The sequence below is a fragment of the Amycolatopsis sp. La24 genome, from assembly GCF_029087445.1.
GTDB classification, from domain to species: Bacteria; Actinomycetota; Actinomycetes; order Mycobacteriales; family Pseudonocardiaceae; genus Amycolatopsis; species Amycolatopsis nivea.
Window position 1 is genome coordinate 1 of record NZ_JARACH010000015.1, and the last position, 57,671, is coordinate 57,671.

Here is a 57,671-nt window from a genome sequence, read left to right on the forward strand (position 1 = left end):
CCCCGATACGAAGCTCTCCTGCGGTCTGAGGGTGCTTGTCAAGGCATCTTTCCCGCCTTGACAAGCACCCTCAGACCGTCAGCACAATCAAGCTTCGGGGTGCCCCACGCAACCAGAGCCGCGATGTGCGAAGCACGAGCAGTCCCGGCGCTTCCTCCCTGCCTCAACCCAAGACCCATGGAATCATCACCCCCAGCAACACCCCAGCACCAGGGAGCCAGCATGACCACCGGCCGTCCGGCCCAAGTCGAACTCAACAGCGGCGTCCTCCCCGGCAACGTCCGGGCCGACGACTGGATCATGCTCGCCCTGGCAGTCGTCTCCACCGGCATGCTGGCCTGGCTCCTCATCGGCCCGCCCCCGCCCAACATCAGCCAGTGGTTCTTCCTCGCCGACTGCATCATCTGCGGCATCTTCTTCCTGGAACTCCTCCACCGCTGGCGCAAACAAGGCTGGCGCGCCGCCTTCCTGGCCCGCACCTGGTACGAAATCTTCGCGATGATCCCGGTCGCCCACCCGGCCTTCACCGCGAACCATCACGTCATCGGCGTAATCCTACTGATCATCCGCCTGGGCAGGGCCGCCGACCGCGCGGTAGGGGAGCAGTTCACCTACCGCCTGGTGGACAAACTCTCCGAACCCATAGTCCGCGCCATCAAAAAGCCCGTCACCATCGCCGTCCTCGACGAGGTGGTCAAGGTGCTGGAAACCGGGAACTACCCGGAGAACCTTGCCAAGTCCCTGAGCGAAAACAAGACCGAACTCCGCGCCATCATCACCGAAAAGATCTCCGAGGACCCGCAGTTGGGCAGACTGCGCAGGCTGCCGTTCCACGACGAGATCGTCCGCGTCACCGTCGACACGTCCTTCCGGGTCCTGCTGGAAGTCCTTCTGGACCCGCGCATCGACGACTTCTTCTCCTCCGTCGTCCGCGACAACCGCGAGCAGATCCGCCGCGCGGTCGCGCTCGGACTGGCCGATGTGGACGAGTCCCCGGACGAGCAGCTCCTGCGCACCCGCACCCAGCGCACCGCCGCGCACGAGTACGACGCCCAGCATCCGCGGCGTTGATCATCCATTGTGGACATACCTACCGTGCGCCGTCGGGTGCGCACTCTCCGTTGCAGCACAGGAGATTCACCGTTGACGCCGGGCAGTGAACGCGTCAACCGCTGAAAGAGTGCACTGTGGTCGCGCGGCGCGCGCACAGACGCCTGGAGTAGGGTGAGATCTCTCGTTCCGTTGCTGCACAAGGGTTGTGTTGGCGCGAGTACGGGGCGTTCCCGCCGGAGCCGAGGCAGACTGGAGCCGGCGGGGAGGTTGAGCGCGGTTTGGAGTCGTGGACGTGATTGATAGCGGGCAGCAGGTACGCAGGTGTCGCCGGCGGGACTGCACGGAGGATTCCTTGTGGCGCGGACTGTGCTCCGTGCACTGGAACCGCTGGCAGAGCGGCGCGGACGCACTCGAACTTCCAGACGATGACGTACCCCCGCCGCCCGCGCAGGTCTGGTGGCCGCCGGAGCGTTCGCACGCGCCGCTGAGCAGCCGGGTGCCGGGCTCGTAGCAGCCCCCGGCGCGCGTCGAACACGGTCGGCGCGCGCTCGGTTACCTCGGGCCACCGAAAGGCCCGGGCACAGCTGTTCCCCGGACCCGTGCGGATCCGGGGAACAAACGCCTTACCGGCGAGAACGCGGGATGTGCGGCTCGTCCGGCGCGGAGAGCATCCGCACCAGCCGGGCCCGCGCCACGCGGTAGAGCAGGTCGCCGTGCTCATCGGGGACGACCCTGCCGTCGAGGTCCCGGCCCGCCGCCCGCACCACCACCTTGATCGCCTCGGCGGGCACCCGGCCCGCGAATTCCCCGGTCAGCCACGTGGTGACCTCGTCGGTCACCCGGCTTCGCACCGTCATCGGACACTCCAGTCTCCGCTCGCGGGGCCGTTCGGGGCGGCCCCGGCACTGGTCCGACGGCCGCGCCCGGAACCCGTGACGCGAAACCCGAGAGAAAGTCTTTCCCGGCGGTGCGAATGAACCCGGGAGTAGGTCACCGCAACGCGTTGCGCGCGATCACCTCCGCGTACCACCGTGCGCTGCGCTTCGGCGTGCGCTGCTGAGTGCGGTAATCGACGTGCACGAGACCGAAGCGTTTCGCGTACCCCTCGGCCCATTCGAAGTTGTCCAGCAGCGACCAGTAGAAGTACCCGCGCAGATCAACTCCGTGGGCCAGTGCGTCGTGTGCGGCCCGCAGATGTGCGTCGAGGAAAGCGATGCGGTCGTCGTCGGTGACTTCGCCGTCGCGGATCGGGTCCGGATACGCGGCGCCGTTCTCCGTGACGTACAACGGCACCGGCGGATAGTCCCGATGCACTTGCAGCAATGACTCGGTCAGCCCGCCGGGACGCACCTCCCAGCCGGAATCCGTGCGCGGCGCGGCCGGGTCCGGGACGAAGTGCACCTGGTCGGCTCCCGGCCACTCCCGGCCCGCCGGGATGCTTCCCGGCCGCGCCGATCCGGCCACCCGGTAGCCGCGGTAGTAGTTCACGCCAAGCCAGTCGATCGGCTTGCCGAGCACCGCCTCGTCGCCGTCCTGCACCACGGCGTCGAAGCCGAACCGGGCCAGGTCTTCACGCAGGTCAGCGGGGTAGCCGCCGCGCAGCAACGGGTCGAGGTACAACCGGTTCTGCAGTCCGTCGATCCGCCGGGCGGCGTCGGCGTCGGCATCGTCGGATGAGTCCGCGACGACCGGGTACAGGTTCAGCGTGATCCCGGACGGGCTGCTCGTGTGCTGCCGGAGCACGTCCATCGCCAGCCCGTGCGCCAGCAGCAGGTGATGCGCCGCCGCCACAGCAGCTTCCGGGGACGTCCGGCCGGGCGCGTGAACGCCGGAACCGTAGCCGAGCATCGCCGCGCACCACGGTTCGTTGAGCGTCGACCAGCTGGCCACCCGGTCGCCGAGCCGGGCCGCGATGACCTCGGCGTATTCAGCGAACCGGTACGCGGTGTCGCGCGCGGTCCAGCCGCCGCGATCCTCCAGCGATTGCGGAAGATCCCAGTGATACAGCGTCGCCCACGGCTGGATGCCCGCGGCCAGCAGCCGGTCCACGAGCCGGTCGTAGAAGTCCAGTCCGCGCGGTTCCGGTTTGCCGTGCGGGAGGATTCTCGGCCAGGACAGGGAAAACCGGTACGCGGTGAGCCCGAGTGACTGCATCAGCGCCACGTCGTCGGCGTAGCGGCGGTAGTGGTCGGCCGCCGGGTCGCCGGTGTCGCCGCGGGCCACCGCGCCCGGGCGCGCGGCGAAGGTATCCCAGACGGACGTCTCGCGTCCGTCCACTGTGGTCGATCCTTCGACCTGGAAGGCCGCCGTGGCGGCGCCCCAGACGAACGCGTCCGGGAACGCGAGCACGTCGGGGATCGGCTGTGCGGACATGGTCACCCTTTCACGGCGCCTTGCATGATCCCGGCCACGATCTGGCGGCCGAGCAGGAGGAAGACGATGAGGATCGGAATCGTGGCCAGCGTGGTGCCCGCGAGCACCAGCGAATAGTCGACGTAGTAACCGCTTTGCAGTTTCTCCAGCGCCACCTGCACGGTCGGATTGCCCGCGTCGAGCACCACCAGCGGCCACAGGAAATCGTTCCAGGACGTCATGAACGTGAACATCGCGAGGATCGCGGCGGCCGGGCGGACCGCGGGCAGGCACACGTTCCAGAAGACCCGGATCATGCTGCAGCCGTCCATGCGCGCGGCCTCGATCAGTTCGTACGGCAGAGCGTCCACTGTGTACTGCCGCATCCAGAACACGCCGAACGCGGTGACCAGGTTCGGCACGATCACCGACTGCAGCCCGCCCGCCCAGCCGAGTTTGGACATCGCGATGAACAGCGGGATGATGCCGAGCTGGGTCGGCACCGCGAGCGTCACCACGATGAATACGAACAACCCGTTGCGGCCGCGGAAGCGCAGTTTGGCGAAGGCGAACCCGGCCAGCGACGAGAAGAGCACCGTGGTGAGCGTGACCGTGCCGGACACAATGACGCTGTTGGCCAGCGCCCGCCAGAACGGCACGGTGTCGAACACCCGCGCCGCGTTGGCGAAGAAGTTGCCGCCCGGCAGCAGCGGCGGGATCCGTTCGGTGAGCATTCCGTTGTCGCGGCTGGCGACGAGAAACGACCAGTAGAACGGGAAGAGCGAGCCGAGCACGAACACGATCAGCACGCCGTAGGTCGCCCTGCGCGGTTTGCCGAGCCCGGTCATTTTCGCCTCCCCGCGAGCCGTCCGGTGACGAAGTAGTTGACGAGCGCGATCACGATGATGATCAGGAAAAGCACCCAGGCGATCGCGGACGCGTAGCCGAGATTGAAGTTCTCGAAAGCACTTTGGTACAGATACAGCGTCACCGTCTGGAACTGATGCGTGGAGCCGCCGTTGTTCGATCCGGGCATCGCGTCGAACAGCTTGGGCTCGGTGAAGATCTGCAGCCCGCCGATCGTCGACGTGATGGTGACGAAGATCAGCGTGGGTTTGAGCAGCGGCAGCGTCACGTGGGTGAACCGGCGCACGGTGCCTGCGCCGTCGATCAGTGCGGCCTGGTGCAATTCCTTCGGAATCGCTTGCATGGCAGCGAGAACGATCAGCGCGTTGTACCCGGTCCACCGCCAGTTCACCATGATCGCGATGGCGACATGGCTGGCGAACCGATTGGCCTGCCAGTCCACCGGGGACAGCCCGAACGTCTGCAGCACGCCGTTGACGAGGCCGTAGCGCGGCCCGAAAAGGTTCGCGAAAATGATCCCCAGCGCGACCAAGCTCGCCGCGTAGGGCAGCAGGATGCCGACCCGCCAGCCGGTCGCGCCGCGCAACCGGAGACTGAGCACCGCGGCGAGCAGCACCGCGATGATCAGCTGGGGCACGCTGGACAGCAGGAAGATGCTGACCGTGTTTTCCAGTGCGTGCCAGAACTGCGCGTCGGTGAAGAGTTCCTTGAAGTTGTCCAGTCCGATGAAATCGGGATTGTCGTCGCCGGCCTCCCAATGGAACAGCGAAACATAAGCCGTGTACAGCAACGGGAACATGCCCACGATGGCGAACACGATAAAGAACGGTGCCACGTAGAGATAAGGCGAGACCTTGACATCCCAGCGCGCCAGCCGGTCGCGGAGGCCGGGCCGCGGCGCGGCCCGGCTTTCCGGAGCGACCTTGTCGATGACTGTCATCGTCAGCGGGCGAGTTTCTTCGCGCCGTCGACCAGCCGCTGCCAGCCGTCCGCGGCCGAGGCTCCTTGTTCCACCGATTGCAGTGCCGGGCTGGCGACGTTTTCCTGGATCTGACCGTCGTTCGGGCCCTTGTACTGCGGTTTCGCCACCTTCTTCGCCTGCTCGGCGAACAGTTCGCCGATCTTCGCGCCGCCGAAGTACGCGTCGGTGGCGTTCAGCAGCTGCGGGCTTTCCAGCGCCTTCGCCTGGCTCGGGAAGTTGCCCTTGGCCTCGAACGCCTTGATCTGCTGCTCCGGCGCGGTGAGCCAGGCGGCCAGTTCAGCGGCTTCCCGCGGGTGCTTGCTCTGCTTCGGCACGGTCAGATACGACCCGCCCCAGTTGCCGCCTCCGCCGGGAAACGCCGCGGTGACCGCCCATTTGCCCGCGTTGTCCGGCCCGGCCTGTTCCTTGATCACCCCGAGCATCCACGCCGGGCAGGCTTTTGTCGCGAACGCGCTCTGCTTGAACCCGGAATTCCATTCGTTGCTGAACGCGGTGAGCTTCGCCGATTCGCCTTTCGCGACCGCGTCGGTCACCTTCGCCCAGGCGTCCTTGATGCCCTGGTTGTTCTCCACGGTGAGCTTGTCGTTGGTGTCGAGGTAGCCGACCGGCAGCTGGTTGACCATGGAGTTGAAGTTCTGCGCCGCCGAATCGAACCACGCCTTGCCGGTCTTGGCGGTGTACTGGGCGCCGGCCGCGAAGTAGCTGTCCCAGGTGGCGAACAGCGGTTTCACCGCCTGCGGGTCGCTGGGCAGCCCGGCCGCGGCGAGCAGGTCCTTGCGGTAGCACATGGCGAGCGGGCCGATGTCCGTGCCGTAGCCGATGAGCTTGCCGTTCTTGTCTTTGCCTGCGTCGTATTTCCACGAAAGCCACCGGTCCGGCGAAACGCCCGACGGCCCGATCTGGCTCAGGTCGTTGAACTTCGAGGACTTGCTGAGGATGTCCGACAGGTGGCCTTCCTCGACGGCCTGCACGTCGGCCAGTCCGGAGCCCGCCGCGAGTTTCGTCATCATGTCCTGGGCGTACGGCCCGCCCTGACCGGTCTTGCGGTGGGTGATCTTGATGTTCGGGTGCAGCCGCTCGTACTCCGGGATGAGCGCCTCGTAGCCGAACTCCGTGAACGTCGCGAGCGTCAGGTCCACGTGCTCGTTCGGCCCGGCCGCCGCGGGCACGTCGCCGCCACCACCGCCGCACGCCGCGGCGCTCACCGCGGTCATCGTGATGCCCAGTGCCAGCACCAGGCCCTTCCGGAACGTTGTCACCGTCGTCAACCCCTTGGAAGTCGTTCTGGGAGCGCTCCCAGATGCCGAACGAGTGTGTTGCAGGTAACGGGGGATGTCAAGGCCAGAGTCTCCGGGAGCGCTCCCGGGCAGACCCCGTTAAGCTGACCCGATCGACAGTCAGGGGGTGGGCGGAGTGGCGCCTCGGTCCGAGGACGAGCGGCCGACGCTGGAGGACGTCGCGGCGTTCGCCGGGGTCTCGCGGTCCACCGCGTCGCGGGCGCTGAACGACGACGCGTACGTCAGCGCGCGCTCGCGCGAAAAGGTGCTGGCCGCGGCGCGTGACCTCGGGTATTCGCCGAACCAGGCGGCTCGCTCGCTCGTCACCCGGCGGACCGGTGCCATCGCGGTGGTGCTCTCGGAGCCGGAAGCACGACTGCTCGACGACCCGTACCGGACTGCGGTGATGCGCGCGGGCTACCGGGAACTGGCCGACGTCGGCTGTCAGATGGTGCTGCTCTTCAGCGACACCCGGGAGGATCTCGGGCGGACCGTGCGGTTTCTCGAGGGCGGCCACGTCGACGGCGTCCTCGTGTTCGCCCCGCACCGCGCCGATCCGCTGCCCCGGGCGTTGCGGTTGCTGAAGCTGCCTACGGTGTTCGGCGGACCGGCCGCCGATCTGCGCCGGGGCGTGCACCTGGTGGATTTCGACAACGAGGGCGGCGCTCGGCAGGCGGTGACGCACCTGGTGGAGTCCGGCCGTCGCCGGATCGCGACAATCGCGGGTCCGCAGGATCAAGGCGCGCCGATCGACCGGCTTGCCGGCTGGCGCAAGACGCTCGTGGACGCCGGGATCGATCCGTCCGGGCTGGCCGAAGAAGCTGACTTCACCCTGGCTGGCGGCGCGAAAGCGATGGCCGCGCTGTTGGAACGGGTGCCCGATCTCGACGCGGTGTTCGTCGGCAGCGACATGATGGCGGTGGGCGCGTTGCGCACGCTGTCGGATGCCGGACGCGACGTGCCCGGTGATGTCGCGGTGGTCAGCTTCGACGACAACGCCGCGCTGGCTCCGGCCATGACCCCGCCGTTGACCTCGGTGCATCAGGATCCGCGCGAGCAGGTCCACGCGATGGTCTCGACGCTGATGCGGCTGCTGGACGGCGAGGACGTCGCGCCGGGTGCGCAGATCCTGCCGGTGTCGCTGGTCGTCCGGGAGTCGAGCGGGTCCAGCTAGCCCGGTTCTTCCGGGACCCCTCCCAGCCGGGTCGTTTTACCTTCCCGGGCATGGGAGCGAACGAGGGGCGCGGCCGGACCGCCGCGGCGCGGGTGCGGGAGGTGTCGACCCCCGAGCTGTACCGGCGCAACCCGTTCCGGCTCGTCGGCCTCACCGCGGTCGCGACCCGGCGCGAGGTGCGGGAGCGGCGACTTCGAGTTCTAGGGGTGCTCGAAGTCGGCGGCGCGGTGCCGGACGGGGTGCCCGCGGACGCGACCGTCGACGAGGTGCGGGCAGCCTTCGACGCGCTCGGCAACACCGAACACCGGTTCGTCGACGAGGTCTTCTGGATCTGGGGCATGCCGGTCGACTGCGAATGCCCGCTCCAGCTCCACCGCGCGCACGACAACGCGGTCGCTGCGTACGCGGCAGCCCTCGACGCGGAAGCCGACCGCACCGACGACCACCCGGCTCCCTTGTGGACTGAAGCAGCCCGTTGCTGGACGGTGGTGCTGCGGAGCGAATCCTTCTGGCGGCACCTGAACCACCGCGTCGAGAAACTGGGCGACCGGCGGCTTGACGAATCCACTGTGGACGGATTACGGACGGCGTTGCCAGACGCGTTGCTCGCACCGTTGATCGAAGTAGCCACGAGGTCGGCTGAGCCGCAGCGGTTCACCGGGTATCTCGCGTTGTTTGAGGCTGATCGGCACGCGGTCGAGGACGCGCGGGCGGCTATCGCCGACGGGACGTACCGGCGGGTCGAGGCATTGCTCAGAGACCTTCGGGGCGACCTGGACGGCAATCGGGTGCAGGCCGCCGCGGAGCGGGCCGTCAAAGAGGTCGAGCCGCTGTTCGACCGGCTCGAAGAGGTGGTCCCGCGAGCGGAATTCCGGCGCACAGCCGCGCTTTCGGAGTCGATCGCGGTGGTGGCGAACAACATCGGGGTCGCCCTCGCGGAGGTGCGCGGCGCGTCCGCGAGCCTGATCCGGGACGTGTTCGCGGTCGCCCGGCGACACAGCCTCGATCCGGAGACGCTGGAAGCCGTGGCGCGCAACGAGTTCGCTGCCACGGTCTACGCGCCGACTCCGCCGCCGGAGCGGGAACCGTCGGCGGCGCGGATTTTCGGGGCCTTGCTACACGCGTTGGCAGCTTCAGTGTTCCTGGCTTTGAAGCTTCCGGAAGGCGCGCTGCTTGCGGTCATCTTTCTCGGCGCGGTTGCCGGGGCGTTGACGAATTGCCTCCTCGCGGCCCGGCCGTGGATCGAGCCGGGCCGGTACCCGGTTCTGCTGGGGCTGGACTTCGTGGTTTACCTGGCGCTCAGTCCGGTTGAGCTGCCGTATTGGCTGGCTGTCGCCGTGGCGGCGGCGCTGTTGTATGTCGCCCCATTCGTTCGGCTGCGGAGGAGATTGTGATGCGAGACCGGCGGGGCGAAGAAGCGCGGCAACGCAAGCAGCACAAGGAATTCCGGATCGCCGAACCTGGCCTCCAGTCAGAAGAACGCGCTCGGCTGCGGGAATTACTCGAACAGCTCGCCGCGGTATTGACCACTAAGGACGACGCGCTGCCACTGTCCGAATCGGACCTGGCCGAGGCGGCGACGGCGTTGTGGCGGGCGCGGCGGAAGCTCGCCGGTGCCGAGGACCGGGTGGCGCGGCAGGCGGGCCGGTTCCTCAGCGCGAGCCAGGACGCGCTCGATGCGGCGGGCGTGCTGGTGCAGGACCACGACCGGATCCCGTTCGGCTCCGGGATGGCGCTCGAGGTGCTGTTGTTCCAGGACGAACCGGATCTGGACGTCGAGCGGGTGGTGGAGACCGTGCGGCCGTCGATTTACCTGACCGGCCGCCGGATCCAAATGGGACAGGTCATCGTCGGGCGCCCGGCCGCCCGGGGGAACGGGGAAGCGGATGCGTGACACGATCGATTTCGGGATCGACCTCGGCACCACGAACAGCGCGATCGCGGTGCTCGACGACGGTGCGGTGTCGGTGATCAAGAACAACATGCAGATGGATTACACGCCCTCCGCGGTCTGGTGCCGCCGGCGCGGCGTGATCGAGATCGGGGCGGGGGCGCGGCGCAGGCTCGAGGACGACCCGGACAGTGTGCAGGTCGAATTCAAGCAGTCGATGGGATTGCCGGACGCGCGGCGGGAATTCCCGAAGGCCGGGGTCAGCATGACGCCGGTGGAACTGTCCGCGGAAGTGCTGCGGTCGCTGCGCAGTTCCGTTGCTCCGCGGGAAATGCCGGACGCGGCGGTGATCACCGTGCCCGCCGCGTTCCTGCTGAACCAGACCGAGGCGACGCAGGAAGCGGCGAAACTGGCCGGGTTCACCGGGAATTGCCCGCTGCTGCAGGAACCGACCGCGGCGGCGTTCGCGTTCGGGTTCCAGAACGAAAGCAAAGGCGCGCACTGGATGGTGTTCGACTTCGGCGGCGGCACGTTCGACTCCGCGGTGGTCAGCACTGCCGAGGGAGAATTGAGCGTGCTGCACCACGCGGGCGACACGCACCTCGGCGGACGCAACATCGACCAAGCGGTGCTGGACCACGTGCTGGCTCCGGAGGTGGTGCGACAACTCGGGCTCACCGATTTCCGCCGGGACAACCCGCGCTGGCGGCGGAACTTCGCCCGGCTGCGCAGTACCGCCGAGACCGCGAAAATCCAGCTCTCCCAAGCGGAACAGACTCAGGTGCTGCTCGACCTCGACCGGGGCGACGGGCAGGAGGAGATGTTCGAGTACACCCTGCGCCGCGAGGAAGTCGATCAGGTTGCGCGGCCGTTTTATCTCCGTGCCGTGCAGTTGTGCCGGACCGCGTTGGAATCGGCGAATCTGCGCCCGGCGGATATCGACCGGTTGCTGCTTGTCGGCGGACCGACGCTCGCGCCCGGGTTGCGCGAGCTGCTGGCTGATCCGTCAGTCGGGCTTGGTATTCCGCTCGACCACAGTCAGGATCCGAGCACGGTGGTGGCGCGTGGTGCCGCCGCATACGCCGGAACTGTGGCGCGCCCGAGGCCGGTGCGCCCGGCGAAACGCGGCGAGTACTCGCTGGAACTGTCCTATCCGGCCACCACCAGCCTGCCGAGCGTGCCGGTGTCCGGTCGCTGCTCGACGGACGGTTCGGCGGACTGGTCGCGGTTCCGGATTGCGCTGAGCGCACCGCAGCGCAGGCCGGTCTACCGGACGTCCGAGGTTTCGCTTTCCGCCGACGGCACGTTCACCGTCGACGCGGTGCTCGACGAGCTGAGCACGAACCGGTTCGAGATCGAGCTGCTCGACCCGACCGGCGCGCGCGTTCCAGTGCAGCCGGACTCGCTCACAATCACCCACCAGCTCAACGAAATGATGGGCCAGACCGTGGTCAACACGGTCGGCCTGACCGAGGCTGATGGTTCCTTCACCCCAATGCTGATGAAGAACGCACCGCTGCCGGCCGCGAAACGGCAGACGTTCTTCACCACGGCGACGCTGTTGCGCGGCAATACTTCCTCGGTGATCCGGATTCCGGTCGCGGAGGGCGAACGTCGTCGCGGCGAGCGGAACCAGCAGGTGGGCGTCATCGAAATCCGCGCCAAGGACGTGCGGTTCGACCTGCCGCGCGGCAGCGAGGTTGTGATGACCTTCGAGATGGACGATTCGCGCCAGGTATCCGTGGTGGCCGAGGTTCCGTTGCTGGACAACGAGTTCGAGGCGGTCATCGACCTCAAACAGCAGCACGTGCCGGATCCGCAGACGCTGCGGCGGCTGCTGAACGAGCTGGAAGCGCGGCACGAGCAGGTGCGGACGCAGGTCGAGGGGACGCGTTCGGACCGGGCGCGCGGACTGCTGAACCGGCTGGACGAACAAGGCAGCGTCGCGGCGGTCCGGGACGAGGTGCGCTCCGGCGGCACCGACGAGGGGGCCGCGGTCGCCGCGGAACGGCGGATGCGCGACGTGCAGGCGGATCTCGACGACATCGAGGCGGAGTTGCGCGTACCCGAGGTGCTGGAACGGCTGCGGGACCAGATCGACCACTGCCGCGAGCTGGTCGACCGGGTCGGCGCGGACGAGGACCGGACCGAGCTGGCCGAGATCGAGCGCCGGTACGCGACCATCGCCGACTCGCACGACGCCGAAGCGGGCGAGCGGCTGTCCGAGCGGGCGCTGGACCTGCAAGTGCTGTTGCTGCGCCGGGACGGTTCGCTGGACCTGGAGGTGTTCAATGCGCTGCGGGCCGCGCGGGACACGATGTCCGACCCGGCCCGCGCGCGGGAGCTGATCCGGGAGGGCGAGCACGTGGTCGCGACGTCGAACTGGGCCGCGCTGCCGGACGTCAACCGCCGGTTGCGCCGTTTGCTCCCGGACGACCGGCCAGGTCAGCCAGGCGGCGGCATTCTGCGCGGGGAGCGGTGATGAGCGGGCTTTCGCAGGCACTGGAACGGGAACTCGTCCTCGCCGAAGGCGCCGACCTAGCCCGACGCGGCGATTACGAGGCCGCCGTCGCACTCCTGGAACCGGATTCGGCGGGCGATCCCGCGCGGCTCGACCTGCTGGCTCGCGTGCACGCACAGTCCGGCGATCTAGCGGCGGCGGACGCGGCGTGGGCGGCCGTCCTGGCGTTGCAACCGGACAATTCCGCTGCGGAGGCGGGACGTCGGGTGATCGCGAAAGTCCACTCTGGACGCTTGCGACGGCGGCCGGTTCGGCGATATCTGCTCACCGCCGGTGCGGTGGTGCTGGTCGGCGGCGCGATCGCGGGTGGGGTGGTCTTCACTACGCGACAGCTGCCTCCTCCAGTCGTCACCGCGGTCAAGCCGGACGACAGCCTCCGCGCAGAGCTGGATCGTCTCCACGGCCAGGAATCCCGCGATGCCACCGCCGCGAAGGAACGGCAGGAGAGGTTGAAGCAGCTAGCGCAAACGCTGGCCGCACCAGGTGTGTCCACAAAGGCCGGTTCCGACGCGGTCACCGTCAGCTTCGACCGCAGCCTGTTCAGTCCTAACGCGACAACTCCGAACGCAGCCGGGCGAACGGCGTTGACCGATTGGGCTCCTGTCCTCAAAGGACAGCCACTTCGCGTCACCGTGATCGGCCACGGCGTCGCAGTCCCCGGCGGCCCAGCAAGCGGCGGTTCGACGGTCTCCTTGGCGCGCGCGTCCTCCGCGGCCCGAGTGCTGGCCGCGGAGAGCGGGCTGCCGTTGACCGCGTTCGCCGTCTCCAGCGCGGATCAAGGCGCGGATTCAGCCCGGACAGTCACACTCGAAGTGCGACCGACCGGCGCATGAACGCCACGTACAACGCGCCGGGCACGATGAGACCGAGCAACCACGAGATGTCCGCGCCGCCAAGCAGCGGAGCGATCGGCCCGACGAAAATGCCTTCGACGTTGGCGAACGGGATCTGCACCGCGATACCGAGCACGTACGCGGCCAGCGCGGGCCAGGCCCAGCGACCGTAGCGGCCGTTCGGGTCGTAGAGCGCGTCGAGGTCGTACTTTTCCTTGCGCAGCAGATAGAAGTCGACCAGGTTGATCGAGCTCCACGGCGTCAGGAAGTACAGCAGAAAGTCCAGGAACAGCACGAAGTTCGACAGGAACTGCCCGCGGCCGAGGATGGCGATCACCGCGCCGACCACGCCGACGCCTGCGATGTAGCCGATCCGCGTCGCCTGGGAGAGCGCGGCGCGGCGGCCGAAACCGGTCAGTGCGGTCGCGACGGTCATGTAGCCGCCGTAGATGTTCAGCACGTTCACCGTGAACTTGCCGAGCGCGATGGCCAGCAGCAAGGGGATGAGCAGCGCCTCGCCGCCGAGGCCGACGACGTACGCGACTTCGTGGCCCTTGAACGCCTTCCCGGCAATTGCGTAGGCCAGCGCACCGAACGACATCGCCCAGACTGCGCCGAGCACCGTGCCGCCGTAGGTCCACCAGAACGTCGCGCGCACCGACGTCGCCGCCGGCAGGTAGCGCGAGGTGTCGGCGACGTACGGGCCGAAGGTGAGCTGCCACGACGCGGTCAGGGAGACCGCGAGGAGGAATTTCGGGAAGTCCAGGTGCGGCGCGGCGAGCACGGTGCCGAGGTCGTGCCCGCTGATCAGCCGGATCGTCAGGTAGAGGAAGACGATCACGGACAGCGCGGACGCGAGCCAGCCGAACCGGTGGATCAGCCGGTATCCGACGATCGCGATCAGCGCCGAGGCGAGTGCGTAGACCGCGATGGCGGCGTCCGTCGGCAGGTGCGTGATCTGGGCGACGGCCTGGCCGCCGAGCAGCGAACCGCTCGCGAAGTAGCCCAGGTACATCACCACGACCAGCACCAGCGGGAGCGCCGCACCGTATACCCCGAACTGTGCCCGCGACTGGATCATCTGCGGAATGCCGAGCTTCGGCCCCTGCGCGGCGTGCAGCGCCATCGGAATGCCGCCGAGCGCGTTGCCCGCCACGACCGCGACGATCGCCCACAGCGGATGCACGCCGACCAGCACGGTCAGCGCGCCGGTGACCGCCGACGTGATCTGGGTGTTCGCGGCGAACCACAGGGTGAAGAGGCTGCGCGGGTGCCCGTGCCGCTCGGACTCCGGGACCGGGTCGATCGAGCGTCGCTCCAGTGTGGCCGCCACGTGCCCCTCCTGCGGTTCTTCGGTGAATGCGCTGGACGAACTCAACGTCAGCGCGCCGTTGCGGCCAAGTAGCCGCCGGACGATTCTGTCTCGGATCCCAGACCCTGACCAGCTGTCAGCGCCTGGCAGCGGACTGCCAGCGAAGTGTGCGGCCGGTGCCAGCGACGGCCGCCACTCTTCGGAGGTCACCAGCACACAGGGGAGAACAATGCAGACTCCAGTCACCATCGTCGGCGCCGGCCTCGGCGGACTGACCCTGGCCCGGGTCCTGTACCTGCACGGGATCCCGGCCGAGGTCTACGAGGCCGAACCGTCGCCGATGTCGCGGTCCCAGGGCGGACTGCTCGACATTCACGACTACAACGGCCAGCTCGCCGTCGAGGCGGCCGGCCTGATGGACGAGTTCCGCGGCCTGATCCTCGAGGGCCGCCAGCAGATGCGGATCCTCGATCCCGACGGCACCGTCCTGCTGGACCACCCCGACGACGGCACCGGCGGCCGTCCCGAACTCCTGCGCGGCGAATTGCGGCAGATGCTGCTCGACTCGCTCCCCGACGGCACCGTCCGCTGGGGCCGGAAGATCAGCGGCGTCCGCACGGTCGCCGACGGCCACGAGGTTTCCTTCGCCGACGGGAGTTCGGTCGTCGCGAAGCTGCTGGTCGGAGCGGACGGCGCGTGGTCACGAGTACGGCCGCTGCTGTCCGACGCGACGCCGGAGTACATGGGCCTCGCCTTCGTCGAGACCTACCTCTACGACGCTGAGACCCGCCATCCGGCGGCCGCGGAAGTCGTGGGCGGCGGCGGGATGGGCTCACCCGGACCGGACCGGCGCATCATGGTGCACCGCGAACGCGACGCCCTGCACACCTACGCGATGCTCAACAAGCCCGCGGAGTGGTTCGACGCACTCGACGGCCTCGAGCGCCAGGACGCGCTCGCCCGGATCGCGGCCGAGTTCGCCGACTGGGCCCCGGAAATCCGCGAGCTGATCTCCGGCGGCGACACCCCGCCGATCCTGCGCAGGCACTACACGCTGCCGGGCGTGCACCGCTGGGAGCGGACCCCGGGCGTGACGCTGATCGGCGACGCCGCACACCTGCGCGGCCCGAACGGCGAAGGCGCGAACCTGGCCATGCTCGACGGTTCCGGCCTCGCCCAGTTGCTGGCCGCGCATCCCGACGACGTCGAGACCGCGCTGGCTCTGCACGAGGAACGGATGTTCGCCCGCAGCGAGGCGATCGCCGCGGAGTCCGCGGAGATGGTCAAGCGGATCACCGCCAACAACGGCAAGGACACCGCGAAGGTGGTCGCCGAAGGGTTCCGCCGGATGCTCGCCAAGAAGCGGGAACCGGCGGAACGGGTCAGCTGAGGGGTGCCTGGCTGCCGCGAGGTACGGCGGGGTTCGGGTCTATAGCCTTGAACTTCTCGAGAAGGCGGCGGGCGGGCGCGGACTCCGCGTCGAACGGGTCAAGCTCGTGCTCTGCCCTGCCGGGCAGCAGGGTCAGCACGCCGTTGCAGCGGAAGCAGAAGGCGAGCTCGAACAAGACCCCTTCGGCACCGTGCGCGCGAACGCCGTAGCGGGGCAGGAAGCAGCGCATCAACTCCCCGTCGGGCAGGTCGGAGATGAGCTCGGCGGTCGCGGCGGCGTCCTCGCCGTCCCAAACGCCGAGCACTTTCCCGGGGATGCTGACCCAGTCCCGGGTCTCGATGTCGGTGATCCGGAGGCATTCGAAGCGCCGGATCTGGTCAGCTGAGGATGGCAGGTGCACCGGGTCACCATGCCATACCGGGGGATCGCGCGGCGCGGGAATTCAGGCTCCGGCGAGGCGGTGCGCTTTGAAGAACTGAAGGATGACCGGAGTGGCGTCGAGCGCGGAAGGAGTGTCGGAGTCGTTGTTCGGGCGAGTGCTCGGCCAGACGTGCCCGGCCCCTTCCATCCGGTAATGCACCAGCGAGCATCCGGGCCACCACTGCTTCACCACGTTCCGCACCGGAGAAACCGAGACGGGGTAAGGGAAACACTGGTCGCGGGCGGCCCAGCCGTTCAACCAGTCCGGAATGGACGGCAGTCCCTTGGCCGGATTGCCGGTATAGGGAATGGTGGTGTCGGCGGTGCCGTGGAAGTCGAGCAGCGCGATCTTCCGGCTCGGCTGGCAGGCGCCGCCCTGGGGGTAGAACGCGCCGGAAACGGGGGCGAACGCGGCGATCCGGTCGGCCATCCGGCACGCAAGCACGCCGACGAACCCGCCGCCGTTCGATTTGCCCGCCGCGTAGATCCGGGCCGGGTCCACGCACATCCGGTGCTGCAGCGAGGTGAGCAGGTCGCCGGTGAAGCGGACGTCGTCGACCGGGGCCGAGTAGGGTGCGCCGGTCCAGGCGGATTTGCCGTCGGTGCCGGTGACGCCCTGCGGGTACACCGCGATCACGTCCGAGCCGGAGAAGCCGGACAGCTGTTCCTGGTACTCCGCCGTGCGGCCGTGCCCGTGATAGGAGAGGACGACCGGGTACCGCCGGTGCGAGTCGTACCGCGCGGGCACGTAGATCCGGTACTCGCGATCGATCCCGCCGGAGGTCAGATGCTCGACGGTCGTGGCGCCGGGATGGGCGACCGCCTGCCCGCACCCGGTCGTCGGCGATACCGCTTCGGCCGATGCGGGCGCGGCGAGCACCCCGAGTCCGATCGCCGCCGCTAGTACGGCAACGCCTGCACGGAAACGTCCGGACATCCGATCCTCCTCGATCGACGGGCGAGCGCGACAATAGTCACCCCGCATCGGCCCCGGACGAACCTTTCGTTCATTGAGTTAACGGCTAGGCTCGTTCCCGTGACGGACGCGGAAGAGTCCTCTGTCAACCGCATCGCCGGCGGCCAGTTCGACAAGGTCGTGATGGCCGGGGCGGTGCACGGCGACATCAACGTCGGCCGGTCGGGCGACAGTCCGGCGGACCTGGCCGACCCGCTCATCGCCTCGGTCCGCCTGAAACCCGGCGGAACCCTGGCCGACCTGGTGCTCGACACCGATCCGCCGCAGGTCGCCGTGCCCGGCGGGACGGTCCACGTCATCACGGTGGAAGCCAGAACGAACCGAGCAGTCGTCCTGCAATCCGCGCGGATCGCGGTCGTCTCGCGAACCCCGCCGCGCCCGGCCTGCCTGGTGGTCCGGGTCGGCGGGCACCTGAAACCGCGTCCCTTCACGACCGACTTCGACGCCCCGTCGCCGCGGCTGGTCGCGGAGGGCCCGGACTTCCCCTTCACCGTCAGCGCCACCGATGTCGAGCAGTTCGAAATCGAACCGATCACCACCACCCACGAGGTCGCCTGGCGGCTGGAAGTGGACTGGACCTGCGCGGGCCGCCATGGCACCACGGTCATCGACAACCACGGCGAGCCGTTCCACGCGTACCCGGTGCCGGCGCTCTACTCCGGCCGCTCGCATACGGTGCTCAGTTCCGGCTGCGATCTCTTCCACGAACGCGGCTGCCCGTCGAACCTGCTCGCCGCGTCGGGTGCGCCCGTTTCGCTTTGGGACCAGCCTTCGTCCTACCCCGTGCTGGCTCCGCTCGCGGACGCCCCGGCCGCCGTGGACCTGGATCCCGACCTGAAGGAATCGTGGCCCGAATACCGCCGCGTCGCCAACGCCATCCGAATGGCGGCCGCCTCGGGCGACTTCCGAAGCCACGAGCCGCCGGAGCGCCGCGCGCTGCTCATCCGAGTGCTGCGCTACCTCTTCGTCTCCGGACAAGCTCATCCCGGCGCCGCCCTGGGCCGGCTCATCCACGCCGAATGGACCACGGCGCTGGGCGAGGACCACCCGGACACCCTCGCCGCCGCCAACCGCCTGGCCGGTTGCCTGATCGGCACCACCGAACACGCGGAGGCACGCGACCTGCTGGCCGACCTGCTGCCCCGAGCGAGCCGCGTCCTGGGTGAGGAGGATCCGCTGACGCTGATCGTCGCGAGCAACCTCTGCGTCGCGTACATGGGGCTGAACGAATACGAACGCGCCCGCGACCAGACGGAGGACGTCCTGGCCCGAACCCGCCGCGCCCTGGGCCCGGACGCACTGGGCACCCTGCGGACTACCGGGAACCTGGTGCGGATCCACCTCCGCCTCGACGACCGGGCCGCGGCGCTTGAGGTGCTGGACGACCTGCTGCCGAGGTGCCGAAGGGTGCTGGGGGAGGACCATCCCCTGACGGTGAGTGCTGCTGCGGAGCTGGCTCAGATCCAGGAGTGAGTCCGGGTTTGCCTTGCAGCAGGGCGGTTTCCGCCGAGGTGAGGTGGTCCGGGCCTATGCCCTTGGCTGGATGGACCGGGATCGCGGAAAGTGCGGGGTCGCCGAGCGCAATTCCGCTCGGCGAGAGCGAGCAACGCCGGATTGAGCCACGCTCGCCGCCCCAGTCTTCCGACGCCAGCGCGAGACGCTACCCAGCCCCCTCGCCAGGTCAAGGACGGCAAAACCCCTTCGCCGCCAACACCCGCTCCACCGAAGCCTGCACCTGCGCCCCGGACAGTTCCCCGCTCTCCACCGCCCGCTGGAGCCGGTCCACGACCGCCCCCACGTCGTTGTGCCCGGAGGAGAACAACGCCTGATCCGCCCCCGCCTGCAACGCCTTCAGCACCGCGTCCGGCAGCGCGAACCGGTCCGTGATCGCCTTCATCCCGCCGAGATCGTCGGTGATCACCGGACCGGTGAAGTGGAACTCGTTGCGCAGCAACCGATACGCCTCAGGAGCCAGCGAGGCGGGCTCGTCCCCGGTCAGCCCAGGCACCTCGAGATGCCCGACCATCACCGCGACCTGTCCGTATTCCGAGATGTCGCGATAAGGCACCAGATCGACCCGGCGCAGCTGATCCAGCGGCGGCGTGACGACGGTGCCCCGGTGCGAGTCGCCCGAGCCGTGGCCGTGGCCGGGGAAATGCTTCAGCACCGGCTGCACTCCGGCCGCGCGCAGGCCCTCAGCGAACGCCAGTGCGTACTGCCGCACCTTTTCCGGGTCCGGGCTGTAGGAACGGTCGCCGATCACCGCGTCGTCGGGTTCGTCGCTCACGTCCGCGTCCGGTGCGTAGTCGACGGTCACCCCGCGTGCCCGCAGTTGCTTGCCCCGCTGCTCGCCGATCGCGCGCACCTCGTCCGGCGTCTTCGAGGCCGCCAGCTGCCGGGCGCTCGGGAGCGAGCCGTCGAGGTCGTCGATGCGCTGCACGCGGCCGCCCTCCTCGTCGACGGCGACCGAAACCGGGATCTTCGCCGCCCGCTGGACCCCGTCGAGCGCGCCATTTTGCAACAGCGTGGTCTTTTTGTCTCCCGCGAAGATCCCGCCGACCTGCTGCGTCCGCACGAGGTTCGCGACGCCCGCCGGATCGCCCGCGTTGACGCCCGGCACCACCAGTTGCGCCACGCGTGCCCGCGGATCCATCGCCGACACCGCCGACGCACACGACCCCCGTCCCGGCACAGTCTGCGCCGGCGAGGTTGACGCAGGTGGAGCGGCTTGCGGCGAGCTCCCCGCACTCGGCGGGGTGAGCGCGGTGGGCGTTGCTGTTCCGGAAGCGGAACGATCCCCGGAGCACGCGGAAAGCGCACATATGAGCGTCAACGCGCTGACGGCTCCAGCGGTGCTCCAGCGGGGTCGTGCGTGCGCCTTCATCATTTCCTCTGCTGGTCTGGACAGGTCTCCGTGACGGTAACGGAACCCCACCGGCGGGCCCAACTTCACGCTGTGAAGAATGAGCGCGTCCCGACTAGAGATTTCGTGAAGCCGCGGTGGGCACACTGACCGGCACACGACAAGCACAGGCTCTGCACCGGGGAGGCAGCGATGAATCAGGTCAAGGTTGCGGCATGGGCTTCGGACCCGATCACCCTCGCGGGCCTCATCGACCATCTGCGCACGCGTCGCGAGGTGCGGGTGATGCCGGGCCAGCAGCGCGGTGAAGCCGCGGTGCTCGTGTTCGCCGCGAACCGCGTCACCCGCGAGGTGAAGGCGGCGCTGCGGGCCGCGGCCTCGGAGACCCCCGCGGCCATCGTGTTCGTCGCCGGATACGTGGACGCCGACGATCTCGCCGAGCTGGCCGCCTGGCACGTCGCCGCGGTGCTGCCGCGCGACGCGATCGGCGGCGACCAGCTGGTGCGAAGCATCGTGGCCGCCGCCTCCGGGCGCGAGACCTCGATGCGGGACCTGCTGCAGCAGGCGGAGACCCTGCGCCGGGGCGGCGACCGCACCAACCTGTCGCCGCGAGAGGTCGACGTGCTGCGGCTGATGGCCGAGGGCTGGGACACCGCGGAAATCGCGAACAAGCTCTGCTACTCGGAGCGGACCGTGAAGAATGTGATCTACGGAATGACGAACCGGCTCAAGCTGCGGAACCGTCCGCACGCCGTCGCCTACGCGCTGCGCGCCGGAGTGATTTGAAGGATGCTCACCACGTGCGAAAGCTGACCCGGCGCCCGGCCGTTGCCGCGCTCGCCGCCGCATTCCTGTTACTGGCGGCCGCGTGCGGTTCCGCCGCGTCCTCGGGGAAGATCACGCTGAGCGTGGCCACGTTCGGCGAGTTCGGCTACGCGCCGTTGTTCGAGCAGTATCAGAAGGACCATCCGAACATCGAGATCCGCAGCCGGGTCACCGATTTCGACACGCATTTCAAGAGCCTCGCCACGCAGCTGGCGGCCGGTCGCGGCGCGGCCGACGTCGTCGCGGTCGAGGAGCAGTACATCCCGAAGTACATCCGGGCCAAGGACAAATTCGTCAACCTGGCCGATTACGGCGCGGACAAGCTCAAACAGCAATGGGCGCCGTGGAAGTGGGCGCAGGGCACCGCGGGCGATTACGTCTTCGGACTCGGCACCGACATGGGCAGCCTCGCGATGTGCTACCGCCGGGATCTGTTCCAGCAGGCCGGATTGCCCACCGACCGCAAGGCCGTCGCCGAGCTGATGCCGGACTGGCAGGGGTACGCGAACGCCGCCGCCCGGTTCACCGAAAAGCTGCCGAAGGTGAAGTTCGCCGATTCGGCGGGCACCGTTTACACCGCGATGCTCAACCAGTCGCCGGAGAACTACTTCTCCGCCAAGGACGATTCCTACATCGCCGACCGCAATCCCAGCGTCCGCAATGCCTTCCAGCTGTCCGGCGGTCTCGCGCAAGCCCACGAAACGGCCGGTGCGACCACCTATACCCAGGCCTGGAACGTCGCGATCAAACAGGGCACCTTCGCCACCATCGCGTGCCCGGCGTGGATGCTCGCGCAGATCAAGGAAGCCGGCGGCGACGCGGGCAGCGGCAAATGGGACGTCACCACGGTGCCGGGCAACAGCGGCAACCAGGGCGGTTCCTTCCTCGCCGTGCCGAAGCAAAGCGCACACCCGAAGGAAGCCTACGATCTCGCGCAGTGGCTGACCGCGCCCGCGCAGCAGAAACGACTTTTCCTTTCCGACGGAATCCTGCCGAGCGAACCGAGCGTGTACCAGGATCCGCAGGTCGTCGCGCACACCGACCCCTATTTCTCCAACGCGCCGGTCGGCCAGATCTACGCGGCGTCGGCGGACCGGCTGCGGCCGAACTACCGCGGCCTGCACGACGCGGACGTACGTCCCGAATTCGGCCGCGCGCTCGGCCGGATCGAGGACGGGACGGAGAACGTCGAGCAGGCGTGGGCCGACGCGGTCCGGATGGGCCGCGACGCGATCAAGTAGCTGTCGTGGACCGGAAGCTCACCCCCTACGTCTTCATCCTGCCGTTCTTCGTCCTTTTCGGACTGTTCGGCGCGTTCCCGCTGCTGTACACGTCATGGGTTTCGCTGCATCGCTGGGATTTGCTGTCCGGTCCGGAAGGCGGCCTCGGCCTCGCGAACTACGCGGAGCTGTTCAGCGATCCACGGTTCTACAACGCGTTTCTCAACACCGTCAGCATCTTCCTGCTCGCCGCGATTCCGCAGTTCTTCCTCGCACTCGGCATCGCCGCGCTGCTGAACCGGCCGCTGCGCGCGGCGACCTGGTGGCGGGCCGGGCTTTTGCTGCCGAACCTGGTGTCCGTGGTCGCAGTCGGGCTGGTGTTCGCGCAGCTGTACAGCTCGGGTTACGGCGTGGTCAACGAGGTGCTCGGCTGGTTCGGGGTGCCGCCGGTGTCGTGGCAGTCGCATCAATGGTCGTCGCATCTCGCGGTCGCGAGCATGGTGATGTGGCGCTGGACCGGCTACAACGCGCTCATCTACCTGGCCGCGATGCAAGCGGTACCACAGGATCTGTACGAGGCCGCCGCGCTCGACGGTGCCTCGCGCTGGCGGTCGTTCTGGTCGATCACGGTGCCCGGCATCCGCCCGACGATCGCGTTCACCGCGGTCGCCGGGACGGTCAACGGGCTCCAGTTGTTCGCCGAGCCGCAGCTGTTCGACGCGACCGGCAACGGCGGTGCGGGCGGCAACGACCGGCAGTTCCAGACCCTCACGATGTATCTGTACGAAAAGGGCTTCGGCAAATTCGACGCCGGATACGCGGCGGCGCTGTCCTGGGTGATGTTCGTGATCTGCCTGGTGTTCGCGATCTTCAACTACCGGCTGGTGCGCCGGTTCGTGGGTGCGCCGTGATCCGCCGGGGCCGGGCCGGGGGCTGGGTGTACGCGGTGCTGGTGGGGCTGGTCGCCTCGTCGCTGTTCCCGCTGTACTGGTCGTTCGTGGTGTCCACTCGGGACAACGCGGCGATCGGCGAGACCTCTCCGCTGCTGCTGCCCGGCGGCCATCTCTTCGACAACGTCCAGCGTGTCTTCACTACCGTGGACTTCTGGCTCGCGATCGGCAATTCGCTGATCGTCGCGACGACAGTGATGGTGTCCAATGTGGTCCTGTCCAGCTTCGCGGGCTTTTCCTTCGCCCGGCTCCGGTTCCGCGGCCGCAACACGCTGTTCTTCATCGTGGTCGGCTCGGCGATGGTGCCCGCACAGCTGGGCGTCGTGCCGCTTTACCTGGTGGTGAGCGATTTCGGCTGGTACGGCCGGCTCGAGGCGGTGATCGTGCCCGCGCTGGTGAGTGCGTTCGGCGTGTTCTGGATGCGCCAGGCGTGCGAGGGCTCGATCGATCAGGACCTGGTAGACGCGGCCACTGTGGACGGAGCGTCGATCCTGCGCACGTTCTGGCACGTGGCAGTCCCGGCGATCCGTCCACAAGCGACCGTCCTGGCCATGGTGACCTTCCTCGGCGCGTGGAACGACTACTTCTGGCCGCTGGTAGTCCTTGACCCGGCGCAAACGCCGACCGTGCAGGTCGTCCTGTCCCAGCTGGCCAGCGGCTATTTCACTGACTACGCCCTAATGCTGACCGGCGCGACCCTGGGTGTCCTGCCAGTGATCATCCTGTTCTTGCTCCTCGGCCGAAACCTGGTGCGCAGCATCTCGACCGGCCTACGGACGTCGTGAGACGTACTGCCCGAAGAACTCGGCGATCGCGGACCGCTGCACGGTGATGCTCACCCGAGGATCAATCGTCCCGATCCGGGTCTCCTGAACCTTCGGATCGACCGGCACTTGCTGCGCCAGCTTCGGCAGGAACCACTGGACATCGGTGTAGCTGTAATGCATCGCGGTCGCCAGCGTGATGTCCTGCTTGGGTGCCGAAGTGTGCTCCCACAACGACTTCCACGCCGGTGACGTCCGATGGCTGCGCGCCTGACCGTCGCTGGTGCTGCCCGACGACCCCATCAGCAGCACCGGCCGCGTCACCCCGTCCGCGCCCGCGCGAGTGAGCTGCTTGCCGTCGACGTCGTAAGCGAGCCACCCGTCCAGATCGGCCGCAGCGTCCACCCGGGAGTCCACTGTGGACACTTCGGCAGCGGTATCCCCGCCGAACGAATGCCCGATCACCCCGACCCGGCTCAGGTCCATTGCCTTGCCGAGCCCAGGAATGCCGGGCAGCTGGTCAAGAGTGAACCGGACATCCGCGACCCGGGTTCGCATCCCCGCCACCAGGTCCTTGCTCTGCTGGGAGAACACCACGCGCCCGTCCGGGAACACGACGAACGGCGCCTCGCCGGTGTGATCAATGGTCACCACGATGTACCCACGACTGGCGAGATCCTCGGCGGTTGCGCTGCCCAGCGCCCGCAGCGACGCCCAGCCCGGCGAGTACACGATCACCGGCCACCGCCCCTGCACCGGCGCGTTCGCCCGGGCGTGCGTCCGGACGGCCGCCCAGTCGACCTTGCCGGTCGGCAGCCCCAACGCTGGTGCCGCCCCCTGATCAAAGTACGACGCGGCCGCTGCGGGCAGGTACGACGCCTTCGGCCCAGCGCCGGGCCGAGTGGGGTACCAGACGCTGATCATCAGCTCCCGGTCCCGCGCCGAATCGACGAGGTGGACATCGCGCTCGCCAATCGCGTGCGGGCCAGTTGGGGTAGGCAGCTCGAAAGTGGTCTCCGCCGCGGCGGGCGCGGCCCCTAAGGCGGTGAGGAGGAGGGCAGCGGCGAGGACTGTTCGGAAGCGCATGCCGGAACTCTGCCGTCCTGGCCGGGTTGCGCGCGCCCGCCGACCGTCGCCAGCGACCCCCGACTTTCGTCACCCCGTCCGGCGCGCCACGGCGGTCGCCAGCTCACTGCGTGACGGCGCATCCAACTTCCCGAGCAACCGCACGACATGCGCCTGCACCGTCCGCCGAGGCAGTCGAAGCTCCGTCGCGATCTCTGGATTCGACCGCCCAGCCGCGACGAGCCGGGCGATCCGGACCTCCAGCGTCGACAGCGACTCCCACCCGTGCTCCGGCCGCGCCGACGCCAGCGAGGTCCCACGCTGCACGCCGACCGCCTGCAACCGCGTCTCCGCGTGCTCCAGATTCCACGCCGCGGAAAGCTCCGTGTACAGCGAAGCCGCCTCATCGAACGCGGCCTGCGCGTCGTCCAGCCGACCCACCCGAGCCAGCAGCACCGCCGAGTCCTCCAGTGCGCTGGCCAGCTCCGGTTTCCGCCCCACCGCGCGGAAATGCTCCACCGTCCGCAGCACCGGCTCCGGATCCTCGCCCAGCAACCCCCGGCACCATTCCGCGGCCGCGAACGCCCGCGCCGGTTCGAGTTCCTTCTCCGCCTCTTCGACACACACCGCCAGCGCCCGCTCCGCCGCGGCTCGGTCGCCCGCCGCCAGCGCGATCTGCGCGAACTGCGGCAACCACTGATGCCGCAACATCATCTGCGCGTAAGTCGGATTCAGAATCGGCTCGAACACGGTGATCGCCTTCTGCAGATCACCCTCCTGATAGGCGACCAGCGCGTGCGCGGCAAGCAGAAAGTCGAAACTCTCCCGCTCGGCACTGGTCGCGGGCGCGTGTTCCTCCGCCGCGTCCAGCAGCGCCGCCGCCTGCGCGTGCTCGCCCCGCCGCGCCGCGATGAGCGCCGCGACCCCGTGCAGCAGCAGCGCCGCCGCACCCGGTTCCCGCAGGCCGAAGAAAGTGATCGCCGGACCGTCCTCGGTCACCGTGTCCAGTTCGACCAGCGCTTCGTCCCACCGGCCTTCCCAATACCGGTGCACCGCAACGGAAACCTGCAACCCGCTCGGCATGCTGTGCCGCCGCGTCACCTCGGCGGCCTCTTGCAACGTGCGGTTCGCGTCGTCCAGCCGGTCGAGGTTCTGCAGCGTGAAGACGCGGTTGTCCAGCAGATCCAGGTGCAGGTCGGCCAATTCGTGCTCGTCGCCGACGGCCGCGATCGCCTCGTCCACGTGCTTCAGCGCGCTGGCGTGGTGCCGCCGCACGGAATCGACCAGCCACAACGTCTGCAGCGCGTGCGCGGTGAGGTAGCGGTCGCCGTCCGCCTCGGCCCGCGCGCGATGCGCGGTCTTCTCCGCGACGTCGAGGTCGTCGAGCCCGCCGCGCCGGAAGTTCGCGAGCAAATGGCGGCCGCGGACCCGCCACAGCTCCGGCACTCCCGGATCCTCCGCCGGATTCCCGAGCGTCTCCACCGCGAGCTGCACGTCGCCGCGGCGGAACCGCATCGCGGACACGACGTGGCGCATCTCCGCCGCGTTGTCCGGATCGCGCGACGCCGCAAGCGCTTGCAACGCAAGGTCTTCCGGGCTGCGTTCGAGCCGGAACAACACCCGCACCAGCGCGACCAGCAACGGTTCGCGGCGCGGATCGTCGTCCTCGACCACGGCGAGCGCGCGCTCCAGCAGCTCGACCGCGATCAGCGGGGCCCGGTTCGACACCGCGCTCTGGTGTTCCACGAGCCAGTCCAGCACCCACGGGTCCACAGTGGACGGAACGGCCACGAGCTGCTCGGCGACCCGCTTCACCGGCGCGCCGATCTTGGCCAGGGCTTCGGCCGCCTGCCGATGCTGCACGGCCCGCGTTTCCGGCGGCAGATGGTGGTACAACGTCTGGCGCAGCAACGGAAGCCGGAACGCGAGCTGGGTTCCAGTGTCGAGCAGGATGTTGTCCGCCAACGCCGCTTCGAGCGGACCGAGCAGATCCGAGGGACGCTGTCCGAGCACCGCCGCGATGTCGCCGACCGCGAACTCCATGCCGAGAATCGCGCCCCAGCCGAGCACGTGCCGGGTCTGCTCGGGCAGCAGCTCCAGCCGCCGGTTGACCGCCGCGACGATCGATTCCGGCGGCTCGAACCGCAGCGGATCCGGGACGTCGGCGAGCCCGTCAAGGTGCTTGACCGCGCCGGAGTGCACCAGCGCGTCCAGCATTTCCTTGAGGTACAACGGATTGCCGCCGGCACGAGCGGTCAGGTCGCGCAGCCGCGGCCCGGGATCCGCGCCGATCTGCCGCTGCAGCAGGCACAGAACGTCGTCCTCGCCGAGCGGACCGAGGTCGAGCACGATGCCGTCCCGGGTCTCGACGCCGCGGCGCAGCTGAGTCATTTCCGGCCGCTCCGGCGCCGGTCGCGTCGCGGCGACCAGCAGCAACGGCAGCTGCCGGGCAGCCGCGGACAACCGGTGCCACACCAGCACGCTCGACTCGTCCGCCCACTGCAAATCGTCGACCACGAGCAACAGCGGCGATTCGGCACACAGTTCGTCGACGAGCGCGAGCAGCCGGTCCACCGAATCCAGCACCGGGTCGCCGACGCGCCGCACGGGTTCCTCGCTGCTCAGCGCGACGCGCGCCCGGCGCGGATCCGGCGAATGCGCGTCAATCGCCAGGCATTCATGCATGACCTGCAACGGGAACCGCATGCTCAGCTCGTCCGCGGCGACCCAGGCGACCTGCAGACCACCGGCGTCGCCGAACGCGTGCGCCAGCAGCTCCGACTTCCCGATCCCGGCCTCGCCCTCGATCCACACCGCCCGCCCGCGGCCCGCGCGGACGCCGTCGAGAAGCTTGCGCAGCTTGCCGACCTCGGCTTCCCGGCCGAGCAACGGGTCCTGCGGCACCCGCACGACCGGCTCCGGCACCTCGGGCCGCGGCAGGTCCAGCGCCGGATCCTCGGAGAGCACGCGCTGGTGCAGTTCGCGCAGCCCCGGACCGGGCTCCACGCCCAGTTCGGCGCGGATCGTGCGGCGCGCGTCGCGGAAGACGTCGAGCGCGTCGGAATGCCGGCCGCTGCGGTAGAGCGCGAGCATCAGCGAGGCCCGCAGCGATTCGCGCAGCGGATACTCGGCGGTGAGCGCGGTCAGCTCGGCGATGATCTCCTGGTGGCCGCCCATTTCCAGCCTGCTGCGGGCAGCTCGGTCCAGGGTGTCCAGCCGCAGCTCGGCCAGGTACGCGCGATGCCGCTCGGCGAAATTGCCGGGCACGCCGGACAGCGCTTCGCCGTGCCAGAGCTTGAGAGCGGCACTGAATTCAGCCACCGCCCGGTTGTGCGCCCCGGCCTCAGCCTCGCGTTTGCCGTTCTCCCGGTGCTGCTCGAACTTCGCCGCGTCCAGCGCTTCCGGCGCGAGGTCGAGCGTGTACCCCGCCGGGCCGGACCCGAGCACCGTCGAGGCGGACCATCGGGTGCGTTCGGGTTCCAGCGCGCGGCGCAGCCCGGAAATGTAGGTGTGCACGCTGCCTTCGACACTGGCCGGCGGCGACTCGCCCCACACGCCCGCGATCAGTTCCGCGCGCGGCACCGGCCGTCCGGCGGCGACCGCCAGCATGGCGAAGACCGCCCGCTGCCGCGCGGGTCCGAGCGAGATTTCGGTCGTCCCGCGCCAGGCGCGCAACGGGCCGAGCGCCGTCACCCGCAAATCCCCTGGCATGCCGTTCCATTCGCCGTGTTGACCGAGTTTACCGGTCGATCATGGACGCGAGTCCACCCCGGTTCACTCTCCTGCCGCACGCGCGCGGACCGGACTGGCCCGCCGGATGCCGTACGGCTGCATCCGCGTCTCGGCCCGCCGCACGTCCCAAGCCGCGCCGACCGAGGTGTAGCTGGTGAGTGCCGCGAGGAAAGCCGTGCGCGCCTCGTCGAGACGGCGGTACTCGGCGAGCAGGATCGCGGCGTCCTCGCTGGCCCGAGCGTGTTTGAGCATCCGTCCGGCGGCCTCGTAGTGCGTGGCGGCGCCGAGGATCGCGTCCGGATCCGCGGTGACCAGGCCCCGGCAGTGCGCGGTGGCCGCGGTGTGCGACGGCGGAGTGTCGTACCCGCTGGTGTCGCCCATCAGCCGCAGCGCCCGGAACGCGTGCGGCTGGTCGCCGAGCTGCATGGCGAGCCGGGCGAGGTCGGGCAGCCACTGCTGGCGCGCCGCGGGCGGATAGTTCTGGCCCAGCAACGGGAGAAGCGCGGCGAGCGCGGCTTCCGGATCGCCTTCCAGCTCGGCGAGCTGGGCGCGCGCGGCGAGCAGGTAGTCGCCGCCGTTCGGTTCGAGGCCGTGCGGGAACTGGTGCCGGGCCGCCGCGTCGAGGTGTGCGCGCGCCTCGTCCGGTTCGTCCCGGTGGCTCGCGATCAGCGCGCCGACGCCGTGCACCAGCAACGCCGATCCCGGGCTGCGCAACACATACGACGCGGTTTCCGCACCGCCCCGGATCACCGTGTCGAGTTCGGCGAGCGCCTCGCCCCACCGGCCGCGCCAGTAGTAGTGCACCGCGCCGGCCAGGTGCATCTCGCCGGGCACCGCCCGGGTCGCGGCCAGCCGGCGCGCGGTGCTCAGGTCCGCGTCGTTGTCGAGCCCGTCCAGCACACCCAGTTCGGACAGATCCGGTGCGGCCGCTCGATGGTCGACGGCGAACCGCTCGATGGTCACGCGCAGGGTTTCGTGCCGCCCGCGCCACATCTCCGGCACCTTCGGATCGGCCAGCGTACGGCGGACTTCCGCGGAGGCTTCGGCGAATTCGCCGCGCCGGTAATAGATGTAGGCGAGGATCCAGCGCATTTCCGCGGCCTGCCTGCTGTCCTGGGTGCGCGCGACGACCGAACGCGCTTCCGCCTCCGGCTCCCGGCCGAGCCAGAACAGCAGCCGGGCGAGCGTGGCGGTGAGCGGTTCGCGGGCCTCGGCGGGCAGCACAGCCTGCTTGACCACCTGTTTGAGCAGATCCACCGCGACCCGCGGCGACTGCGCGGCGACCGTGCCGATGTGCTCGACCAGCCAGTTCGCCATCCACGGGTCAACCTGCGCGGGCGCCGCCGCCAGTTGTTCGGCGACGCGTTCCGCACCCGCTCCCGCACCATCGAGCGCTTCGGCCAGCTGCCGGTGCAGCGCGACGCGCATCGCGGCTGGCGTCTTTTCGTACAACACGCGGCGCAGCAACGGATGCCGGAACGCGAGCAGATCGCCGGACTCGACCAGCACTCCCGCAGTGAGCGCCTCCTCGACCGCGGCGACGAGCGCGGTCGGCGCGCGTTCGGTGGCGATCGCGATGTCGGCGAGCGAGAATTCCTTGCCCAGCAAGGCGGCCCAGCGCAACAGGTCTCGCGCGGAGCTGGAGAGGAAGATCAGATACAGCGTGACCCGCGAGCCGAGCGGCGACGGGATCGAGCGGCACGAGGAACCGTCCACAATGGCGTGCGCGCCGTCGAGCAGGATCATTGAATTGGCGAGCAGGGTTTCGACGATTTCCGTGGCGTAGCGCGGGTTTCCGGCGGCGTGGCCGAGCAGCACCGAGAACATCCGGTTCGGCGGCGCACCGGTGAGATCCGCGGCGATCTTCCGGATCTCGTGGTCCTGCAACGGTTCCAGCCGCAGCAGCGAGGTCGCGCCGGAAGACAGGTCCGCGGCCAGCGCTTCGAGCGCGGCCGAGCGGGGGAGCGGACGGCTCGCTCCGACGAGCAGCAGCGGCAGCCGCCGGGTCTCGCGAGCGAGGTGCTGCCACACCTGCAACGTCGTTTCGTCGGCCCACTGCAGATCGTCGACCACGAGCACGAGCGGGCCGTCCGCGCACAGCTGCCGGACCAGTCCGAGAATGCCCTGCACCGGGTCCAGGTCCGGGTTCTCGGCGAGCGCCACCGCGAGTTCCGCGCGGCGCAGGTCCGAGGCCCGCGGGTGCACGCCGAGCGCGTCCAGCAGCGGACGCAGCGCGAAGCCCTGGTCGAGCGAGTCCGCGGCGGCGAACAGCGCCGGGTAACCGGTTTCGTGTGCCAGCGCGACGGTTTCGGCCAGCAGCGCGGTCCGGCCGATTCCCGGTTCGCCCTTCACCCACACCGAACGGCCGAGGCCGCCGCCGAGACCGGCGACGGCTTCGCTGAGCAGCTGCAGTTCGTCTTCCCGCCCGACGAACGTCGCCGGACGCGGCGGCAGCACCGGCAACGGGAAGCGGGGGACCTTCGTGACCGGAGCGGGCGTGACCGCCTCATCAACGGCCAGCAGCTTTTCGTACAGCTCCCGCAGCGCGGGACCCGGCTCGGTGCCGGACGCTTCGACCAGCCGCTCGCGCAGCTCGGTGTAGACGGTGAGCGCCTCGTGATGCCGGCCGGCCTGGTCGAGTGCTCGCATGAGCAGTCCGTGCAGCGGCTCGCGGAACGGATGTTCCGCGGCGAGTTCGCCGAGCTGCGTGACGAGCCCGGCGGATTCGCCCGAGTCCATCGCCAGCTCGGCCCGGCGTTCGACGGTCGCCAGCCGCAGTTCCTCCAGCCGCACCCGCTGCGCGGTCGCGTAATGCCCGGAGAGACATTGCAGCGGCGTGCCGTCCCACTCCGCGAGAGCCTCGTCGAGCACGCTCCGTGCTTCGGCCCGGCGTCCCTCGGCGAGCAGCCGGTTGCCGAGGTCGCGCAGCGCGCTGAAGCGGTGGACGTCGATCTGCTCCGGTTCGACACAGAGCGAGTAGCCGGATCCGGTGGACGCGATCAGCCGTGATTCGGCGCCTTTGCGGCGGCCCGGTTCGAGGACGCGGCGCAGCCCGGAGATATAGGTGTAGATGCTCCCCTGCGCGCTGGCCGGGGGAGCGTCGCCCCACACCGCGTCGATGAGCACTTCGCGGGAGACGGTGCGGTTCGGCGAGAAGGCCAGTACTGCGAAGACTGTGCGCCGATGAGCGGAACCGAGGTCGAGCTGCCGGTCGCCGAGCCAGGCTCGCACCGGTCCGAGCAGCTGGATTTCCGGCGCCGGGACGCCGCCGGATGCCGACATCGGTCTCCCTTCACGCGCTGACGGATCGTCACACGCCGGATGCCACTGGTGAGCTTACGCCGAAAAGGTGACGTCGCGGGACCGCCCCGGGTTGCTTTTGCCGGTCTTGTCCAGCGAATTGTCCGGTGGACAGAGTCGGGGGAGAGGCCCGCCGGTGAACGCCGGGCAAACCGGCCGGGCGGTCCGGCAGGCACACCTGCCGCGACAAAGGGGCATCGGCCGCGCTCCCCGGTTTCCGGACGGGAATCCCTGCGGCAGCCTCGATGAGGAACCCGCGCGCTCGATTCGCGGCTTCGGCGCGACGGTGGTGAGGAGGAGGCGTGGACCCGGTTCCGGCCCCGGCGGGGGCGAGGTTCGCGGCGGCGATCGACGCGGCGAACGCCTGTTTCGGCACGGTGAACAGCGAAATGGCGGCGCTGCAGGCGTCGTGGCGCGGCGAGGCGGCGGTGCGCTTCGGCCAGGCGATGAACGATTGGGAGCAGCAGTTCGATCGCATTCTGGCAAGTCTGGCAGATCTCGTGGACGTCGCGCGCGGTACGGCCGCGTCCACCACCGCACTGTGCTCAAATGAGCGCGTGCGGTGCCCTGATCATCGATGAGCGGCGATCCCGGCTTCGAGCAGGCCGCCGAAGTGTTGTCCCGGATCCGCCGCACGACCGCCGACCTCGACGCGGTGCTGGCGGAACTGGAGTCGGCGGTGGAACCCGAGGTGGCCGCCTGGCCCGCCGCCGCGCGCGCCCGCTACCGGGAGGCCAAACGGGAGTGGGTCGCCGCGCTCGACCGGATGCCCGAATGCCTCGACCGGGCGGCGCAAGCCTTCCGCGAGATCTCGTCTCCAGACCCGAAAAGAGGCCGCTGAACAGGGAAAACCCTGGTTTTCTCCACCGGCCTTCACGAGCGCGCCAGAAAACGTGAAGTCTCGCCCGCCACACTGCGTCCAGGCAATGTGAAGGGGGTAACCGTGAAGCTCGTCAAGGTCGCAGTGCTCGCCTCGGACCCGATCACCCGGGCCGGAGCCGCGAGCCTGCTGGGTTCGCGCCCGGAACTGGTCCTGCTCGGCCAGGACGCGGCGAGCCAGGCGGACGTGGTCCTCGTGATGGAGGAGCACGTGACCGACCGGGTGCTGTCGCAGGTGCGGGACCTCGGCAGGCAGTCCGAGCAGCTGACCGGACCGCATCTGGTGATCGTGGTCGACCATTTCCGCGAGAGCGACCTGATGACGGCCGTCGAATGCGGGGTCGTCGCGATCCTGCCGCGCCGCGAAACCGGCGGCGGCGAACTGGTCGCGGCAGTGCTGGCCGCGGGCGACGGCACGGCGACGCTCCCGCCGCGGCTGCAGGGCGCGCTGCTCGCACAGGTGCAGCGAATGCGCCGCGACGTGCTGGAGCCGAACGGCCTCACGCTGTCCGGCCTGGCGTCGCGCGAATGCGACGTGCTGCGTCTGGTCGCCGAGGGCTATGGCACCGAGGAGATCGCGACGAAGCTCTGTTATTCGGAGCGGACGGTCAAGAACGTGCTGTACGGCCTGATGACCCGCTGCGGTCTGAACAACCGTGCGCACGCCGTGGCCTATGCCCTGCGCGCCGGCGCGATCTAGTCTTCTGACCCATGGCGCAGACGGCAGTAGAGATCGCTCGCGGAGTGCGGGCAGGGGAGCTGGACCCGGTCCAGGTGACCGAGGAAGCCCTCGCCCGGATCGCAGCAGCGGACGGCGTCGTCGGCGCGTTCCGCCGCGTGCGCTTCGCCGAGGCCCGAGCCGAAGCCGCCGAAGTCGCGGCCCGCCCGGACCTCGCTTCGCTACCGCTGGCCGGCGTCCCCGTCGCGGTCAAAGATGTCACCGAAGTCGCTGGCGAATACCAGGGCTGGGGTTCAGAAGCAGGCCCCCGCGACCTGGCGACCGCCGACGGCCTGATCGCCACCCGCCTGCGCGCAGCCGGTGCCGTCATCGTCGGCCTGACCCGCGTGCCGGAGCTGTGCATCTTCCCGACCAGCGACGACCCATCCGGGATCGCCCGAAACCCCCGCAACCCAGCCTTCACCGCAGGCGGTTCCTCAGGCGGCAGCGCGGCTGCGGTAGCCGCGGGCCTGGTCCCAATCGCCCACGGCACCGACGGTCTGGGATCCATTCGCTTGCCCGCCGGAATGTGCGGCATCGTAGGCCTGAAACCCGGCCGCGACGTGGTCCGCGAAGACGCTCCAGGCTGGTTCGGCCTCTCCACCCACGGCCCACTGACCACGACCGTCGCCGACGCCGCCCTCCTGATGTCCGTCCTGGCCGACCGCCCGGAATGGGCCACCCTGACGCCCCCGGGTTCCCTGCGCATCGCGACCTCCACCCAGGTCCCGTTCACCCGAGCCCCACTGTCGCGCCCGCTCCGCGCCGCCGTCGACCAGGCCGCTTCGCTCCTTTCGGCTGGCCACACCGTCACTTCCGCGACCCCCGCCTACCCACTCCGCGCCCTAGGCGGCCTGGTCAGCCGCTGGTTCGCCGGTCCGGCCGAGCAGGCCGCAGGCAGCTTCGACCTGTCGCGCCTGCAACCCCGCACTCGCGTCCACGTCCGCCTCGGCCGCCTGACGGCACGCCTGGTCAACGACCGAGCCCGCGACGAATGGGAGGCGATCGCGGAGCAGTTCTTCGAGTCCCACGACGTGCTGGTGACCCCGACGTTGGCGACCTTGCCGCTGAAAGCCCGCCGCTGGCACCGCGAGCCGTGGCTGGCGAACGCAGTCCCGTCCTCGAGGGTGGCGTCATTCACCGGCCCGTGGAACCTGGCCGGATACCCCGCGCTCTCGGTCCCGGTGGCCCGGCACCCCGTCCATGACCTGGCGATGTGCGTGCAACTAGTGGCCCGCCCCGGCGGGGAACCAGTGCTGCTGGGGCTGGCGGCGGAACTGGAATCGGCGAACCCCTGGCCGCGGACGGTCTAGGGCTTACTGGCTTGATGCCTTCACGGACTTGATCTCAGGCCCCGGCTCGGCTTGCGTGGTTGGTGGGACCGCGCGCGTCTTGCCGATAAGCAGGCTCCCTCTCCTGCGGACAGGCTTTACGGAGGCTCGGTTAGCCGCCGCGCTGGTGTCGCCCGCGGCATGGGCAGAAATCCACGCCCGCTGCGCACCAACCAGGCCGTCAGCGGACTGAGGTGCCCCTGAGGTTCAGAGCTGCGTTGGAATCCGCCGCACCGACAAGCACGCCATACCGCGCCGCTGCGCCGATCCGTCGGCAGCCGAGGCAACCCGGGCTCTGCGGGCCGGGCTAAGTTGCTGGGCTCGCCCGCCGTCTGTGGCTGGGACTTGGCGTTGGTGCCCGCCGGGCCATGCCCAGGTTGGCGGCCTCACCGCATGCCGTGGCTAAGTTGCTTGGCTTGCCCGCCGTTCGTCGCTGGGACTTGGCCGCAGTGAGCCCGCCGAACCATGTCCGGTCCGACGGGCTCACTGGATGCCGTGGGTCAGCTGCTCGGCTTGCCCGCCGTCTGCGGCTGGGACTTCGCGCCGTTCGCCGTCGAACCGTTGCCGTTCTTCGCGCCGTTCCCAGCGGAGCTTTCCGTCGCCCCGCCATTCGCGGACGAGCCGTTCCCGGGCGCGCCCTTGGCAGCAGAACCGTTCTCGCCCTTCGGCTTCGGCGACGGTGCGGGCTTCGGCTCGACCGGGGCCGGCGAGGGGTCTGGCTTCGCCGGGTCGTCGCCGCCGACCAGTTTTGACGCGGCGGGCAGCACCGATTCCGACGGCAGAGCCGTGAGCAAGCCTTCGCTGCGGCCGAGGACCTCGTCCGCCAGCGCCAGGTTCTTGCGGGCCTGTTCGCGGATCTCGGCGAGCCGCTCGACCTTGCGCGTCGCCGCGGTGGTGCGCTGGGCTGCCTGCGTGGTCGCCTCGTCGAGACGGCGCTTGGCCTCCGCCGTCGCCTCCTCGACGCGGCGGGTCGCCTCCGCGGTGGCTTCCGCGATGCGGCGTTCGGCCTGGTTTTTGCTGGCCGTGCGCTGGTCGGCGATCATCTTTTCGTGCGCGGTGCGCTCGGCGGTGATCTTCGCGTCGAAATCACGCTCGATCTTGCGGCGCTTGCGCTCGGCTTCGTTGTCGAGGAGTTCCCGGCGCTGCGCCGCCTCGACCGTCAGCCGCTGCACTTCGGCGCGGGTTTCCTTCAGCGCGGCCTCGTGCTCCGAGTGCAGCGCTTCGGCCTGCTTGTCCAGCTCCTCGACCAGGCGGTGGTACCGCTCGCGCAGCTTCGTGGACGCCTCGGTGGACGACGCCCAGTGCTTCTCCGCCGCCACCTGCGCGCGCTTGGTGATCTCCTCGGCCCGCGCGTTCGCGAGCGTGACGGTGCGCTGCATCCGCTCGTCCAGGTCCTCGAGCCGCTCCGGCGGCTTCATCAGTTCCTCGACCCGCGACTGCAGCTTCGACACCTCGCCGCGCGTCGTCTCGAGTTCGCGCGACAGCGTGGCGACCTGGGCGGCCGCCGCGTCGCGGTCGGTGATCAGCCGGTGCAGCTGGCTTTCGAGGTGGTCGAGGTACTGCCGCACCTCGGTGCGGTCGAAGCCGCGCCAGGCTTCGGTGTACTCGCGCCGCAGCGGGAGGAGGCCGTTGTCTCGCTCGGGAACCATGCCCACGACCGTACCCGCGCACCTGGCGTGCGTGCCGCCAGGAGTGGCGAATCACCGCCCCGGGTCGATTCTTCCTGTCGATCTCGCCTGAACGGCCTCACCCGCCGCGCGAAGCCGTCACTACCAGTGGAAGCCGCGCGACAGCCGGGCCAGCGCCATCGCCGCGCGGGACAGGTGTTTCTCGCCCCGCCCGATCTTCAGTTTCCCGCTGCCGCCCGCCGCCGCGGAATCCGGGAAGATCCGGAAACCCTGGTACGCGATCGCGTCGGTCAGCCCCGGCGCGAGCGTGTAGGTGAGCCCGATCGCCTGGCCCGCCGGGGTGCCGATGTGCTTCGGCCGCTGGATCAGCGCCTTCAGCACCATGTCCGCCGCCTGCTCCGGCGATTTCGTGGGGAACGCGTCGTAGATCTTCGTCGGCCGGATCATCGGCGTGCGCACGAGCGGCATGTGGATGGTGGTGAAGGTGATCCCGTCGCCGTGCGTTTCGGTCGCCGCTATCCGGGAGAAGTAGTCCAGCGCGGCCTTCGACGCGGCATAGGCGGAAAACCGCGGCGCGATTCCCTGCACGCCGATCGAGGACACGTTCACGATGTGCCCGAATTTCCGCTCCGACATGTGCGGGAGGACCGCCAGGATCAGCCGCACCGCGCCGAAGTAGTTGATCGCCATCGCGCGCTCGTAGTCGTGCATCCGGTCGTACGACAGCTTGATCGACCGCCGGATCGAGCGGCCGGCGTTGTTCACGAGCATGTCGATCCGGCCGTGTTCGGACAGCATCGCGTCCACGGCCTTGCGCACCGAATCCTCGTCGGTGAGGTCGGCCGGGTACACCGACGCGGTGCCGCCTGCCGCGATGATCTCGTCGCGCACTTCTTCCAGTTCGTGCTGCCGCCGCGCGACCAGCAGCGGCACCCCGCCCGCCGCGGCGACCTTCAGCGCGGTCGCCCGGCCGATGCCCGACGACGCGCCGGTGATGATCACGCGGCGGCCGTCCAGTTCGCCGCGCGGACCGTGCTTGCGCGCGCGGAACGGGTCGAGGTGTTCGCGCCAGTAGCGCCACAGCGTGGGGGCGTATTCCTCGAGCCGCGGCACCTCGACGCCGCTTCCGGCCAGCGCCTTGCGCGTCTCCGCGGACGCGAACACCGACGGGAAAGCCATCGTTTCCAGCAGCACCGGCGGAATGCCGAGCCGCTCCAGCACCGCGTCGCGGGCGATGGTGAACCCGGGAATGTGTTCGCTGAGCTTGACCAGCCCGACGATTCCCTTCGACACCCTGTCGCCGAGCTGCACGGTGATCGTCGGCGCCCCGGCGGCGCGGGCGAACGCGTTGTAGACCGACACCACCGGCTGCGGTTCGGGGTTCACGAGGTGGAAGGCGCGGCCGTCGAGACCCGGGGTGGTGACCAGCTCCAGCAGGGCCTTCGCGACGTAGTCGACCGGAACCACGTTGGTGTCGCCCAGATCCGGTCCGGCGGACGGGACGTCGGGCAGCCCGGCGAGCCTGCTGATCGCGGGGAAGAGGTAGTACGGGCCGTCGATCTTGTCCATCTCGCCGGTCTGCGAATCGCCGACCACGACCGCGGGCCGGTACACCCGCCACGGCACCTCGTGCTGGTCCCGGACGAGCTTCTCGGCTTCGAATTTGGTGCGGTGGTACGGCGTGATCAGCCGCTGTCCCACGTCGAACATGTCCTCGGTGAACAGTCCTTCGTGGTCGCCCGCGACGGCGACCGACGAGACGTGGTGCAGGCACCCGGCGTTCAGGTCCGCGGCGAGGTCGATGACGTTCTGCGTACCGTCCACATTGGCCCGGATGCTGGTTTCGTCGTCCGCGGTGATGTCGTAGAGCGCGGCGAGGTGGATGACGTGGTCGACGCCGCGCAGCGCCTCCCGGTCCGCCTCGGACACTCCCATCAGCGGTTCGCCGAGGTCGCCGGTCACGAGCGTGACCCGGTCCGGATGCGGCCACGCGTCGACGAGCGCGGCCAGCTTCCCCCGCGACGACGCGCGCACCACCAGCGCGACCCGTTCCACGTCCGGCCGGGTGAGCAGCTGCCGGGTGACCTGGCGCCCGATCAACCCGGTCGCGCCTGTCACCAAGAACGTCGCCATCTCCATCACCCTCCGCCGTGCCGCCGCCTGGACCCATGGGCATTCTGCTGCATGGACGCCGCCCTGACCACAACGCGGCAGGGTGAGGTTACTCGCAAGTAACTTAGCGTCGGCACGGGGTCCCGCAGGTGGCAGCGGATTTCCGCGAACGACGGGCCGCGCAGAAACTGCGCGAATGGACCCCTCGCGCGGGTTCAGCGGGTCGCGAGGGGACCCCTCACTCCGGGTCCGCGATCACGACGCGGTTCTCCTCGTACCCGTCGCTCCCGCCGATCCAGCGTCCGCCGCAGGTCACCAGGACGACCCGATGCGGACCGGCCTGCCCGAAGAGATCGTCGGCGCGGCTCGGCAGATCGTTCTTGTGCACGGTGACCAGCTGCGAAATCCGGTACCGGCTCGTCTTGCCCGCGCGGTCCACGATCGTCACCACGCCGCCGATGCGCTCGCTCCACAGTTCCGAGAACGGCCCGGTCGCGCCGCGCCAGTTCACGTGGCCCGCGAACACGCTCGCGCCGCTGACCGCTTCCAGATCCGCGCCCCACCAGGCCGCCTGGCCGATGTCCGACGGCACCGGAAGCGTGTTGCCCGGCCCGAGGTCCTGCCGCACCATCGCCGCGGTCCCGCCGCCGGGCAGCCGGATCGTGCCCGGCGCCTGCGGCCCCGGTTCCGGAGCTTGCCGATGCTCCGCGGGCGCCGCGGGCGGAGCGGCCGCCGAACTGCTGGGCGGCGGCGCCGCTGAACTGCTCGACGGCGGCGGCGCGGGAGCCAACTGCTGCGGGGAAGCGGCCGGAACGGCGGCGGCGACCGGGGACGCGCTCCCGGCCACCACCGTCGTCGGCGGCGAACTGATCACGACCGTCGCGAGTTCCACTGCCAGCACGCTTGCCGCGCCGAGCACGAACCCGCCGACCAGTCGTCCTTTTCCGCTCATCTGCCCTTGCTGCTTTCGCTTACCGCCGCGCCGACCGCCGAGCGGCGAACCCGACCAGGCCCGAACCGACGAGCACCAGCGCGGCGAGACCCGCGATGCCAGCGGTGGAGAAGCTCGTCTCGACAGTGCCCTTGGCCATCGTCACCGGCAGGTCGCCGGCGGGAATCGCGTGCGGCACTTCGTTCGGCGTGTTGGCCACAGTCAGCGCGAGTGTGCCGCCCGGCGTCAGCGATCCGCACGCGGCGGGGGGATTGTTCGGGTCGAACGCGTTGGTGTAGCCCGGCGGCGCGTTCACCTCGACCACGCAGACCTCTTGCGGGGCCAGCAGATTCTCGACGGTCGCCGTGCCGTTCTCGCCGCTGGTGGTGACCACGGCGGGCTGGCCGTCGGGCCCGTTCAGCGGCTTGCCGTCCTGGCTGGTGGCCGCGGTCTTGCGGTCCTTGCCGGTGACCCGCAGCGTCGCGCCGCCGATGCCCTTGCCGGTCTTGGCGTCGGTCTTGGTGACCTGCACCTTGCCCGGCTTCGCCACCGCGACGACGCCTTGGGCGGTCAGTTGCTTCTCGCCGCCGGTGCCGACGACGCTCTGGATCCCGTCCTTGGTGTTGACCGGGTTCTGCACGGTCGGCTTGTCCGCGGGCGCGGACAACGAGGCGACGAGCTTCGGCTGGTCGCCGGTCGGCGTGACCTTCACCGTGACCGTGCCGTTCGCATCGGTCTTCAGCGTCGTGTCTTTCTGCGCGGCCTGCGGAGCGGAGTTGCCCGCCGAAGAATCGGACGCCTTCTCCGTGTCTGCCTGCTTGTCCGCTTGGCCGATGGTTCCGTCGGTGGCGGTCAGCTTCACCGGAACGTCCGGGATGCCTTTGCCCTTGGAGTTCTTCACCGTGACCGTCCAGGTCGCGGGCTGGCCGAGGTGCTGATCGCCCTTCGGCGCGGTGACCGACGCGGTCCACGGGCCGCGGTTCGCCTCGGCCTCGGCCTTCATCTTGGCCACGTCCTTGGCGGCTTCCGGGGTGAGGAGCTTGAAGTATTTGTCCTCGGGATAGGCCGCCTTGTTCGGGGGCGTGCCGAAGTCCGTGTCGCCGGGCGTCTGCGTTTTGGCGGTCCACGAGTGCAGCAGATGAGCGAGCGCGGCTGCCTCGTCGTCATCGGAGGTGTTGCCGTAACGCAACAGCAGGTAGGAGATGTTGCCTGCGATGTCGGGCGCCAGCGGCTTGCCCCACTTCGTCAGCAGATCTTGACCTGGTTGGTATTCCTCGTCGCTGTCCGGCGCCTTCAGGTGGAAGCTGACGCAGAAAACGTCCTTGCCGCCCACCTTGTAGGAGCCGAGCCAGTCCTTGTATGTGACGCCGTCTGACTCTTTGTGCTCGATGTTTCGGCCGTGGCCGGTGACGGCGGCCGCCGAGGCCGGGGTCGCCCCGATCGCGGTTACGGAGAGTGCGCCGAGCAGTGCGGTCGCGACCAGCCCGGTGGCCGCGCGCCAGCGAGCGCGCGGGCGTGAGATCCACCCCATGGTGTGTTGGCTCCTTCGACGTGCCTGCCGACGCCTGAACGGCGTCCTCGCAGTTCACCTGATCGAACAACTCCCCGACACGCGTTCGGTCACTTCCCGGACACGCGATGTGAAGGTTCGCGGGTCAGCGGGGGAGTTGTCTAGAGACCATCGGGTGACCTGCGGTGAACGGTCGTGACCTTCATCGCCTACGGTGGCCGTAACGGGGGTGGCCCCACCCGTGCGGGTGATGAGTAAAATCTGCTTTACCCGAACGGGAACCAGCGAGCCGCCGCGGTCGTTGAACCCGATGCAAGGTGCCATAAAGTCCAGGAGGACAGGTGCGTTCCAGCAGCAACCCGGCGTTCCGCAATCTCCCGCGCGGCGCGGCCGCGACCGGGCAGTACGGGCCGAACGTCGGCTTCGACCAGCCCTACGGCCAGCCGCAGGGCCAAGGCGGCGTCCCGGGTTACGGCCCTGGCCAGATGGGCACCGCCTCCGCCGACCGTCCGATGACGGTCGACGACGTCGTCATCAAGACCGGCATGTCGCTCGGCGTCGCGCTCGTCGTCGGCGTGCTCACCGCGATCTGGGCGCAGTCCCAGCTCGTGCGCGACTCCCTCGGCAGGCTTTCGCCGAGCGGCCCGCTCCTCGGCGCGCTGATCGGCGGGCTCGTGGTGGGCCTCGTCGTGTCGCTGGTGATCATCTTCAAGCAGAAGCCGAGCGGTCCGCTCACGCTCGTCTACTCCGGCGCCGAGGGCCTGTTCCTCGGTGCGCTCAGCGGGTTGTTCGAGGTGTTCCTGCCGGGCATCGCCCTGCAGGCGCTCATCGGCACCGCGGGCGTGTTCGTCGCGATGCTGGTCGTCTACAAGACCGGCGCGGTGAAGGTCACGCCGAAGCTGACCAAGTGGATCGTCGGCGCGGTCGCCGGCGTCGCCATCCTGATGCTGGTCAACCTGGTCACCGCGCTGTTCTTCGGCTTCAACCCGCTGCGCGACGGCAGCCCGCTCGCCATCGTCTTCAGCCTGGTGGTCATCGGCATCGCCGCGTTCAGCTTCCTGCTCGACTTCGACCAGGCCGACAAGATGATCCGCGCCGGCATGCCGTCGAAGTGGGCTTGGTACGCCGCGTTCGGCCTGATGACCACGCTGGTGTGGCTGTACCTCGAGATCCTGCGTCTGCTGTCTTACCTGCGCGACTAGCCGTCGCACAGGTTTCCCGGGAAGGGGCGCTCCGCGTTACGCGGAGCGCCTTTTCTGTTTTTCTGCCGGGAAGCTCTGCGCGCTCCCGAGGCCGTCGTGTTGGATGTGCCCGGTCGGAATCTTTCTTTCGGGTTTGCGAGGCATCACGTGAGCGTTCCCCCGCACGGGCACGGACCGCAGCAGGGCTACGGACAACAGGGCTACGGACAGCAAGGCCAGTCGCCGTTCCAGCAGCACTACGGCCCGGGCGGGATGCCGCCCCAGCAGAGCCCGAAGCGGAACTTCCCGACCAGGACCGTGGTGCTGGTCGCCGTAGCGGTGGTGGTCGTGGCGGCGGGGGTCGTCATCGGCTTCCTCAAGTTCGGCAACTCGACCAGCAACACCCACGCCAGCGACTGCATGCACATCGAGAAGTCCGGCTCGACCACGACGACGAAAACCGTCGACTGCGCCGATCCCGGGGCGAACGTCAAGGTCGCGGTCGCGCGCGCCAACCGGAGCGGCACCTGCCCGCGCGGCGACTACTACCGCTACACCACCGGCGGCAAGAACCACCGCGTGCTCTGCCTCATCCCCAACGTGCAGCAAGGGGATTGCCTCGCCGGGCTCCAGACCGCCACCACGACGTACCAGAAGGTGCCGTGCACCGATCCGCAGAAGAACGCGGAGATCGTCAAGCTGGTGCCCGGCGCGAAGGACCGGTCGGCGTGCGAGGGCAGCGGTTCGACCACTGTTCGCTGGTACTCCGACCCGGAGGAAGCCATCTGCATCAAGAGCTGACGGGCGGTACAAAGGGGCCGTCCGGACGCCCGGTTTCGGCCGTTCGTCGCACTCCGTGAGACAGGCTGCGTCCGGGGCTCACCGGGACCTAACGTGGATCGCCGCCCGCCGCCGGGCGGGCCCCGTTCATCCCCGACCCCCTCAGGAGACGTGGTGGCGACCACCGATTCCCCTGTCGACGAGCGAAAACTTCTCGACTTCCCCACCTCGTGCGCGGCTCCGGCGCCTAAACCGGAGGAGCCGGTCAAGGTCGTCCCGCTGGCCGTCGCCGCGGTGCTCGCGGTCGGGCTGACCGCCTACGTCTGGGCCGCGCACGGCGCGAAGTTCGGGGTCCTGCTCGTGCTGGGGCTGGCGCTCGGCCTCGCGCTTTTCCACTCCCGCTTCGGGTTCACGTCCGCGTGGCGGCAGCTGATCGCCGTCGGCAACGGCCAGGGCCTCCGCGCGCACACCCTCCTGCTCGGCACCGCCGCGACGCTCATCGCCCTCATCTGCGGCACCGGCGCGGGCCTCTTCGGCAGCAAACCGGTGCCGGTGACGAACGTCGGACCGATCGGACTCGCGTTGTTCGTCGGGGCCACGTTGTTCGCGATCGGCATGCAACTCGGCGGCGCGTGCGCGTCCGGGACGCTGTTCGCGGTCGGTGCCGGGCAGTCGACGATCGTGCTGACCCTCGGCGGTTTCATCACCGGTTCGGTCCTCTACACCTGGGGCTATCCGCTGTTCACCGGCTGGCCGCAGGTGTCCGGGTTCCTGCTGTCGGACCACGTCGGCTGGTTCGGTTCGTGGGCGATCACGATCGCGGTGCTCGCCGCGATCGTCCTCGCGACCCGGGTGGTGCAGAAGCGCCGCGTGCCGCCGCCGGTCGACACCGTGCCGACCGCGCGCGGGTTCGCCCGGATCTTCCGCGGCTCCTGGCCGATCCTCGCCGGCGCGGTCGTGCTCGGCGTGCTGGCCGGCGCGGTGTACCTGGTTTCCGGCGGCATCTGGGGCGTCACGAGCGCGTTCAGCCTGTGGGGCGCGAAAATTCTCCAGGTGTTCGGACTGCACCCGGAGCAGTGGGAGTTCTGGCAGCTGAAGGCGAACGCGACGTCTCTGTCCAAGCCGATCTGGCAGGACAAGACGAGCCTCACCGACATCGGCATCATGATCGGCGCGTTCGTCGCCGCCGCGGCCGCGGGCGCGTGGAAGATCCACAGCTCGATCCCGTGGCGCACCGCGGTCGCCGCGATCCTCGGCGGAATCCTCATGGGCATCGGCGCGCGACTGGCGAACGGCTGCAACATCGGCGCGTACCTCGGCGGAATCTCCGTCGGCAGCCTGCACGGCTGGCTGTGGGGCGCGTTCGCGCTTTTCGGCACCTGGATCGGGCTGAAACTGCGGCCGTTGTTCGGTTTGGGCAACCCTGTGCGCACGGACAGTATCTGCTGAGCCGATCGGGGACTTTTCGCAGGTCATCGTGACTGCGCGAAAAGTCCCCACGCATTTCGTCCGGCAGCGAAAAAGACTGCGTGGCCGCTTGCCGCTCGGCTAGTCTGGAGCGCGCGCAAGGGGGAACCGCCGTCGTATTGTCGCGTCGCGGGCTTGCGCATCACCACTAACAGATGGGGTTCCGCATGTCCGCACCCGCGACTCCGGCCGCGCCGGATGCCGGTGACAAACTCGACCGGGGAGTGCTGAAGGTCGCTTCCGTGGTGGTGCTCGGCGCCATCATGGCGATCCTCGACACCACCGTGGTCAACGTCGCGCTCCAGAAGCTCACCATCCAGTTCGCCACGTCCTTCGACACCATCCAGTGGGTCGCCACCGGCTACATGCTGGCCCTCGCGACGGTCATCCCGGTCACCGGATGGGCGTCCGACCGGTTCGGCACGAAGCGGCTGTACCTGCTCGCGATCGGCACCTTCCTGATCGGCTCGATGCTGGCCGGGCTCGCCTGGAACGTCGAATCGCTGATCGCGTTCCGCGTCGTGCAGGGCCTCGGCGGCGGCATGCTGATGCCCGCGGGCATGACGATCCTGACCCGCGCGGCCGGTCCGCAGCGGATCGGCCGGGTCATGGCCGTGCTGGGCGTGCCGATGCTCCTCGGCCCGATCTGCGGCCCGATTCTCGGCGGCTGGCTGGTCGATTCGGTGAGCTGGCGCTGGATCTTCTACATCAACGTCCCGATCGGACTGATCGCCTTCGTGCTCGCGCTCCGGCTGCTCCCGAAGGACAACCCGGAGCCGGGCAACCGGTTCGACTTCCTCGGCATGCTGATGGTGTCGCCGGGTCTGGCCGCGCTGATCTTCGGTGTTTCGCGGATTCCGTCCACCGGCACCGTCGGCGCGCTCGAGGTGTGGCTGCCCGCGCTGGCCGGGATCGTGCTGCTGGTCGCGTTCGTGCTGCGGGCGCGGACCATGGAGCATCCGCTGATCGACCTGAAGCTGTTCCGCAACCGGTCGTTCTCGGTCGCGATGATCACGATGGCGGTGTTCTGCGTCGGATTCTTCGGCGCGATGCTGTTGCTGCCCACGTATTTCGTGCTGGTGCGCGGCGAGAGCGCGCTGCACGCGGGTCTTCTGCTGGCCCCGCAGGGCCTTGGCGCGATGCTGGCGATGCCGATCACTGGACGGCTGGCGGACAAGATCGCCCCGCGCCGGATCGTGGTGCCTGGCCTGGTCTTCATCGCACTGGGCATGGTGGTGTTCACACAGGTCACCGCGACGACTCCGTACTGGCAGCTGCTGGCCGCGCTGTTCGTGATGGGCATCGGCATGGGCTGCACGATGATGCCGATCACCTCGGCCGCGCTGCAGACGTTGCAGTCCAAGGACATGGCGAAGGCCTCGACCGCGACGAACATCCTGCAGCAGACCGCGGGCGCGATCGGGTCCGCGGTGATGTCGATCATCCTGGCGGCGCTGCTCGCCGGGAAGTTCGGCGTCCCGACGAGCCAGGGCCAGCTGGTCGCCACCGCGGCGACGATGAACCCGGCCACGCACGACGCCGCGGCCGGTCTCGCGGGCGAGTCGTTCGCGACGACGTTCCTGTGGGGCACGATCCTGCTGGCGCTGTGCCTGGTGCCCGCGTTCTTCCTGCCGAAGAAGCGCGTGGTGCCCGAGGCGACGGGCTCCGACGACGTCGCTCCGCCGGTGCTGATGCACTGACCCGCACATCGAAAAGGGCCGTCCGCGAACCCCCGCGGACGGCCCTTTTTTGCGTTGCTGGGCTCAGGAAAGCCGCTCCAGCACCATCGCCATGCCCTGCCCGCCGCCGACGCACATCGTCTCGAGGCCGAACTGCTTGTCGTGGTGCTGCAGGGAGTTGATCAGCGTCGAGGTGATCCGCGCGCCGGTCATGCCGAACGGGTGGCCGACCGCGATCGCGCCGCCGTTGACGTTCAGCCGGTCGAGGTCGATGCCAAGGTCGCGGTAGGACGGGATGACCTGCGCGGCGAACGCCTCGTTGATCTCGACCAGGTCGATGTCCGAAATGGACAGACCGGCGCGGGACAGCGCCTGCTTCGACGCCTCGACCGGGCCATAGCCCATGATCTCCGGCGACAGGCCGGTGACGCCGGTGGACACGACGCGCGCCAGCGGCGTCAGGCCCAGTTCGCGCGCCTTCGTGTCGGACATGATCACGACAGCAGCCGCGCCGTCGTTGAGCGGGCAGCAGTTGCCCGCGGTGATCCGGCCGTCGGGGCGGAAGACCGGCTTCAGCCCGGACACGCCCTCGAGCGTGACGCCCGCGCGCGGCCCGTCGTCCTTCGACACGACCGTGCCGTCCGGCAGCGTGACCGGCGTGATGTCCTTGGCCCAGAAGCCGTCCGCGATGGCCTTCTCGGCGAGGTTCTGCGACCGCACGCCGAACTCGTCCATCTCCTCGCGGGTGACGCCCTTGAGCCGCGCGAGGTTCTCCGCGGTCTGGCCCATCGCGATGTAGACGTCGGGGAGCTGCCCGTTCTCGCGCGGGTCCTGCCAGCTGTCCGCGCCGGACTCGGCGGTGGCCTTGGTGCGCGCCTCGGCGTCGGCGAACAGCGGGTTGTGCGTGTCCGGCCAGGAGTCGGAGCTGCCCTTCGCGAACCGCGACACGGCCTCGACGCCCGCCGAGATGAAGACGTCGCCCTCGCCCGCCTTGATCGCGTGCAGCGCCATCCGGGTGGTCTGCAAGCTGGAGGAGCAGTACCGGGTGATGGTGCAGCCAGGCAGGTGGTCGTAGCCGAGCTCGACGGCCACCGCGCGGCCCATATTGAAGCCGGACTCGCCGCCGGGCAGGCCGCAGCCGAGCATCAGGTCGTCGATGTCGGCGGGGTCGAGCTGAGGCACCTTGTCCAGCGCCGCGCGCACCATCTGCACGGCAAGGTCGTCGGGGCGCATCCCCACCAGCGAGCCCTTCCCGGCGCGGCCGATCGGGGAGCGGGCGGTGGAGACGATGACGGCTTCGGGCATGACTGACACATCCTCGGGTCGGCGGCACTAAGCGGTTGCTCACCATCTTGCCGCGTCCGGCGTCCGTCCGAAAGCCGAAGGCGACATGCACCACCTTGCTCCCGTGGGAGGATTTCCGCCGTGACCGAGCGCAACCGGGTGTTGTCCACCCGCACGATCGCGTGGTGGGGGACGGGCATCGTGCTGCTCGCGGCCGTCGCGGCGGCGTTGCTGCTGTGGCTGCTCGGCGGCGGCACCCCGGCCGATTCGTCGCGGCTCGACGCGCTGCGCACGGCCTCGAGCATCGTCGTCGGGACCGGCGGCGCGGCCGCCCTCCTGCTCGCCGCGCGACGGCAGCGGTCCGCCGAACTGGACCTGGAACAGAAGGACCACGACGCGACCGAGCGCCGGATCACCGACATGTACGGCAAGGCCGCCGACCAGCTCGGCAGCGACAAGGCCCCGGTCCGGCTGGCCGGGCTGTACGCGCTCGAACGGCTCGCGCAAAGCCACGCTGACCAGCGGCAGACCATCGTCAACGTGCTCTGCGCGTACCTGCGGATGCCGCTGGACGGCACGGACGAAGAGGTGCAGGTCCGCAAGGCCGCGCAGCGGATCCTGATGCTGCACCTGCGTCCGGGCGGCGGCGAGGAGCCGAACGGGTCGTACTGGCCGGACATCGACCTCGACTTCTCCGGGGCCAGGCTCGTCGCGCTGACGCTCACACACTGCAGAATCCGTTCCATCGTGTGCTACCAGACCAAATTCGAGGAATTCGCGATTTTCCGCGGCACCGAATTCCGCAGCAAGGCCGATTTCCATGAAGCGGTGTTCCGCGAACGCGCGGACTTCCGCGGCACCGTCCTCGGCGGCGGAGACGACGTATTCCGCGGCGCGCAGTTCGAGAAGCACGCGGAATTCGGGACGCACTCGGAAGCCGGGCTGGCCGGCGCGCTCGCGAAGCCCGGCTACAAACGGACCTGGCCGCCCGGCTGGACCGAAGAACGCGGTGACGACGGCTGGCTCCGGCTGGTTCCATCGGGTGTTTAGAAATAACCGCGGAACCACTAGGATTCGTGAAGAGTCAACAAGAAGAAGAGGATCCCTGATTAGGAGGTGAACCGGTCATGATGGCCCTCAAGCGTTACTGCGCGGCATTGCGGGCCGGGACGGATCTCCGGGACGGGATCACGGATCGGCGTGCGGCGGCCCTCGGGCCCGCCCCGGTGTCGACGCGCGGCTTGGTGGCTGCCTGAGGTCCGCGCCGGGGAGGCCCGACCTCGCCTGGCGTCGCCCGTGGCCCCGACGCGCACCCGGAGACCGCCCGCCGATCCCGCGCTGGCCGGTCCGGGGCCCGGCTGTTTAGGCTGGTCGCCGTGGAGTACGCAGAACACATCGTGGACCTCGTGGGCAACACCCCGCTGGTCAAGCTGAATTCGCTTACGCGGGGGCTCAAGCCGCTCGTGCTCGCCAAGGTCGAGTACGTCAACCCGGGCGGCAGCGTGAAGGACCGGATCGCGCTGCGGATGATCGAGGCCGCCGAGGCCTCCGGAGAACTGCGCCCAGGCGGCACGATCGTGGAGCCCACCTCGGGCAACACCGGGGTCGGGCTGGCCATGGTCGCCCAGCGCAAGGGCTACCAGTGCGTGTTCGTCTGCCCGGACAAGGTGAGCGAGGACAAGCGCAACGTGCTGCGCGCGTACGGCGCGCGCGTCGTCGTGTGCCCCACCGCGGTCGCGCCCGAACACCCCGACTCGTACTACAACGTGTCCGACCGGCTCGTGCGCGAGATCGAGGGCGCCTGGAAGCCCAACCAGTACGCCAACCCGGAGAACCCGGCCAGCCACTACCACTCCACCGGCCCGGAGCTCTGGCGGCAGACCGACGGCAAGATCACCCACTTCGTCGCGGGCGTCGGCACCGGCGGCACGATCTCCGGCACCGGCAAGTACCTGAAGGAGGTCAGCGACGGCCGCGTCCAGGTCGTCGGTGCTGATCCCGAGGGCTCGGTGTACTCCGGCGGCACCGGACGGCCGTACCTGGTCGAGGGCGTCGGCGAGGACTTCTGGCCGGAGACCTACGACCGGAACGTCGCCGACCAGATCATCCCGATCAGCGACGCGCACTCGTTCGAGATCACGCGCCGGCTCGCGACCGAGGAAGGCCTGCTCGTCGGCGGTTCGTGCGGGATGGCCGTCGCCGCCGCGCTGAAGCTGGCCGAGGGCCTGACCGAGGACGACGTCGTGGTCGTGCTGCTGCCCGACGGCGGCCGCGGCTACCTCACCAAGGTGTTCAACGACGCCTGGATGTCCTCCTACGGCTTCCTCCCGCCGGATTCCTCCGGCGCGACCGTCGGCGACGTGCTCACCCGCAAGTCCGGCGCGCTGCCCAGCCTCGTGCACTCGCACCCGAACGAGACGGTCGCCGAAGCGGTCGCCATCCTGGCGGAATTCGGCGTGAGCCAGATGCCCGTGGTCAGCGCCGAACCGCCGGTGATGGCCGCCGAGGTGGTCGGCGCGGTCAACGAGCGAGACCTGCTCGACGCGCTGTTCACCGGCAAGGCCCACATGGCCGACCGGCTGGAGACGCACATGTCGCCGCCGCTGCCCACGATCGGGGCGGGCGAGCAGGTGAGCGCCGCGATGAAGGCGCTCGAAGGGGCCGACGGCGCGCTGGTGCTGATCGACGGCAAGCCGGCGGGCGTCGTCACCAGGCACGATCTGCTTGCCTTCCTCGCGGGCAGATAGGCACAAGCTCACGGAGTCCGGCCGGGGCGTCTGCGCGCGTCCTGGCCGGGCATCCGATAGCGTTACGGCCGAATAGAACTTTTTCGCGTCCTCGTCAAGGGGGTTCAAGACCCACATGAGTGCTCCGCAGCCACCGAACCAGCCCTGGGACGGCGGCCAGCAGCCGCCGCAGGGCCCGTCGAGTGGTCCTACACCGCAGCAGGACAGTCCCTTCGGCGCGTCGGAGCCGACCCAGGTGGTCCAGCCGGGCCAGCCGCAGCAGCCCGCCCAGGGCGGCGGCACCTTCGGCGACACCCCGGAACCGACGCAGGTCGTGCAGCCGGGACAGTCGGCTGACTCGAACGCCACGCAGGTGGTCAACCCCGTGAGCGCCGAGGGCAACGCCGAGTCGACGCAGCTGGTCCCGCCGAGCCAGCAGCCGCAGAACATCCCGTACGCCCCGCCGCCGAGCGCGGCGGACAACCCGGCCGCGGTCGCCGGGTTCGGCGCCCCGCAGGGATTCGGCCAGCCGGGTCAGCCCGGCCAGCCGGGTCAGCCGGGACAACCTGGTCAGCCGCCGCAGGGCTTCGGCCAGCCGGGCGGGTTCGACCAGGGCGGCTTCGGCGCCCCGCCGCAGGGTGCGTTCGGCCAGCCGGGGCAGCCGGGGCAGCCGGGCCAGCCGGGCTTCGGCCAGCCCGCCCCGTTCGGCGCGTCCGCCGCGCCGTCGGCGGGCGGCGGGAACGCGCTGTACGGCTACATCGCCGGCGGCGTCACCGCGGTGCTCGGCCTGATCGCGCTGATCGTGTCGTTCAGCTACATGAGCGACACCAGCGACTACTCGAAGCTGTACGAGAGCTCGAGCCGGTACCAGAAGCTGTTCGACGAGGCCGGTCTCGCCTCGCCGGGCACGCTGCTGTTCTACGTGATCATGATCCTGGTCGGCGCGGTGATCGCGCTGGCTGGCGGCGTCGCGCTGGCTCTCGCCTCGCGTGCGGCCGTGATGCGCAAGCTCGCCCCGATCGGCGTGCTCGTCGGCGGCGTGCTGTTGCTGCTGTTCTCGATCCTGGCGAAGTCCGGGACCTCGGTCAGCAGCTCCTTCGCCGACAAGTACGGCGGCGCGAGCTCCAGCGCCACGAGCGGCGGCGGCATGCTGACGCTGATCCTGGGCATCATCATCCTGATCATCGGCGTGGTCGCGATCATCCCGGCGACCTCGCAGTACGTCGGCCTCGGTTCGTCCTCGGGCGGCCAGGGCGGCCCTGGCGGACCGCAGCAGCCGGGCGGTTTCGGCGGCGGCGCTCCGCAGGGCTTCGGCCAGCCGCAGTCCGGCGGTTTCCCGCCGCCTGGTGGTCCGAACCCGAACAGCGGGGGCTTCCCGCAGCCGGGCGGTCCGAACCCGGGCAGCGGCGCGAACCCGCAGCCGGGCTTCGGGCAGCAGCCGCCTCCCGGTTACGGCCAGCCGGGCCAGCAGCCGGGCTACGGCCAGCCGCCGCAGCAGCCGGGCGGTTTCGGCCAGCCGGGCCAGTACCCGCCGCCGGGCGGGCAGCAGCCCCCTCCGGGCTACGGCCAGCCGGGCCAGCAGCCGCCGCAGCAGTGGTGACTCGCTGAATCTCCGCGAAGGGCGCCTCCGTCTCCCGACGGCGGCGCCCTTCGTCGTTCCCAGTCCGTTTTTCGCGGGGTTCGCGCGGAGCTGGTGGCCTTTTCCCGGCGATTCCGGCAGCCGGGGGAATTGCGGCGCACATGCGCTCGCGCCGGTCCCCAACGGTGCGTTTCCGGGCTAGGGTGGGCGCCGTCCGAATCGCCTTCCCAGCCCGAGGGGGACCTGCCGTGAGCGGCCTGCACGCACTTCCGGCACGGCAGCGGGAACGGGAATCCTCCCTCGCGGAACCGGTTCCGCACCGCCCGAAGGGGAGCACCGCGATCGCGGCCGGGCTGTTCGGTCTCGTCGCCGCCGCGACGGCAGGCTATCTCCCGGCAAGACTGTTCCTCGACATTCCGTCCGGATTCAGCCTCGGCGATCTCTCGCCGCTGACCCTCGCCGATCTCGGCGCGTATCTCGCCGCTTCGCTGGTCTTGCTGATCGGCGCGATCGCGACCTTTTTCCGCGCGACAGCCGGTGCGGTGCTGCTGATCGCGGGCGCGTTGCTCGCACTCGGCGCGCTGCTGCTGGAACCGGCGCTGAGCGGTTCCCCGGGGTACGCCCAGTACTTCCGGACCCTGCTGCGGTTCGAGAATTTCGCCGCGCTGGACCGCGTCACGCTGGCGGCGGCGGTGCTGCTGGTGCTCGTGCTGGCCGGACTGCCGCGGACCTTTGGCTACCTGCGCTACCGCGCACCCGTGGTGCCTGCTTCGTCACCCTCGCGACAGTGGTAAATCCTCCCCGAAAACGGGACGGAGCTGGCACGATACAAGCACTCCGCCCGCCGCCCGGCGGGACCAGATGCACCGAGGACTCCCCGTGACCTACCCCCAGAACCCGCAGGGCCAGCCGCAGAACCCGCAGAGCGGCCCGTTCCCCGGGCAGCCGTACCCGGCGAGCCAGCCGACGCCGGCCCAGCCGTACCCGGGCGCCCCGCAGCAGCCGTTCGCCCCGCCCGCCGCGGGTCAGCCGTATCCGGGGTACCCGGGCGGACCTGGCGTCTACCAGCAGAAGCCGAACGGCGCGACCGCGATCATCGCCGGGATCCTCGCGATCATCGGCGGCATTTTCGCGATCATCTCGATCATCCTCGCCGTGGTGGCGCTGTCTGCCATCCACATCACGCTGTGGCAGCTGTACGCGTCGATCGTGGTGAACGCGGTGCTCGTCGGCCTGCTGTTCTTCGGCGGCATCGGCCTGTTCCTGCACAAGCCGGCCGCCCGGCTGTGCACGATCATCGGCTGCGGGCTGGTGATCGCGTACACGATCTTGAGCGTCGTTCTCGCCGGCGTCGCGACCGCTGGATACAAGGGCAGCGCCCAGGTACTGGGCGCGGGCATCGGCGGCGCCCTGATCGGGCTGATCCCGCCGGTCGCGACCCTGGTGCTGGCGATCGTGAAGCCGACCGCGGAATGGGTCAACTACCGCCCGGACGCACCGGTCCAGGGCGGTTACCCGGCTCCGCAGGGCTGGTGACCGCGGGGCTGCCGGTGCGGGTTTGTACCGGCAGCCTCTCCCGCATGGTGAGTTGCCTCCCAGCTGATGGGATTGTCGGGGGTGCCCCGTACCCTGGGAACCATGGCCGACGACTACTCCGTCCTGGGTTTTGAAACACGCGCGATCCACGCCGGGCAGCAGCCCGATCCCCGCACGGGTGCCGTCATCGTGCCGATTTACCAAACGTCCACGTACGCGCAGGACGGCGTGGGCGGCACCCGCGAGGGCGGCTACGAATACTCGCGCACCGCGAACCCCACGCGGACCGCGCTGGAGGAAGCCCTCGCCTCGCTCGAGGGCGCCCGGCACACGCTGGCGTTCGCGTCCGGAATGGCCGCGTCCGACGCGGTGCTGCGCACGGTCCTGCGCCCCGGCGACCACCTGGTCCTGGGCAACGACGCGTACGGCGGCACGTTCCGGCTGATCGACAAGGTGCTCAGCCTGTGGGGCGTCGAGCACACGGTCGCCGACCTCAGCCGCATCGACGACGTACGGGCCGCGATGCGCCCGGAAACCAAGCTGATCTGGTGCGAGTCGCCGACCAACCCGCTGCTGGGCGTCGCCGACATCGCCGCACTGGCCGGTGCCGCGCACGACGCGGGCGCGCGCCTGGTCGTGGACAACACCTTCGCCACGCCGTACCTGCAGACCCCGCTGGCCCTCGGCGCGGACATCGTGGTGCACTCCACCACCAAGTACCTCGGCGGCCACTCCGACGTAGTCGGCGGCGCGGTCGTCACGAACGAGGACGAACTGCGCGAGCAACTCTTCTACCTGCGCAACGCCGCGGGCGCCGTCCCCGGCCCGTTCGACGCGTGGCTGACCCTGCGCGGTCTCAAGACGCTGGCCCTGCGGATGGAACGGCACAGCGACAACGCCGACCTGGTCGCCCGCACGCTGGCGAAGCACCCGAAGGTCACCAAGGTCTACTACCCCGGCCTGCCGGAACACCCCGGCCACGAGATCGCCGCGAAGCAAATGCGCCGCTTCGGAGGAATGGTGTCGTTCCGCGTAGCGGGCGGCGAGGCAGCGGCGCTGGAAGTCGCGTCGCGCACGAAGCTGTTCGTGCTCGCGGAGTCACTCGGCGGCATCGAGAGCCTGATCGAACACCCGGGCAAGATGACGCACGCCTCGACGGCAGGCTCGACGCTGGAAGTCCCAGAAGACCTGATCCGGCTGTCGGTCGGTATTGAGGACGGACGCGACCTGGTGGCGGACCTTACGCAGGCGCTGGGCTGATCTCGGCTTGACGGGGTACTGGTTTCCGGTGCCCCGTTCTTGCCTGTGCCCCATCGGTTTGTGTCTCGGCCGGTCGCCGTGTGGCTGCGGAGTCCGGCCTCCGGGCTGAATTGGTGGGTCTTGGCGACCGGCTTGTCTCGGGGCGCGAATCTGTGGTGCGACGGGCGCTGAGGCGGTTGCGTTTCGCGTGATCCCCGGCTGGCCGGTGCATCTAATCCCGCATAATCTGCCGCCCGGCGAACACCGGTCTCGGCTGGCGAGCCCGGGGAAACATTGCCGCTCGGCGAGCCACGTTCCCGTCTCGCCTGGCGAACCCAGAGAAACCCGTGCCACCCCAACCCGAGCGGCTCAACTCAGCTGGAGTTCGGCCGAGCCAGGTGGTCAGGGCTTGCCCGGCGGCACAGGTCTGACCTCTGCCATCGCTGAAACTGCCAGGGTGAGAGCCAGTTCAGAGCCAAGGGGGCGGCCGTCTTCGCCGAAATCGCCTGCTGCGTGGCCCTGGGCTGCCTCGCTTGGCTTGGTTAAGCCGCGTCGAATCACGCATAATCCGCCACTCCGGCGGACCATTTCCCCGCCTGGCCCGCCTGGCCCGCCTGGCCCGCCTGGCCCGCCTGGCCCGCCTGGCCCGCCTGGCCCGCCTGGCCCGCCTGGCCCGCCTGGCCCGCCTCGTGCGGCGAACCCAGTGAAACCCATGCCGCCCAAGCTCAGGCCCGGCCTCAGCCCAGCCGCAGCCCAGCCGCAACCAGTCAGTCGGTCAGGGCTTGCTGTTCTCCGGCAGCGCATTGGCCTGCCGGGTCCCGGTCGTGGCCGGGAGGTCGGTGCCGCTGACGCAGCCGCCGACCAGTTCGACGTGGTTGTCGTGCCGGATGTACTGGGCGGGGCCTCCGCAGCCGGCCGCTTCGACGGTCGCGAAGGCGGCTCCGGTGAGGGCCACGGCGGACAGGATGCCCGCGGCGAGCGGCAGCAGACCGGTGCGGGACTTGGCCCGGGAGGTGGTCCCGTGCTGCGCGCGTGCCATGGTCGCACTCCCTGATCATGTGTGGCTGCCGTAATCAGGGTACCGGTCCGGCGGGCGGCGCACCCCGGCCGTCCGTCGGTGGCATCATCGGAGCCATGGAACTGGTCAGCGTCGAGCGCATCCAGGAAGCTCGCAAGCTTCTCGAGGGCATCACCCGCGTCACGCCGATGGAGCACGCCCGCGACCTGCGCCGGCTGCACGGCGGCCCGGTGTACCTCAAGTGCGAGAACCTGCAGCGCACCGGTTCCTTCAAGATCCGCGGCGCCTACACCCGCATTCACGGCCTGACCGCCGAGGAACGCGCGCGCGGCGTCGTCGCGGCCAGTGCCGGCAACCACGCGCAGGGGGTCGCGCTGGCCTCTTCGCTGCTCGGCATTTCGTCGACCGTCTTCATGCCGCTGCGCGCTCCGCTGCCGAAACTCGCCGCGACTCGCGGTTACGGTGCGGAGGTCCACCTTCACGGCGCGGTCGTCGACGAAACCCTCGCCGAAGCCATCGCGTTCTCGGAACGCACCGGCGCGGTCTTCATCCACCCGTTCGACCACGCCGACGTCATCGCCGGCCAGGGCACCGTCGGACTGGAGATCCTCGAGCAGGTCCCGGGCGCGAAAACGATCCTCGTCCCGACCGGCGGCGGCGGGCTGGTCGGCGGGGTCGCGGCGGCGGTCAAGGCGCTGCACCCGGAGATCCGGGTGATCGGCGTGCAGGCCGAGGACGCCGCGGCGTACCCGTCCTCACTGACGGCGGGCGCGCCGGTCCGCCTGCGCGAGGTGCACACGATGGCGGACGGGATTGCGGTCGGCGAGCCGGGCAAGGTCAGCTACGCGCACGTCGAGTCTTTGGTCGACGACGTCGTGACGGTCAGCGAGGAATCCTTGTCCCGCGCGGTACTGCTGTGCCTGGAGCGGCGGAAACTCGTCGTGGAACCGGCCGGCGCCGCTTCTATGGCCGCGCTTCTGCAGCATCCCGGCGCTTTCGAGCCGCCGGTGGTGGCGATCCTCTCCGGCGGCAACGTGGATCCCGTGCTGCTGCAGCAGATCATCCAGCACGGCATGACCGCGGGCGGGCGCTACCTGAAGCTGCACCTGCGCGTGCCGGACCGGCCGGGCTCGCTGGTTTCGGTGCTGTCCTGCGTGAAGGACCTCGGCGCGAACGTCCTCGACGTCGAGCACTCCCGCATCTCCGGCAGCCTTGCCCTCGGCGAGGTCGACGTCGCCCTCGCCCTCGAAACCCGCGGCCCGGAACACTGCAAGGACGTCGAGGCGGCCCTCGCCGACGCGGGGTTCACGATCGTCAGCTGACAGTCTACTGTGGACTTTCCGGCAGCCGGGCGCTGAACCACAGCGGGAGATAGTCCTCTTCGCGCGGGTAAAGTTCCTGGTCCAGCGCGTAATCCTCGGGCCGGGGCGGCGTGTGGAAGGCCGGTTCGTCGTCCTCGTCGAAGCTGGCCTGGTAGTTCGACGGCGGGTCGATGACCAGCGAGAGCGTGTACCAGGTGCCCCGTCCTTGGACGTACTTCGCGCGCCGCAGTTCAGCCAACGGCTTCGACAGCTCTCGCGCGACGGGAACCTGTTGTGTGCTCCCGTCCGCCATCCGCGCGCCGCAGGCGAGATTCGCGTGCCTGCCCAGCGTCATGAAGTCGAAGACGATCTGCTGCCATCCCTGCGGAGCCGCGGCGACGAGGGCCGTCGAGATCTCGCCCAGCAGTTGCTCTGGATCTTTCGGAGCCGGTTCGCTGGGACGGCTCTCCTCGGCGGGCATGGTGGTCAGCGCCGCGAGCATCCGTTCCTGCGTCGCTTCGTCCACCTCCGGTGCGGCGTATCCGGCCGCCCGGATGTGCCCGAGCAGCTCCGGATCCGGCGAAATCCCGTGCTCGCGCAGGTAATAGGCGACCGCGCCGGGCCACACCCAGCTGCCGTCGGTCCGGAAGTTCAGCGGAACAGCGTCCGTGCGCGACCGATCGAAGGCGTCGGTGTCCTTGCTGCGCGACGCCAGGATGACCGGCGCGCTGTCGAGATAAGCGAGAACGCGCTCGCGCTCCTCCGCCGACAAAGCTTCCCGCTCGACGACCGGATTTCCCGCCTCGTCGAGCCCGTCGTAGACACGGGGCGTACGCAGCTCGACTGCCGGACTCGCTGAATCCTCTTCGGACGCAACGGTTTCCGCCTCGGTCGGCTGTGCTTCCGCAGAAGCCGTAGTCGCCGCCGCGACCTCGCTTGGCTCGGACTGCGCCTCGTCACCAGCCGACGCCGACGCGGCCTGCTCCAGGTCAGGCAGCGGCGGCG

At 69.6% G+C, this 57,671-nt stretch carries 45 protein-coding genes and 1 pseudogene; 27 read left to right on the forward strand and 19 right to left on the reverse strand.

The features are described 5' to 3' along the window. Positions 1-222: 222 nt before the first annotated feature. The gene (locus tag PUT80_RS16615) at positions 223-1,071 is read left to right on the forward strand and encodes an ion transporter (protein ID WP_275292702.1); all 849 of its coding nucleotides are present in this window, start codon (positions 223-225) and stop codon (positions 1,069-1,071) included. A gap of 605 nt (positions 1,072-1,676) precedes the next feature. On the opposite strand, the gene PUT80_RS16620 is transcribed toward PUT80_RS16615, so the two are convergent. The 5 genes from PUT80_RS16620 to PUT80_RS16640 form a co-directional block, all read right to left on the reverse strand. After that, the gene (locus PUT80_RS16620; RefSeq protein ID WP_134667463.1) at positions 1,677-1,910 is read right to left on the reverse strand and encodes a hypothetical protein; all 234 of its coding nucleotides are present in this window, start codon (positions 1,908-1,910) and stop codon (positions 1,677-1,679) included. A 133-nt stretch (positions 1,911-2,043) separates the two neighbouring features. Next, positions 2,044-3,426, reverse strand: coding sequence for a GH1 family beta-glucosidase (locus PUT80_RS16625; RefSeq protein ID WP_238608243.1), 1,383 nt, complete (start codon positions 3,424-3,426; stop codon positions 2,044-2,046). Positions 3,427-3,428: 2 nt separating this feature from the next. Then, entirely contained in the window at positions 3,429-4,253 is an 825-nt protein-coding gene (locus PUT80_RS16630; protein WP_134667461.1) for a carbohydrate ABC transporter permease, read from the reverse strand. Further along, entirely contained in the window at positions 4,250-5,212 is a 963-nt protein-coding gene (locus PUT80_RS16635; protein WP_275292706.1) for a sugar ABC transporter permease, read from the reverse strand. The genes PUT80_RS16630 and PUT80_RS16635 overlap by 4 nt, the downstream gene beginning before the upstream one ends. Positions 5,213-5,214: 2 nt before the next feature. Beyond that, positions 5,215-6,513, reverse strand: coding sequence for an ABC transporter substrate-binding protein (locus PUT80_RS16640; RefSeq protein WP_275292708.1), 1,299 nt, complete (start codon positions 6,511-6,513; stop codon positions 5,215-5,217). 154 nt (positions 6,514-6,667) lie between these two features. Between PUT80_RS16640 and PUT80_RS16645 the strand changes: the two genes are divergently transcribed. From PUT80_RS16645 to PUT80_RS16665, 5 genes are read left to right on the forward strand one after another with little or no spacing between them, the layout of a single operon-like run. After that, positions 6,668-7,705 carry a LacI family DNA-binding transcriptional regulator gene (locus PUT80_RS16645; RefSeq protein WP_238604265.1) on the forward strand — a complete coding sequence of 346 codons (1,038 nt, stop codon included), beginning with the start codon at positions 6,668-6,670 and terminating at the stop codon, positions 7,703-7,705. 50 nt (positions 7,706-7,755) lie between these two features. Further along, on the forward strand, positions 7,756-9,099 hold the full coding sequence (locus PUT80_RS16650) for a hypothetical protein (protein ID WP_275292711.1): 1,344 nt from the start codon (positions 7,756-7,758) through the stop codon (positions 9,097-9,099). Further along, positions 9,099-9,599 (forward strand): hypothetical protein, encoded by a 501-nt coding sequence (locus tag PUT80_RS16655; protein WP_275292713.1) that lies wholly within the window; start codon positions 9,099-9,101, stop codon positions 9,597-9,599. Before PUT80_RS16650 ends, PUT80_RS16655 begins: the two co-directional genes overlap by 1 nt. Next, complete coding sequence (locus PUT80_RS16660; RefSeq protein ID WP_275292715.1) at positions 9,592-12,078, forward strand: Hsp70 family protein; 2,487 nt, start codon at positions 9,592-9,594, stop codon at positions 12,076-12,078. The genes PUT80_RS16655 and PUT80_RS16660 overlap by 8 nt, the downstream gene beginning before the upstream one ends. Beyond that, positions 12,078-12,950 (forward strand): hypothetical protein, encoded by an 873-nt coding sequence (locus PUT80_RS16665; protein ID WP_275292717.1) that lies wholly within the window; start codon positions 12,078-12,080, stop codon positions 12,948-12,950. The genes PUT80_RS16660 and PUT80_RS16665 overlap by 1 nt, the downstream gene beginning before the upstream one ends. On the opposite strand, the gene PUT80_RS16670 is transcribed toward PUT80_RS16665, so the two are convergent. Next, the gene (locus PUT80_RS16670; RefSeq protein WP_275292719.1) at positions 12,919-14,283 is read right to left on the reverse strand and encodes a cytosine permease; all 1,365 of its coding nucleotides are present in this window, start codon (positions 14,281-14,283) and stop codon (positions 12,919-12,921) included. The two genes, PUT80_RS16665 and PUT80_RS16670, sit on opposite strands and share 32 nt — an antisense overlap. 208 nt (positions 14,284-14,491) lie before the next feature. On the opposite strand from PUT80_RS16670, the gene PUT80_RS16675 reads away from it, so the two are divergent. Further along, on the forward strand, positions 14,492-15,652 hold the full coding sequence (locus PUT80_RS16675) for an NAD(P)/FAD-dependent oxidoreductase (protein WP_275292721.1): 1,161 nt from the start codon (positions 14,492-14,494) through the stop codon (positions 15,650-15,652). Here PUT80_RS16675 and PUT80_RS16680 read toward each other — a convergent pair. Together PUT80_RS16680 and PUT80_RS16685 are read right to left on the reverse strand one after the other, a co-directional pair. Beyond that, entirely contained in the window at positions 15,645-16,052 is a 408-nt protein-coding gene (locus PUT80_RS16680) for a hypothetical protein (RefSeq protein ID WP_275292723.1), read from the reverse strand. The two genes, PUT80_RS16675 and PUT80_RS16680, sit on opposite strands and share 8 nt — an antisense overlap. A 42-nt stretch (positions 16,053-16,094) precedes the next feature. After that, positions 16,095-17,009: a ferulic acid esterase gene (locus tag PUT80_RS16685; protein WP_275292725.1), complete on the reverse strand. Its 915-nt coding sequence runs from the start codon at positions 17,007-17,009 to the stop codon at positions 16,095-16,097. 99 nt (positions 17,010-17,108) lie between these two features. Between PUT80_RS16685 and PUT80_RS16690 the strand changes: the two genes are divergently transcribed. Next, a complete protein-coding gene (locus PUT80_RS16690; RefSeq protein WP_275292727.1) occupies positions 17,109-18,521 on the forward strand; it encodes a tetratricopeptide repeat protein in 1,413 nt (470 codons plus the stop codon). A 208-nt stretch (positions 18,522-18,729) separates the two neighbouring features. On the opposite strand, the gene PUT80_RS16695 is transcribed toward PUT80_RS16690, so the two are convergent. Beyond that, positions 18,730-19,932: a glycoside hydrolase family 3 N-terminal domain-containing protein gene (locus PUT80_RS16695; RefSeq protein WP_275292815.1), complete on the reverse strand. Its 1,203-nt coding sequence runs from the start codon at positions 19,930-19,932 to the stop codon at positions 18,730-18,732. 171 nt (positions 19,933-20,103) lie between these two features. Here PUT80_RS16695 and PUT80_RS16700 point away from each other — a divergent pair, with 171 nt between their 5' ends. Genes PUT80_RS16700 through PUT80_RS16715 form a run of 4 tightly spaced genes read left to right on the forward strand, consistent with a single transcriptional unit; the run spans position 20,104 to position 23,691 of the window. After that, positions 20,104-20,697, forward strand: a complete 594-nt coding sequence (locus tag PUT80_RS16700) for a LuxR C-terminal-related transcriptional regulator (protein WP_037816773.1) — start codon at positions 20,104-20,106, stop codon at positions 20,695-20,697. A 14-nt stretch (positions 20,698-20,711) separates the two neighbouring features. Next, complete coding sequence (locus PUT80_RS16705) at positions 20,712-21,977, forward strand: extracellular solute-binding protein (RefSeq protein ID WP_238604274.1); 1,266 nt, start codon at positions 20,712-20,714, stop codon at positions 21,975-21,977. Between the two features lie 5 nt (positions 21,978-21,982). Then, on the forward strand, positions 21,983-22,867 hold the full coding sequence (locus tag PUT80_RS16710; RefSeq protein ID WP_037816770.1) for a sugar ABC transporter permease: 885 nt from the start codon (positions 21,983-21,985) through the stop codon (positions 22,865-22,867). After that, the gene (locus tag PUT80_RS16715) at positions 22,867-23,691 is read left to right on the forward strand and encodes a carbohydrate ABC transporter permease (protein ID WP_275292816.1); all 825 of its coding nucleotides are present in this window, start codon (positions 22,867-22,869) and stop codon (positions 23,689-23,691) included. The genes PUT80_RS16710 and PUT80_RS16715 overlap by 1 nt, the downstream gene beginning before the upstream one ends. On the opposite strand, the gene PUT80_RS16720 is transcribed toward PUT80_RS16715, so the two are convergent. The 3 genes from PUT80_RS16720 to PUT80_RS16730 all read right to left on the reverse strand — a co-directional run bounded on the left by PUT80_RS16720 (position 23,677) and on the right by PUT80_RS16730 (position 31,749). Continuing rightward, positions 23,677-24,756 carry a dienelactone hydrolase family protein gene (locus tag PUT80_RS16720; RefSeq protein ID WP_275292732.1) on the reverse strand — a complete coding sequence of 360 codons (1,080 nt, stop codon included), beginning with the start codon at positions 24,754-24,756 and terminating at the stop codon, positions 23,677-23,679. The genes PUT80_RS16715 and PUT80_RS16720 overlap by 15 nt on opposite strands. Before the next feature lie 69 nt (positions 24,757-24,825). Then, on the reverse strand, positions 24,826-28,446 hold the full coding sequence (locus PUT80_RS16725; protein ID WP_275292734.1) for a BTAD domain-containing putative transcriptional regulator: 3,621 nt from the start codon (positions 28,444-28,446) through the stop codon (positions 24,826-24,828). Between the two features lie 63 nt (positions 28,447-28,509). Beyond that, positions 28,510-31,749 carry a BTAD domain-containing putative transcriptional regulator gene (locus PUT80_RS16730; RefSeq protein ID WP_275292736.1) on the reverse strand — a complete coding sequence of 1,080 codons (3,240 nt, stop codon included), beginning with the start codon at positions 31,747-31,749 and terminating at the stop codon, positions 28,510-28,512. Between the two features lie 320 nt (positions 31,750-32,069). On the opposite strand from PUT80_RS16730, the gene PUT80_RS16735 reads away from it, so the two are divergent. The 4 genes from PUT80_RS16735 to PUT80_RS16750 all read left to right on the forward strand — a co-directional run bounded on the left by PUT80_RS16735 (position 32,070) and on the right by PUT80_RS16750 (position 34,677). After that, positions 32,070-32,348: a WXG100 family type VII secretion target gene (locus PUT80_RS16735; RefSeq protein ID WP_275292738.1), complete on the forward strand. Its 279-nt coding sequence runs from the start codon at positions 32,070-32,072 to the stop codon at positions 32,346-32,348. Then, positions 32,345-32,608 (forward strand): hypothetical protein, encoded by a 264-nt coding sequence (locus tag PUT80_RS16740; RefSeq protein ID WP_275292740.1) that lies wholly within the window; start codon positions 32,345-32,347, stop codon positions 32,606-32,608. The genes PUT80_RS16735 and PUT80_RS16740 overlap by 4 nt, the downstream gene beginning before the upstream one ends. Positions 32,609-32,710: 102 nt before the next feature. Beyond that, positions 32,711-33,346, forward strand: a complete 636-nt coding sequence (locus PUT80_RS16745; protein ID WP_037816759.1) for a response regulator transcription factor — start codon at positions 32,711-32,713, stop codon at positions 33,344-33,346. 11 nt (positions 33,347-33,357) lie between these two features. Continuing rightward, complete coding sequence (locus tag PUT80_RS16750) at positions 33,358-34,677, forward strand: amidase family protein (RefSeq protein WP_275292743.1); 1,320 nt, start codon at positions 33,358-33,360, stop codon at positions 34,675-34,677. 518 nt (positions 34,678-35,195) lie between these two features. On the opposite strand, the gene PUT80_RS16755 is transcribed toward PUT80_RS16750, so the two are convergent. From PUT80_RS16755 to PUT80_RS16770, 4 genes are all read right to left on the reverse strand, one after another. After that, positions 35,196-36,344 carry a cell division protein DivIVA gene (locus tag PUT80_RS16755; RefSeq protein WP_275292745.1) on the reverse strand — a complete coding sequence of 383 codons (1,149 nt, stop codon included), beginning with the start codon at positions 36,342-36,344 and terminating at the stop codon, positions 35,196-35,198. Between the two features lie 120 nt (positions 36,345-36,464). Beyond that, positions 36,465-38,456, reverse strand: coding sequence for an SDR family oxidoreductase (locus PUT80_RS16760; protein WP_037816885.1), 1,992 nt, complete (start codon positions 38,454-38,456; stop codon positions 36,465-36,467). Between the two features lie 217 nt (positions 38,457-38,673). Then, a complete protein-coding gene (locus PUT80_RS16765) occupies positions 38,674-39,387 on the reverse strand; it encodes a class F sortase (RefSeq protein ID WP_037816753.1) in 714 nt (237 codons plus the stop codon). Between the two features lie 19 nt (positions 39,388-39,406). Next, entirely contained in the window at positions 39,407-40,897 is a 1,491-nt protein-coding gene (locus PUT80_RS16770; protein ID WP_275292748.1) for a SpaA isopeptide-forming pilin-related protein, read from the reverse strand. 320 nt (positions 40,898-41,217) lie between these two features. Between PUT80_RS16770 and PUT80_RS16775 the strand changes: the two genes are divergently transcribed. The 4 genes from PUT80_RS16775 (at position 41,218) to PUT80_RS16790 (ending at position 46,004) form a co-directional block, all read left to right on the forward strand. After that, a complete protein-coding gene (locus tag PUT80_RS16775) occupies positions 41,218-42,078 on the forward strand; it encodes a Bax inhibitor-1/YccA family protein (RefSeq protein ID WP_037816748.1) in 861 nt (286 codons plus the stop codon). A 147-nt stretch (positions 42,079-42,225) separates the two neighbouring features. Continuing rightward, a complete protein-coding gene (locus PUT80_RS16780; protein ID WP_275292750.1) occupies positions 42,226-42,858 on the forward strand; it encodes a hypothetical protein in 633 nt (210 codons plus the stop codon). Positions 42,859-43,011: 153 nt separating this feature from the next. Next, a complete protein-coding gene (locus tag PUT80_RS16785; protein WP_134667094.1) occupies positions 43,012-44,286 on the forward strand; it encodes a YeeE/YedE family protein in 1,275 nt (424 codons plus the stop codon). Positions 44,287-44,471: 185 nt separating this feature from the next. Next, positions 44,472-46,004 (forward strand): DHA2 family efflux MFS transporter permease subunit, encoded by a 1,533-nt coding sequence (locus tag PUT80_RS16790; RefSeq protein WP_134733396.1) that lies wholly within the window; start codon positions 44,472-44,474, stop codon positions 46,002-46,004. A 63-nt stretch (positions 46,005-46,067) separates the two neighbouring features. On the opposite strand, the gene PUT80_RS16795 is transcribed toward PUT80_RS16790, so the two are convergent. After that, a complete protein-coding gene (locus PUT80_RS16795; RefSeq protein WP_043828073.1) occupies positions 46,068-47,288 on the reverse strand; it encodes an acetyl-CoA C-acetyltransferase in 1,221 nt (406 codons plus the stop codon). Positions 47,289-47,408: 120 nt separating this feature from the next. Between PUT80_RS16795 and PUT80_RS16800 the strand changes: the two genes are divergently transcribed. From PUT80_RS16800 to PUT80_RS16825, 6 genes are all read left to right on the forward strand, one after another. Then, positions 47,409-48,317 (forward strand): pentapeptide repeat-containing protein, encoded by a 909-nt coding sequence (locus tag PUT80_RS16800; RefSeq protein WP_275292756.1) that lies wholly within the window; start codon positions 47,409-47,411, stop codon positions 48,315-48,317. A 326-nt stretch (positions 48,318-48,643) separates the two neighbouring features. Then, positions 48,644-50,014, forward strand: a complete 1,371-nt coding sequence (locus PUT80_RS16805) for a cystathionine beta-synthase (RefSeq protein WP_037816738.1) — start codon at positions 48,644-48,646, stop codon at positions 50,012-50,014. A gap of 115 nt (positions 50,015-50,129) precedes the next feature. After that, complete coding sequence (locus PUT80_RS16810; RefSeq protein ID WP_275292759.1) at positions 50,130-51,593, forward strand: hypothetical protein; 1,464 nt, start codon at positions 50,130-50,132, stop codon at positions 51,591-51,593. A gap of 227 nt (positions 51,594-51,820) precedes the next feature. Continuing rightward, positions 51,821-52,366 carry a hypothetical protein gene (locus tag PUT80_RS16815; RefSeq protein ID WP_199817904.1) on the forward strand — a complete coding sequence of 182 codons (546 nt, stop codon included), beginning with the start codon at positions 51,821-51,823 and terminating at the stop codon, positions 52,364-52,366. A gap of 85 nt (positions 52,367-52,451) precedes the next feature. Continuing rightward, on the forward strand, positions 52,452-53,108 hold the full coding sequence (locus PUT80_RS16820) for a hypothetical protein (protein ID WP_037816736.1): 657 nt from the start codon (positions 52,452-52,454) through the stop codon (positions 53,106-53,108). A 102-nt stretch (positions 53,109-53,210) separates the two neighbouring features. After that, complete coding sequence (locus PUT80_RS16825; RefSeq protein ID WP_275292762.1) at positions 53,211-54,368, forward strand: cystathionine gamma-synthase; 1,158 nt, start codon at positions 53,211-53,213, stop codon at positions 54,366-54,368. 754 nt (positions 54,369-55,122) lie between these two features. Here PUT80_RS16825 and PUT80_RS16830 read toward each other — a convergent pair. Next, entirely contained in the window at positions 55,123-55,386 is a 264-nt protein-coding gene (locus PUT80_RS16830) for a hypothetical protein (RefSeq protein ID WP_275292764.1), read from the reverse strand. A gap of 95 nt (positions 55,387-55,481) precedes the next feature. Here PUT80_RS16830 and ilvA point away from each other — a divergent pair, with 95 nt between their 5' ends. Then, the gene (gene ilvA, locus PUT80_RS16835) at positions 55,482-56,687 is read left to right on the forward strand and encodes a threonine ammonia-lyase (protein WP_037816730.1); all 1,206 of its coding nucleotides are present in this window, start codon (positions 55,482-55,484) and stop codon (positions 56,685-56,687) included. A gap of 451 nt (positions 56,688-57,138) precedes the next feature. Here ilvA and PUT80_RS16840 read toward each other — a convergent pair. Further along, positions 57,139-57,504, reverse strand: a pseudogene (locus PUT80_RS16840) (ferredoxin); the annotation flags it as partial. Positions 57,505-57,671: the final 167 nt, after the last annotated feature.

Excerpts from the sequence above, each read along its gene's own strand:
- PUT80_RS16760 (WP_037816885.1), bottom strand. The coding sequence starts at position 38,456 with ATGGCGACGTTCTTGGTGACAGGCGCGACCGGGTTGATCGGGCGCCAG.
- PUT80_RS16790 (WP_134733396.1), top strand. The coding sequence starts at position 44,472 with ATGTCCGCACCCGCGACTCCGGCCGCGCCGGATGCCGGTGACAAACTC.
- PUT80_RS16740 (WP_275292740.1), top strand. The coding sequence starts at position 32,345 with ATGAGCGGCGATCCCGGCTTCGAGCAGGCCGCCGAAGTGTTGTCCCGG.
- ilvA (WP_037816730.1), top strand. The coding sequence starts at position 55,482 with ATGGAACTGGTCAGCGTCGAGCGCATCCAGGAAGCTCGCAAGCTTCTC.
- PUT80_RS16825 (WP_275292762.1), top strand. The coding sequence starts at position 53,211 with ATGGCCGACGACTACTCCGTCCTGGGTTTTGAAACACGCGCGATCCAC.
- PUT80_RS16695 (WP_275292815.1), bottom strand. The coding sequence starts at position 19,932 with ATGAAGGCGCACGCACGACCCCGCTGGAGCACCGCTGGAGCCGTCAGC.
- PUT80_RS16725 (WP_275292734.1), bottom strand. The coding sequence starts at position 28,446 with ATGCCAGGGGATTTGCGGGTGACGGCGCTCGGCCCGTTGCGCGCCTGG.
- PUT80_RS16765 (WP_037816753.1), bottom strand. The coding sequence starts at position 39,387 with ATGAGCGGAAAAGGACGACTGGTCGGCGGGTTCGTGCTCGGCGCGGCA.
- PUT80_RS16655 (WP_275292713.1), top strand. The coding sequence starts at position 9,099 with ATGCGAGACCGGCGGGGCGAAGAAGCGCGGCAACGCAAGCAGCACAAG.
- PUT80_RS16810 (WP_275292759.1), top strand. The coding sequence starts at position 50,130 with ATGAGTGCTCCGCAGCCACCGAACCAGCCCTGGGACGGCGGCCAGCAG.
- PUT80_RS16665 (WP_275292717.1), top strand. The coding sequence starts at position 12,078 with ATGAGCGGGCTTTCGCAGGCACTGGAACGGGAACTCGTCCTCGCCGAA.
- PUT80_RS16750 (WP_275292743.1), top strand. The coding sequence starts at position 33,358 with ATGGCGCAGACGGCAGTAGAGATCGCTCGCGGAGTGCGGGCAGGGGAG.
- PUT80_RS16700 (WP_037816773.1), top strand. The coding sequence starts at position 20,104 with ATGAATCAGGTCAAGGTTGCGGCATGGGCTTCGGACCCGATCACCCTC.
- PUT80_RS16630 (WP_134667461.1), bottom strand. The coding sequence starts at position 4,253 with ATGACCGGGCTCGGCAAACCGCGCAGGGCGACCTACGGCGTGCTGATC.
- PUT80_RS16620 (WP_134667463.1), bottom strand. The coding sequence starts at position 1,910 with ATGACGGTGCGAAGCCGGGTGACCGACGAGGTCACCACGTGGCTGACC.
- PUT80_RS16650 (WP_275292711.1), top strand. The coding sequence starts at position 7,756 with ATGGGAGCGAACGAGGGGCGCGGCCGGACCGCCGCGGCGCGGGTGCGG.
- PUT80_RS16795 (WP_043828073.1), bottom strand. The coding sequence starts at position 47,288 with ATGCCCGAAGCCGTCATCGTCTCCACCGCCCGCTCCCCGATCGGCCGC.
- PUT80_RS16685 (WP_275292725.1), bottom strand. The coding sequence starts at position 17,009 with ATGTCCGGACGTTTCCGTGCAGGCGTTGCCGTACTAGCGGCGGCGATC.
- PUT80_RS16615 (WP_275292702.1), top strand. The coding sequence starts at position 223 with ATGACCACCGGCCGTCCGGCCCAAGTCGAACTCAACAGCGGCGTCCTC.
- PUT80_RS16675 (WP_275292721.1), top strand. The coding sequence starts at position 14,492 with ATGCAGACTCCAGTCACCATCGTCGGCGCCGGCCTCGGCGGACTGACC.
- PUT80_RS16755 (WP_275292745.1), bottom strand. The coding sequence starts at position 36,344 with ATGGTTCCCGAGCGAGACAACGGCCTCCTCCCGCTGCGGCGCGAGTAC.
- PUT80_RS16660 (WP_275292715.1), top strand. The coding sequence starts at position 9,592 with ATGCGTGACACGATCGATTTCGGGATCGACCTCGGCACCACGAACAGC.
- PUT80_RS16830 (WP_275292764.1), bottom strand. The coding sequence starts at position 55,386 with ATGGCACGCGCGCAGCACGGGACCACCTCCCGGGCCAAGTCCCGCACC.
- PUT80_RS16625 (WP_238608243.1), bottom strand. The coding sequence starts at position 3,426 with ATGTCCGCACAGCCGATCCCCGACGTGCTCGCGTTCCCGGACGCGTTC.
- PUT80_RS16730 (WP_275292736.1), bottom strand. The coding sequence starts at position 31,749 with ATGTCGGCATCCGGCGGCGTCCCGGCGCCGGAAATCCAGCTGCTCGGA.
- PUT80_RS16770 (WP_275292748.1), bottom strand. The coding sequence starts at position 40,897 with ATGGGGTGGATCTCACGCCCGCGCGCTCGCTGGCGCGCGGCCACCGGG.
- PUT80_RS16635 (WP_275292706.1), bottom strand. The coding sequence starts at position 5,212 with ATGACAGTCATCGACAAGGTCGCTCCGGAAAGCCGGGCCGCGCCGCGG.
- PUT80_RS16720 (WP_275292732.1), bottom strand. The coding sequence starts at position 24,756 with ATGCGCTTCCGAACAGTCCTCGCCGCTGCCCTCCTCCTCACCGCCTTA.